The organism is Bacteroides sp. Marseille-P8574, assembly GCF_902825465.1.
In the GTDB taxonomy this organism is placed as follows: Bacteria; Bacteroidota; Bacteroidia; order Bacteroidales; family Bacteroidaceae; genus Bacteroides; species Bacteroides uniformis.
Genome location: NZ_CADEBE010000001.1, coordinates 2,305,725 through 2,363,395, shown reverse-complemented (window position 1 = coordinate 2,363,395; position 57,671 = coordinate 2,305,725). Strand labels below are relative to the sequence as shown.

The 57,671-nt window shown below is 48.1% G+C and carries 46 protein-coding genes and 1 pseudogene (2 of these 47 cut by a window edge); 28 read left to right on the top strand and 19 right to left on the bottom strand.

Going from position 1 to position 57,671, the window contains the following annotated elements; translation table 11 throughout:
• The 6 genes from HUX74_RS09930 to HUX74_RS09905 all read right to left on the bottom strand — a co-directional run.
• On the bottom strand, positions 1 to 3,104 hold the 5' portion of the coding sequence (locus HUX74_RS09930; RefSeq protein WP_131225611.1) for a TonB-dependent receptor. 13 nt of this gene lie to the left of the window's left edge; only the first 3,104 of its 3,117 coding nucleotides appear in the window; it begins with the start codon at positions 3,102 to 3,104; its stop codon lies off the left edge, out of view.
• Between the two features lie 41 nt (positions 3,105 to 3,145).
• The gene (locus tag HUX74_RS09925; protein WP_131226426.1) at positions 3,146 to 4,324 is read right to left on the bottom strand and encodes an AGE family epimerase/isomerase; all 1,179 of its coding nucleotides are present in this window, start codon (positions 4,322 to 4,324) and stop codon (positions 3,146 to 3,148) included.
• Between the two features lie 77 nt (positions 4,325 to 4,401).
• A complete protein-coding gene (locus HUX74_RS09920) occupies positions 4,402 to 5,922 on the bottom strand; it encodes an ADP-ribosylglycohydrolase family protein (RefSeq protein ID WP_057281532.1) in 1,521 nt (506 codons plus the stop codon).
• Between the two features lie 17 nt (positions 5,923 to 5,939).
• Positions 5,940 to 7,346 carry a sugar porter family MFS transporter gene (locus HUX74_RS09915; protein WP_057281458.1) on the bottom strand — a complete coding sequence of 469 codons (1,407 nt, stop codon included), beginning with the start codon at positions 7,344 to 7,346 and terminating at the stop codon, positions 5,940 to 5,942.
• A gap of 28 nt (positions 7,347 to 7,374) precedes the next feature.
• Positions 7,375 to 8,799, bottom strand: a complete 1,425-nt coding sequence (locus HUX74_RS09910; protein ID WP_172793031.1) for a calcineurin-like phosphoesterase C-terminal domain-containing protein — start codon at positions 8,797 to 8,799, stop codon at positions 7,375 to 7,377.
• 11 nt (positions 8,800 to 8,810) lie between these two features.
• Positions 8,811 to 9,890, bottom strand: coding sequence for a DUF4434 domain-containing protein (locus tag HUX74_RS09905; protein WP_117713773.1), 1,080 nt, complete (start codon positions 9,888 to 9,890; stop codon positions 8,811 to 8,813).
• Between the two features lie 325 nt (positions 9,891 to 10,215).
• On the opposite strand from HUX74_RS09905, the gene HUX74_RS09900 reads away from it, so the two are divergent.
• The 6 genes from HUX74_RS09900 (at position 10,216) to HUX74_RS09875 (ending at position 19,241) form a co-directional block, all read left to right on the top strand.
• A complete protein-coding gene (locus HUX74_RS09900) occupies positions 10,216 to 11,418 on the top strand; it encodes an ROK family transcriptional regulator (RefSeq protein WP_174646598.1) in 1,203 nt (400 codons plus the stop codon).
• Positions 11,419 to 11,894: 476 nt separating this feature from the next.
• The gene (locus tag HUX74_RS09895) at positions 11,895 to 13,046 is read left to right on the top strand and encodes a hypothetical protein (protein ID WP_254592854.1); all 1,152 of its coding nucleotides are present in this window, start codon (positions 11,895 to 11,897) and stop codon (positions 13,044 to 13,046) included.
• A 1-nt stretch (position 13,047) separates the two neighbouring features.
• Positions 13,048 to 13,815: a M15 family metallopeptidase gene (locus HUX74_RS09890; RefSeq protein WP_138346086.1), complete on the top strand. Its 768-nt coding sequence runs from the start codon at positions 13,048 to 13,050 to the stop codon at positions 13,813 to 13,815.
• A 191-nt stretch (positions 13,816 to 14,006) separates the two neighbouring features.
• Positions 14,007 to 15,254 carry a class I SAM-dependent methyltransferase gene (locus tag HUX74_RS09885; protein WP_138346088.1) on the top strand — a complete coding sequence of 416 codons (1,248 nt, stop codon included), beginning with the start codon at positions 14,007 to 14,009 and terminating at the stop codon, positions 15,252 to 15,254.
• A gap of 273 nt (positions 15,255 to 15,527) precedes the next feature.
• Entirely contained in the window at positions 15,528 to 18,296 is a 2,769-nt protein-coding gene (locus tag HUX74_RS09880; protein WP_117964963.1) for a TonB-dependent receptor, read from the top strand.
• A 12-nt stretch (positions 18,297 to 18,308) separates the two neighbouring features.
• Positions 18,309 to 19,241, top strand: coding sequence for a metallophosphoesterase (locus HUX74_RS09875; RefSeq protein ID WP_165491369.1), 933 nt, complete (start codon positions 18,309 to 18,311; stop codon positions 19,239 to 19,241).
• A 177-nt stretch (positions 19,242 to 19,418) separates the two neighbouring features.
• Here the strand turns inward: HUX74_RS09875 and HUX74_RS09870 are convergent, their stop codons facing one another.
• Complete coding sequence (locus tag HUX74_RS09870; RefSeq protein ID WP_174646596.1) at positions 19,419 to 21,227, bottom strand: mechanosensitive ion channel family protein; 1,809 nt, start codon at positions 21,225 to 21,227, stop codon at positions 19,419 to 19,421.
• 168 nt (positions 21,228 to 21,395) lie between these two features.
• On the opposite strand from HUX74_RS09870, the gene HUX74_RS09865 reads away from it, so the two are divergent.
• From HUX74_RS09865 to HUX74_RS09845, 5 genes are all read left to right on the top strand, one after another.
• On the top strand, positions 21,396 to 22,364 hold the full coding sequence (locus HUX74_RS09865; RefSeq protein ID WP_174646595.1) for a calcium/sodium antiporter: 969 nt from the start codon (positions 21,396 to 21,398) through the stop codon (positions 22,362 to 22,364).
• 150 nt (positions 22,365 to 22,514) lie between these two features.
• Positions 22,515 to 23,651, top strand: coding sequence for an N-acetyltransferase (locus HUX74_RS09860; RefSeq protein ID WP_131225618.1), 1,137 nt, complete (start codon positions 22,515 to 22,517; stop codon positions 23,649 to 23,651).
• A 117-nt stretch (positions 23,652 to 23,768) separates the two neighbouring features.
• Entirely contained in the window at positions 23,769 to 25,703 is a 1,935-nt protein-coding gene (locus HUX74_RS09855) for a DNA topoisomerase IV subunit B (protein WP_370293406.1), read from the top strand.
• Positions 25,700 to 26,158, top strand: coding sequence for a pantetheine-phosphate adenylyltransferase (coaD, locus tag HUX74_RS09850; protein WP_005830918.1), 459 nt, complete (start codon positions 25,700 to 25,702; stop codon positions 26,156 to 26,158). The genes HUX74_RS09855 and coaD overlap by 4 nt, the downstream gene beginning before the upstream one ends.
• 24 nt (positions 26,159 to 26,182) lie before the next feature.
• Positions 26,183 to 27,796, top strand: coding sequence for a S41 family peptidase (locus HUX74_RS09845; protein ID WP_165491406.1), 1,614 nt, complete (start codon positions 26,183 to 26,185; stop codon positions 27,794 to 27,796).
• Between the two features lie 73 nt (positions 27,797 to 27,869).
• Here the strand turns inward: HUX74_RS09845 and HUX74_RS09840 are convergent, their stop codons facing one another.
• Entirely contained in the window at positions 27,870 to 28,472 is a 603-nt protein-coding gene (locus HUX74_RS09840) for a phosphatase PAP2 family protein (RefSeq protein ID WP_117601081.1), read from the bottom strand.
• Positions 28,473 to 28,577: 105 nt separating this feature from the next.
• On the opposite strand from HUX74_RS09840, the gene HUX74_RS09835 reads away from it, so the two are divergent.
• The 4 genes from HUX74_RS09835 to HUX74_RS09820 all read left to right on the top strand — a co-directional run bounded on the left by HUX74_RS09835 (position 28,578) and on the right by HUX74_RS09820 (position 33,113).
• The gene (locus tag HUX74_RS09835; protein ID WP_131225621.1) at positions 28,578 to 29,480 is read left to right on the top strand and encodes an AraC family transcriptional regulator; all 903 of its coding nucleotides are present in this window, start codon (positions 28,578 to 28,580) and stop codon (positions 29,478 to 29,480) included.
• 162 nt (positions 29,481 to 29,642) lie between these two features.
• The gene (locus tag HUX74_RS09830; protein WP_005830923.1) at positions 29,643 to 30,341 is read left to right on the top strand and encodes a succinate dehydrogenase/fumarate reductase cytochrome b subunit; all 699 of its coding nucleotides are present in this window, start codon (positions 29,643 to 29,645) and stop codon (positions 30,339 to 30,341) included.
• A gap of 36 nt (positions 30,342 to 30,377) precedes the next feature.
• Positions 30,378 to 32,324: a fumarate reductase/succinate dehydrogenase flavoprotein subunit gene (locus HUX74_RS09825; protein WP_117601079.1), complete on the top strand. Its 1,947-nt coding sequence runs from the start codon at positions 30,378 to 30,380 to the stop codon at positions 32,322 to 32,324.
• A 33-nt stretch (positions 32,325 to 32,357) separates the two neighbouring features.
• Positions 32,358 to 33,113 carry a succinate dehydrogenase/fumarate reductase iron-sulfur subunit gene (locus tag HUX74_RS09820; RefSeq protein WP_005830925.1) on the top strand — a complete coding sequence of 252 codons (756 nt, stop codon included), beginning with the start codon at positions 32,358 to 32,360 and terminating at the stop codon, positions 33,111 to 33,113.
• A 138-nt stretch (positions 33,114 to 33,251) separates the two neighbouring features.
• On the opposite strand, the gene HUX74_RS09815 is transcribed toward HUX74_RS09820, so the two are convergent.
• The 4 genes and pseudogenes from HUX74_RS09815 to HUX74_RS09800 all read right to left on the bottom strand — a co-directional run.
• Positions 33,252 to 34,115 (bottom strand): AraC family transcriptional regulator, encoded by an 864-nt coding sequence (locus HUX74_RS09815; protein WP_174646594.1) that lies wholly within the window; start codon positions 34,113 to 34,115, stop codon positions 33,252 to 33,254.
• A gap of 175 nt (positions 34,116 to 34,290) precedes the next feature.
• Positions 34,291 to 35,259: a fimbrillin family protein gene (locus HUX74_RS09810; protein WP_174646593.1), complete on the bottom strand. Its 969-nt coding sequence runs from the start codon at positions 35,257 to 35,259 to the stop codon at positions 34,291 to 34,293.
• Between the two features lie 45 nt (positions 35,260 to 35,304).
• Positions 35,305 to 36,288, bottom strand: coding sequence for a DUF5119 domain-containing protein (locus tag HUX74_RS09805; RefSeq protein WP_117601077.1), 984 nt, complete (start codon positions 36,286 to 36,288; stop codon positions 35,305 to 35,307).
• Positions 36,285 to 36,800, bottom strand: a pseudogene (locus tag HUX74_RS09800) (DUF3575 domain-containing protein); the annotation flags it as partial. The pseudogene HUX74_RS09800 and the gene HUX74_RS09805, both read right to left, overlap by 4 nt.
• A gap of 542 nt (positions 36,801 to 37,342) precedes the next feature.
• Between HUX74_RS09800 and HUX74_RS09795 the strand changes: the two are divergent.
• Positions 37,343 to 38,143 (top strand): glycerophosphodiester phosphodiesterase family protein, encoded by an 801-nt coding sequence (locus tag HUX74_RS09795; RefSeq protein ID WP_117601075.1) that lies wholly within the window; start codon positions 37,343 to 37,345, stop codon positions 38,141 to 38,143.
• 19 nt (positions 38,144 to 38,162) lie between these two features.
• Here HUX74_RS09795 and dprA read toward each other — a convergent pair whose 3' ends face one another.
• The 3 genes from dprA to HUX74_RS09780 are packed head-to-tail and all read right to left on the bottom strand — an operon-like array spanning position 38,163 to position 41,033.
• Positions 38,163 to 39,281: a DNA-processing protein DprA gene (gene dprA / locus HUX74_RS09790; protein WP_174646592.1), complete on the bottom strand. Its 1,119-nt coding sequence runs from the start codon at positions 39,279 to 39,281 to the stop codon at positions 38,163 to 38,165.
• Positions 39,282 to 39,292: 11 nt separating this feature from the next.
• A complete protein-coding gene (locus HUX74_RS09785) occupies positions 39,293 to 39,709 on the bottom strand; it encodes a thioesterase family protein (RefSeq protein ID WP_117601073.1) in 417 nt (138 codons plus the stop codon).
• 31 nt (positions 39,710 to 39,740) lie between these two features.
• Positions 39,741 to 41,033 carry a peptidase U32 family protein gene (locus HUX74_RS09780; protein ID WP_138346096.1) on the bottom strand — a complete coding sequence of 431 codons (1,293 nt, stop codon included), beginning with the start codon at positions 41,031 to 41,033 and terminating at the stop codon, positions 39,741 to 39,743.
• 69 nt (positions 41,034 to 41,102) lie between these two features.
• Here HUX74_RS09780 and dusB point away from each other — a divergent pair, with 69 nt between their 5' ends.
• The 3 genes from dusB to HUX74_RS20905 all read left to right on the top strand — a co-directional run bounded on the left by dusB (position 41,103) and on the right by HUX74_RS20905 (position 42,571).
• The gene (gene dusB / locus HUX74_RS09775; RefSeq protein ID WP_117601071.1) at positions 41,103 to 42,083 is read left to right on the top strand and encodes a tRNA dihydrouridine synthase DusB; all 981 of its coding nucleotides are present in this window, start codon (positions 41,103 to 41,105) and stop codon (positions 42,081 to 42,083) included.
• A gap of 106 nt (positions 42,084 to 42,189) precedes the next feature.
• Positions 42,190 to 42,435, top strand: coding sequence for a hypothetical protein (locus HUX74_RS09770; RefSeq protein ID WP_055288301.1), 246 nt, complete (start codon positions 42,190 to 42,192; stop codon positions 42,433 to 42,435).
• A gap of 10 nt (positions 42,436 to 42,445) precedes the next feature.
• Entirely contained in the window at positions 42,446 to 42,571 is a 126-nt protein-coding gene (locus HUX74_RS20905) for a hypothetical protein (protein WP_005834280.1), read from the top strand.
• Here HUX74_RS20905 and HUX74_RS09765 read toward each other — a convergent pair.
• The 3 genes from HUX74_RS09765 to HUX74_RS09755 form a co-directional block, all read right to left on the bottom strand.
• The gene (locus HUX74_RS09765) at positions 42,568 to 43,533 is read right to left on the bottom strand and encodes a phosphatase PAP2 family protein (protein ID WP_005830954.1); all 966 of its coding nucleotides are present in this window, start codon (positions 43,531 to 43,533) and stop codon (positions 42,568 to 42,570) included. The genes HUX74_RS20905 and HUX74_RS09765 overlap by 4 nt on opposite strands.
• Complete coding sequence (locus HUX74_RS09760; RefSeq protein WP_044468321.1) at positions 43,524 to 44,531, bottom strand: NAD(P)-dependent oxidoreductase; 1,008 nt, start codon at positions 44,529 to 44,531, stop codon at positions 43,524 to 43,526. The genes HUX74_RS09765 and HUX74_RS09760 overlap by 10 nt, the downstream gene beginning before the upstream one ends.
• Before the next feature lie 75 nt (positions 44,532 to 44,606).
• Positions 44,607 to 45,545 (bottom strand): cation diffusion facilitator family transporter, encoded by a 939-nt coding sequence (locus HUX74_RS09755; protein ID WP_117601096.1) that lies wholly within the window; start codon positions 45,543 to 45,545, stop codon positions 44,607 to 44,609.
• A gap of 189 nt (positions 45,546 to 45,734) precedes the next feature.
• Between HUX74_RS09755 and rnr the strand changes: the two genes are divergently transcribed.
• Together rnr and HUX74_RS09745 are read left to right on the top strand one after the other, a co-directional pair.
• Positions 45,735 to 47,879 (top strand): ribonuclease R, encoded by a 2,145-nt coding sequence (gene rnr / locus HUX74_RS09750; RefSeq protein WP_118696479.1) that lies wholly within the window; start codon positions 45,735 to 45,737, stop codon positions 47,877 to 47,879.
• 71 nt (positions 47,880 to 47,950) lie between these two features.
• The gene (locus tag HUX74_RS09745) at positions 47,951 to 48,427 is read left to right on the top strand and encodes a pyridoxamine 5'-phosphate oxidase family protein (protein WP_118696478.1); all 477 of its coding nucleotides are present in this window, start codon (positions 47,951 to 47,953) and stop codon (positions 48,425 to 48,427) included.
• A 63-nt stretch (positions 48,428 to 48,490) separates the two neighbouring features.
• Here the strand turns inward: HUX74_RS09745 and cysK are convergent, their stop codons facing one another.
• Positions 48,491 to 49,438 (bottom strand): cysteine synthase A, encoded by a 948-nt coding sequence (gene cysK, locus HUX74_RS09740; protein WP_117964986.1) that lies wholly within the window; start codon positions 49,436 to 49,438, stop codon positions 48,491 to 48,493.
• 220 nt (positions 49,439 to 49,658) lie between these two features.
• On the opposite strand from cysK, the gene epsC reads away from it, so the two are divergent.
• From epsC to mnmD, 7 genes are all read left to right on the top strand, one after another.
• Positions 49,659 to 50,558 carry a serine O-acetyltransferase EpsC gene (gene epsC, locus HUX74_RS09735; protein ID WP_117601067.1) on the top strand — a complete coding sequence of 300 codons (900 nt, stop codon included), beginning with the start codon at positions 49,659 to 49,661 and terminating at the stop codon, positions 50,556 to 50,558.
• 188 nt (positions 50,559 to 50,746) lie between these two features.
• Positions 50,747 to 52,246 carry a class I SAM-dependent RNA methyltransferase gene (locus tag HUX74_RS09730; RefSeq protein WP_174646591.1) on the top strand — a complete coding sequence of 500 codons (1,500 nt, stop codon included), beginning with the start codon at positions 50,747 to 50,749 and terminating at the stop codon, positions 52,244 to 52,246.
• Between the two features lie 20 nt (positions 52,247 to 52,266).
• The gene (locus HUX74_RS09725; RefSeq protein ID WP_174646590.1) at positions 52,267 to 54,492 is read left to right on the top strand and encodes a DPP IV N-terminal domain-containing protein; all 2,226 of its coding nucleotides are present in this window, start codon (positions 52,267 to 52,269) and stop codon (positions 54,490 to 54,492) included.
• A gap of 190 nt (positions 54,493 to 54,682) precedes the next feature.
• A complete protein-coding gene (purD, locus tag HUX74_RS09720) occupies positions 54,683 to 55,957 on the top strand; it encodes a phosphoribosylamine--glycine ligase (RefSeq protein ID WP_174646589.1) in 1,275 nt (424 codons plus the stop codon).
• Positions 55,958 to 56,953, top strand: coding sequence for a hypothetical protein (locus HUX74_RS09715; protein WP_174646588.1), 996 nt, complete (start codon positions 55,958 to 55,960; stop codon positions 56,951 to 56,953).
• Positions 56,938 to 57,417, top strand: a complete 480-nt coding sequence (locus HUX74_RS09710; RefSeq protein ID WP_174646587.1) for a YqaA family protein — start codon at positions 56,938 to 56,940, stop codon at positions 57,415 to 57,417. The genes HUX74_RS09715 and HUX74_RS09710 overlap by 16 nt, the downstream gene beginning before the upstream one ends.
• Before the next feature lie 162 nt (positions 57,418 to 57,579).
• Positions 57,580 to 57,671 carry the beginning of a tRNA (5-methylaminomethyl-2-thiouridine)(34)-methyltransferase MnmD gene (mnmD, locus tag HUX74_RS09705; protein ID WP_174646586.1) on the top strand. Its footprint extends 595 nt past the window's final position, so 92 of the gene's 687 nt are visible here — the first part of the coding sequence; it begins with the start codon at positions 57,580 to 57,582; its stop codon lies beyond the right edge, outside the window.

Sequence of the window (57,671 nt, the reverse complement as noted above, 5' to 3'; positions counted from 1 at the left end):
TTTAAACCAAATTCATACGTACGCTGTTGTGGATAATACCCTTGGTTTACCCCAGGCATCTCAGGATCCATATAATCCAATCCACAGAATGTAAGCAAGTTACCACCACTCACATAAGCACGAATACTTTTAAATCCAGCTTTCTCTGTTAGTTTTTTAGGAAGTGTATATCCTAATTGCAAAGATTTCAAACGCAAATATGTACCATCTTTCACCCACCAAGAGGAGAATCTACCACCATTTTCACGCGATGCAATCCCTAAACGAGGAAATTTTGCATTGGGATTATCAGGCCGCCAAGAATTTTCTACCAAATAATATGGGGTATTACCATCATCATAAAACGGCTTTGTATAGAAAGTATTATCACGGACACCACTACCGTAAATACCGCACAAATTCACATCGAACATAGCAGCACCTTGCCAGAACATATTAAAATCAAATCCTTTCCATTCAGCACCTAAGCTCAAGCCAAACATCATTTCCGGCGTACTGCTACGACCAATAGGCACCATATCTTGATCCCAAGTAATCTGACCATCGCCATTGATATCCTTCAATTTGATATCACCGGGTTTGGTATCAGTAGAACCTTCAAAAACAGCACTGTGAGCAATTTCTTCCTCTGATTGGAACAAACCTTCAGCTACAAAGCCCAAATACCGTCCCAAACGCTGACCTGTCTGACGCTTATAAGTTGGGATATTAGCATCCTCAGTAACTTTCAGAATTTTATTCCGTGCCCAAGACAAATTACCTCTTACATGATAGTTAAAATCACGGATTTTATTGTGATGAGTCAATACCAATTCAAAACCACGGTTATCATGCGAACCATAATTGATATAAGCAGGATAGAAAGATCCCAAAGAAGGTGGAAAGAGGCCTGACTGCGTTTCCAAAGAACGAGTAGTTTTCATGTAGAAAACATCAAACTCAACCCCTAACAGTCCATTCCACATGCTAGATTCAATACCGAAGTTATAGGTATCAGTCAACTGCCATTTTAAGTCCGGACAAATCGGACCACTCATACCCATATCCTTCAAAGCATTGGTTCCAAATACAACTACAGGGTCTGCAGACAATGAAGCTGTAGAGAAATAAGTCATTGTACTTTCGATAGAACTGTCACTTCCTAGACGACCTATAGAAGCACGAATCTTCAAATTATCCATAAATGGCACGGCTTCTTTAAAGAAATCTTCTTGAGAAACACGCCATCCAATAGAAGCCGCTGGGAAGACCCCCCAACGATTACGTTTTGGAAGAGCTGTAGATGCATCGACACGACCTGTAAATTCGAACAAATACTTCTCATCATAACCATAATTAAACCGCATTACATAGCCTGCGCGTTTATCAATACTATGACTACCTTTTACCAATGTTTCAATAACCTTAGAACCATAACTCATATCCATGATATCCGTTATGGGAAAGTCTTCTCTACCTGCAGAAATTCCTTCATAATCTTCCCGTGCAAATTCATACAAGAACAAACCTGATACTTCATGCTTGCCAAATTTATTATTATACTCAAGAGTAGGTCTGATAGTGTAGCGCTGTTGTGAACCATACCAATGTGAGACAGATGCCATTGAACAAATCCGACCTTTTTCCACTTTACCTTGATGCGTAGTTTGATTCCATGAGAAAACATCGTACGGTGTCATAGTGGCTTTAGTCATTGAATGACTCTTCAAAAACGCAGCATCCAATTTAGCTGTAAGACCTTTTAAAGGTAATTTATATTTCAAAGAAATATCGCCTTGGAATTTTGTACTCTTACTTGAACGTTCACCAGACAAGTCTCTTGCAGCAATCGGATTGTTATTTCCTTGTCCATCTGTATTGTAACTAGCAATAGGCATACCATCCTTGGTATATGGCTTCAAATATGGATAAGACAACATAGCTTGCACAAAAACACCTGCATATGCATTTGGCTCTACAGAAGCACCTGGAGAACGTTGATCATCAACAAAACCAGATAAGTTCAATGAAAAATCCAAATTTTCTGTTACTTTGGCATCAATATTAGAACGAAAGTTATACTTATCATAAGAAGTATTCTTCACAACGCCTTCTTGATTGAACGCACCCAAAGAAGCAAAAAACCTAACACGTTCATTACCGCCTGAAACAGATACAGTATTTGTATAAGTAGGAGCCACATTTTTGAAAAGCATATCAAACCAATCGGTATTACCATAAATTTCTTCATCCGGGCCAGGATTCGTGATACGTTCTATATCTTCCGGAGAAAAGCGCAGGTTTTCTTCAGCTACTCCATCCATCAACTGAGCCTTGTTGTACCAATAGGCATAATCTGGACCATTCAAGAACTTCGGGAAGCTAGTGTTTTGACTCAATGTAACCGATGAATTCAAAGTTACAGTAGGTTTCTGGATAGAACCACGCTTAGTAGTAACCAAAATAACACCAGCAGCTGCACGCACACCATACACAGCAGCCGCAGTAGCATCCTTCAAAATAGTAACTGATTCTACCTCATCGGCATTGAAATTTGGGAAATAATCCTGAATCACTCCATCCACTACTACCAACGCACTACCATCACCAGCACCTTCACCACGAATATACAGACTAGAACCATCTTGACCCGGCTGACCACTGCTCTGTTTAGTAATCAAACCCGGCAGACGACCAGCCAACATATTAGAAAGAGTTCCACTCGGAGCTTTTTTCAATTCTTTATTACCAACCTGAGCAATAGAACCTGTTACACTGATTTTTTTCTGTGTACCATAGCCTACCACCACCACTTCATCCAACAATTCGGAATCCTCTTTCAAAACCACTTTCAAAAGCTTTCTATCTTTCAGAGCAATCTTTTGAGTAGTATATCCCACATAAGAAAAGATTAACGACACTTTAGTATTGGGCACAGTAATCGTGAAATGACCATCCACATCTGTCACTGCACCAGTCTTGCGATTCTCTGTAAAAACAGATACACCTATCAACGGATTATCCATCTCGTCGAATACACTACCCTCTACCTTCACTTGGGCACTTGCACCTAAACTTACCAAAGTGAATAATAAGAATAGCCAACAAAAATACTTGTTTTTCATTTTAACTAGAATTTAAAATCGAACAATTGAGTTAGTTTTCATTATTGCTTATCCCAAACGATCTCTTCCAAGGTCTTCCAGCATTGATAAAGTCCTCTGGGAACATGAAAGCATCCTTTCCATTTACCACCCTTCAAAGATAGCAGAACTTCACCTCTACGATTCAGATAGCCAAACCATTCCGGATGTTCTTGATCCTTAAAATGCGTCCATACATAACCATGTACTTTTTCAAACCATTCCAAACATTTTTCGTCTCCGGTCAACCGATAACCTTTAAGCAATGAAATCAGCGTCTCTATATGCACCCACCAAAGTTTCTGATCCCACTCTAATTGCTGGGGGGGGCATCCCTTGCAATCCATGAAATAATAGATACCGCCAAATTCATTATCCCAACCATATTCCAACATCTTCAAAGCCGTGTTCTTAGCCTTCATTATCAATTCCGGGCGTTTCAACCGCTTACCTAAATCCATGATAAACCACATGGCTTCAATAGCATGCCCCGGAGTAACCTGACGTCCTTCAAAACAGTCTACCAAACTATTGTCACCATTTAGGTTCTCAACAATAAGTCCTCCAAGTTCCGGACGCAAGAACACCTCCATCACCTCGTGGATGCACGTATCCATTGTTTCCACCAAAAAATCCTCGTCAAGCAAATGCTCAATTTCTAATGCCAAGTTACATAGAATCATAGGCAAAGCAAAGCCTTTAAGATCTCTTGTTCCCGGATGAAGCTTATTCCATTTTCCTTTCGGATTATCAACTTTCGACAAAACAATGTCAAAAGTCTTTTTAGCTATATCTGCATACTCTTGATTTCCGGTGGCCAAACTCAGTTGCCCGAATGCCATCGTTGCAAAAGTGTATGAAAAGATATTATAAGGCTCTACCAACGGATGTCCTGCACGGTCCAATGAAAAATACCAGTTGTAATTCCCATCGTGCCCGTATTTCTTCAAGAACTCACCACCCTGAATGGCACAATCAAGCCACTCCTGACGCTTCTCCACCCTATTGTAAAGTATGGAGAACATCCATACTTCCCGGCCTTGCAGCCAGATAAATTTATCCGTGTCGAAAACATTCCCCTCCCGATCCAGACAAGTAAAATAGCCACCGTATTCGGTGTCTTGGGAATGATTCAACCAAAAAGGAAGAACATTATTCATAAGTTCGTCCTTATACTGATTCGCCAATTTCTTAAAATCCATCATCTTCATTCTTTTTTAAATAGGGCTGGGAACGTTTTTTATCCGGCATGCATCTAAACCAGCCCTTTACATTCACATTATTTATCTGTTGTATAAGAAATTACATCTCTTACCCAAATATCTGCTCCTTCAACGGGGTTTACCCATTTACAAGTCACGGTATATTTGCCATAAGACTGTACATAATTAAAGAACAACTCATGCTTACGGTGATTATACTTCAGCGGAAGCTTGCATACCTCAATCAATCTATCATTGAAATACACTTCCAGTTCAGCAACGTAATCTTCGGGCACATTCTCACCTTTCAATTCACCTTTAATGACAGCCCCCACACCTTCAAATTCGAAGGTCGGGAAATTAGCAATCCAATTCTCCACTACCACTTTTTTATCAACTTTCAAGCCTTCGAAGCTAATCTCCAATTGTGCAGGTTCCAGTTCTTGAAAACAGATAGTCACCTCATCGCTTCCAACTTTTCCACCGTTTTTTTCTATCATTTGTAAAGCGTGCCCAAAACTCAATTCACATCCTTTATTAAAGCTCACTGTATTATTGAAAGGAATATCTTCGACTACAGTCAGCTCTTTTCTGAATTTCTCAGGAATGCGATTATACCCAATCATTGTTCCCAAAATTCCCCCGGAAGAAGCCGGATTACAATCTGAATCCTGACCGGCACGTGTAGAAATATCAATCGTCTTCTCAAAGTCACCCTGCCCGTAGAGAAGCCCTAAAATGATATATGCACCGTTCACATAAGTCTCAATATTGAAAGGCATCTCAACCCCATCTGGACAAGCAATATCATTGGATCCCCATTTTTTCTCTATTTCTTCCCAACATTTTTTCCAATCCTCTGGATACTGTTTATGCCAATTTATAACATCAGCCATGCATGCATGAAAACGACTTTCCCGAGGAATAGACCTCAACGCCTCCGTCACAACATACTCAACATCATCGCTCACATAAGCCAAAGAGTACATGGCTGCTACATATACACCACCATACCAGCCATCGCCATACGCCATGATGTGTCCTACACGATCGCAAATTTCAGTAGCACTATTTACCATACCTGGAGCCATGATACCTGCAAAATCCGCTTCAATCTGAAAATCCAGACAATTGGCATGGGGATTATTTTTCCAATGCCCGCTGGCGGGAGGAGTCAAGCCATGAAGAAGATTGTAACGGGCCATCTGATTGGCATGACACAAAGGGTATTCTTTAGCCAAAAAGGCTGTGGCAAAAGAATCGGCCGGAGCATCCAAACCGCATCTTTCAAAAGTCTCCACAAAAGTCAAGTCGACATATACATCGTCATAAAGGCCGCCACCACCATCGTACCATTTTTTAATTTCACCCGGTCCCCAAGGCATCACTATCGAATCCGGAATCATAGTAGACAGATAGCGGAACTCTGTAGGACCTCCATACGTACAGCCGATAACCTGACCGGCCCAAGCACCTTTTACTTTATCAAACAGAGCATCTTTTGATAGAGTAAGATTCAAATTCTCGTTTTGAGAACCACCACATGAGCATAAAGTTGCCACCAAACAACCACTCAATAAAATTTTTCTAATTTTCATCATATCTATTATTAAGGTCAATTTTTTGTTTTCATCCAATAACGTTCAATCTCTTCCAATGATTTTCCGGTGGTCTCCGGCACCAGTTTCCAAACTATCAGCATGTAGGGAATACACATGGCAGCAAACAGGAAGAATGTTCCGGCGGGGGTAAGATTTTGGAGCATCCAGGGGGTAAGCTGCCCAATCAAGTATGTACCTATCCACAATGCAAAACCGGCAATGGACATGGCCAGTCCACGCACCCGGATTGGATACATTTCGGAAAGCAATACAAACACGACTGCGCAAATGGAAACCGCACAGCAAAACACATAGAACAAAAAGAAAACTAGCAGGAATAGGCTTGAAATGCCCCATGATTCTCCGGCAATAAAATAAAAGCCTATCAATACCAATGAAAGAATCATGCCTGAAACACCGTAATACACCAATTTCTTACGACCCACTTTATCAATAATGGCAAGAGCCAGTACAGTAGTCAGGGTATTGACTAGCCCCACCAACACCTGATAGAACAAGGAATCGCCACCGGAAAGGCCAGCCCCTTCAAAGATGGAAGGACCATAATACAAGACTGCATTCACTCCCATAAACTGTCCGAGGATGGCTATACATACACCAATAATAACGGCTTTCATAATACCCGGCGACAAAAGCAAGGACCACTCTGATTGGGTTTCGGAAGTAAGAACAGACTTCGTTTCGTTCAATTGCACCAACGCTTCTTTGGAAGAGCTGTAAATGTGCTCCAAAATATTGACCGCACGTTCTTCACGATTGCGGACAATCAGCCAACGCGGACTTTCCGGAATAAAAAAGACAATGGCAAAGAACAGCAAAGCAGGCAAAGTCTCCATTCCCAACATTCCTCTCCATACTTCATTCACAAAAATCCAGTTAAACCAGCTATCGGCAGCTCCTGCATGGGTCTCAGCATACATAAGCAACTGATAATTCATTAGATAAGCTCCTAAAAAGCCAATGGTAACCGCTAATTGATAAAGTGATACCAAGCGTCCACGATACTGAGCTACCGACACCTCGGATATATAAAGAGGGGATACAATGGAAACCACACCGATACCTACACCTCCGACAATACGGTAAACCACCAACTGATTGAAATCTGCACATACCGCACAACCGATAGCAGACATGGAAAAGAGTATGGCCGACAGAATCATGGTACGTTTACGACCAAGCTTGTCACTTAAAATACCAGCAAAGAGCACTCCTACAATGGAACCTATCAACGCACAGCCCACATACCACCCTTGCGACATGGTATCTAAATTAAACTGAGCGGTTACCTTGGCAATGGTACCGGAAATGACTGCTGTATCATATCCGAAAAGAAATCCTCCCAAAGCAGCCACAACAGACAAGAAAACTACATAACCAATATTGACCGAAGATTTCATAGTATAAAATTTATCGATTAAATTCAAATTATTCTTTTACAAGTTGCTTATAAACAGTACCGAAGCGATCGGTCACCAGTACTTCTATGCGAGCCTTTTTATCTTTAGGAACAGCCTTAAACAAATGATTGGTAGGAAAAGCATTCACCCAGAGTGCACCCATCTTTTCACGATCGGAAAAAGCTTCTACAGCAGCCGGATCCAAACCTTTACAACGGGTCATCTCACCCATACAAGTACCATTCTCGAACCACTCTACCTTCCACTGCTCATCCCAATTCCAGACATTGGCCAGCACTTCTTCGGGAAACTCTTTCGAACTACCCGGAGCATAAGCCTGAAACTGGTATTCCAGCGGATAATCTACCGCTTTGTAGTGCCACTTCACCTGATTACCATCTACCTCATAAAGTCCAAAGCCTTGGGGGGTACCGTCAGAACAAAGCATGGATTTCCAAAAACCTGCACATACAGCAGCTGTATTGTGTTCCATTAACCGGTCGTTGAACACCACGTTACCGTTCACATGGGTATGTCCGGTAATGAGGTGTGCCTCATGGTCTTTCAGCAAATCATACAGACTATTGGCATTGCTTGTCTCGTCGGGTAGCAAGGCATTGAACTTGATGTCCTTGGTAGTGCTGGAAGGAATATGCATCATTACAAATACCAGATGATCTTTCGGCACCAAAGCCAAATCTTTCTCTATCCATTGCAGTGTACGTTCATCAATGTAACCTATATAACGATAATCCCTATTGATATAAAAACAATTGTCTAGTATAATATAATGTGCCTTTCCACGATTGAAAGAATAATAAATGGGACCAAAATAGTCCTCATAGGTCTTGTATGAATGTTCAAAAGAACGTACACCCATTTCCATATCATGATTTCCTATGATACGGTAAACAGGCAATCCCAGACCGCCAGACACTTGAATGTAATCTGGGTATAAACCAGGAGTATTACCCACAATGTCACCACAATCCAACACGAAGGCATCACGCTCCTTGGCATACTTTTCCATAAAGGCTCGTGCCTTACCTACATAAGAACGATAACTGTCTAAATGCTCCTGACAGCTGACTTGCACATCAGTCTGTACCATAAACACATGCTTCATATCATCTTTCAGATTCCTCTTCAATTCAAAATCATACTTTAAACGGCCTTTCTTAAGCGGGAAAAAGAAAGCGATATGCCCACCACCCTCTTGCGGCAGATAACCTGCAGGCGTGGAAAGATATACAAACCGAGCATCCCGGTTGCGCGGCAACTCATAACGGCCCTGAGCATCAGTCAGCACCACGTCAAAACCATCTGTCACCACAACACCAGCAAGCCCTTTGCCTTTACAAGTCACCACGCCTTCAACGGGATCTGGATAAATTGCAGCCTGCATGATTGAGACAACCAAGAACAGACAACAACTGCAAAACAATCTGAGCATAAAATTCATAATCACTTAATATTGAAATATTCCTTATACCTATTATACAAGTGTCCTGCCTGCAAATATGCTGATTGGGGACTCATAAAATGAGAAAACTCAAAAGTGATGGCCTTGTCATAACCGGCTCGCTTGGCAGCCTCCAGCTTCATCCGTAACTTGTCAAACTTAATAGGCAAAAAGTCGATGGGCATGTCACGATCAAAGGTTTCAGCGTTTGTCCAACATTTCATGCCATACTTATCAGCCAGCTTTTTGTTCACCGTAAAGAAAGCATCCAGTTCATCGTAATCGATATGTCCGTCCTGAAAAGCACAGGCGTCAACCACATCATGAATGCCATCGAAAATTTCATTCCACTCCCTTTCATGCTCCTGAACAGAAACCGCATCCTCCTTTGTCAACTTATCTGTACCCATCACGGCCTTTTTCCCGTCAATCCACGGAGAAATAAAAGTCGGCAAACCGCCGGAGACATCCTTGCATTGTTTGCCCATCGCATGAAAGGCATCAATGGCACCCTTCGTCTTACGGCTTATCTCACCACTGATATACCATCCGCCGAAACTCTTGTACTTCTCACCGTACCTGCTCCACACCTCATCAATCACATACTTGTTATCCTCAACCTCCCACGAAAGGTCACCGGTATCCCAGTACTTGCCCGAATCATATAAACCAAAATAGAACTTCATGTGATATTTCCCCGCCAGCCGAAGGAACATGTCCAACAAATCGACGGAAGGCATATAACACCCTTTGCCCAGCAAATGCGCCGAAGGATAAGTAATGAATTTGCGATAACCCGACCGGATCATTATGACCGTGTCAATTCCAATACTCTGCATATACCGGAAATCCTGATCCCATTCCCTTTCCCCCCAATTCTGATGGGGAATATCATGGGATATCTCATCCAAGAACGTGCCGGTAATTTTAAGTGCATCGCCCATGGGAACTAGCATGGAAGAGGCAGACTCTTGAGAAAAGAAGCAATCCCCATCACCCTCTCGCCCCAACAATGAAGGGGCCATGAATGCAGACGCACCGAACAAAGCGGTCCTCTTTAAAAAATCCCTGCGTGTTTTCATTATTAATAAAATTAAGATCAACCATTATATATTAAACCTATCGAATACACTTTTTTAAGATAAAAAATCAATTATGTTTTTCATTGTTTTAGATATTAATTGTTATTATTCAATTATCACGCTGCAAATATAGATATATTTATTATATTTGCAAGACTTAATAAAGTATTTAATTAATAAATAACCTACAATTAATATATATTAACGCGTAATTACAAAATAATTTACATAATAACAAATCAAATACATAATATTTCAGAATAATAAATCCACATTTATTAATATAATAAACAAAATAGAGTAAATAACATAAAAATACATACATATGAAACAGAACTTATTAAAAGAAATGGAAACCGGGAGCAAGAATGCACTCTTAAAAAAAAGGATCATCACACATTATATATATAATGGGAGCTCCACTATTACCGATTTGGCCAAGGAACTCGATCTGAGTGTGCCCACAACCACCAAATTCATCAATGAAATGTGTGAGGACAACTATATAAACGACTATGGGAAACTGGAGACCAGTAGCGGCCGCCATCCAAGCCTATACGGACTCAACCCGGAATCAGGATACTTCATTGGAGTGGACATTAAGAAATTTGCCATAAACATCGGACTGATCAATTTCAAGGGGGATATGGTGGAAATCAAGATGAACATACCATACAAGTTCGAAAATACACAGGAAGCTTTGGAAGAACTGTGTGCACTCATCCGAAACTTCATAAAGGGAATGGAAATCAACGACAAGAAGATAATGAACATCTGCATCAACATCTCCGGAAGAGTAAATCCGGAATCAGGATATAGTTTCAGCATGTTCAACTTTTCAGAGCGTCCTTTGGCGGATGTACTGAATGAAAAGATAGGATACCCGGTCTGCATAGACAACGACACAAGGGCCATGACCTATGGAGAGCATATGCAAGGATGCGTCAAAGGGGAAAAGGACATCATCTTTGTCAACATAAGCTGGGGACTCGGAATCGGCATCATCATAGACGGGAAGGTATACACGGGAAAATCTGGATTTTCCGGAGAATTCGGGCATGTCAATGTTTTCGATAATGAAATACTGTGCCACTGCGGCAAAAAAGGATGCCTGGAAACGGAAGCCTCAGGATCGGCACTACACCGCATCCTGTTGGAAAGAATCGGTAGCGGAGAAAGTTCCATACTATCAAAACGGACTGCAGAAAATCCGCCCACCTTGGATGAAATCATCACCGCAGTCAATAAAGAGGACTTGCTATGCATTGAGATAGTGGAAGAAATAGGCCAAAAACTGGGAAGGCAAATAGCTGGATTAATAAGCATATTCAATCCGGAACTAGTAATAATCGGGGGTACACTATCATCAACAGGAGACTATATAGTGCAGCCTATCAAAACGGCAATAAGGAAATACTCATTGAATCTGGTCAACAAAGACGCCACGGTGACTGTTTCCAAGCTAAAAGACAAGGCTGGAGTAGTTGGGGCCTGCATGCTGGCACGGAGCAGAATGTTCGAAATTTAAAACGACCATTGCCAGCATAATGGGATTGACAAAGAGTATACCAAGAACGCAACTATCATATGCAAAAATATTGAAAAAGCGAGTCAGTAGTTGGTTACTGATAAAAGCACAGAATAAACCAGCATCATGATAACCGATTTCCAATACTGCCTCATATTGTGGAATTCGAAAATGCAGATTATTAAACTGTCAATAAAGAGAAGATGGAATCTATAGGATATACTCGGAAATATTACGAACATAACAAAGATTTGGGAAAGTATACCCTAAGATAAGGACAGAAAAGCAAGAAGCCATCATTACGGGTATCTATATTACTATAATTCCCTATCTGTAGCCTGCGTAGTGGGTTTAGGTGACGGAAAGAGGTTGTGGCAATCACAATCTCTTTCTTTTTATGATACATGGGGCAAGCTGTTGCATTTCAGATAAAATCCTTTACCTTTGCCGGCAAACACATTTATCAAGATATCAGGATGAAGAAAGTACTTAAATTGGCCGGAGGATTCATGGTCGGGGCATGCATCGGCTTTGTAGGAATAATAGGTGTAAGAGTCCTGGTTTTGGGAGACTCGTTCGACGGTTTACACAGCAAGTTTGCCGAAACCGGCATGCTGGAGACAGTAGGAGTTTCCTTGTTAGCCATACTGATTCTGCTGTTCTCCATCTTCCTGCAAGTGCTTCTGCACGAAGGCGGGCATCTTGTCTGCGGACTGGCAACCGGCTACCGCTTCGTCTCCTTACGCATCTTCAACCTTACCTTCATACGGAAAGACGGGAAATTATGCATCAAGCGTTTCAGCCTTACCGGAACGGGAGGCCAATGCCTGCTTACCCCACCCGAAAGGACTCTTGAAGATATCCCGACCACCTTGTACAACCTGGGTGGAGTGCTTACCAATCTGCTGACCGCCATCCTTGCCTTCCTCCCCCTGCTGACCGTAGACGGGCTGCCTTACCTGCTGAAATTCTTCCTTCTGATGCTCTCTCTAATTGGCATTCTCCTTGCAGGGATGAACGGCATCCCCATGAAGATGGGCGGCATCGGCAATGATGCCGACAACATGCGCCTGCTTCTCAAGGACAGCAAGAGCAAGCAGGCACTGGTCACCCAGCTGCGCATCAACGCACTGGCGCAAGAGGGCATGCGTCCTAAGGACATGCCTGCCGAATGGTTCAGCCAAACGGAAGACATCAACTACAAAGATGCCCTGCAGGTCACCATAGCCTTGATGAGCGCCTCACGCCTGCTCGACTGCGAAAAATGGGAAGCCGCCTACAATGCATTCGAGAAAATAATGAGTCACCGGCACGAAGTCATCGGACTTTTGATAAAGGAAAACGCTTGCGAGCTGCTCTTCACCGCACTGGTGACAAAGAGGACCGCACGGGCAAAAGAATTATATACCGATGAGCTGGATACCTACATCCGGCAATACAAGGATGTGACCTCTTCCAAACAGCGGTTGCTCTGCGCCCTGGCGCTCTACCGGGACAAGGACACAGCAAAGGCAAAGGAGATTTACGAAGCCACCTGCCAACGGAAAAACAAATACCTGATGCAGGGAGAAGTACATTCGGACATAGCCTTGATGAAATCAATCCTTACCGCCAAGAACGCCTTGTAAGATGGAACGATATTTCTTTTACTCGTTATATCTGCTGCTTGGCTGCTCACTATACGGTTGTAGCGGAAAACAAGCGCCAAAGCAGATACAAAACCCGGGTACGGAAGCCACCATCCCGTACGCCGACACCGTAGCGGCATCCGTCCCTCCGGCTCCAGCCAAAAGCCTGACAGCCCGCTACCTGGACTCCCTCGGTTTCGTCAACATCGCCGAAGCGGACAGCAGCATCGCCATCGACTTGATGTACACCCGTGCCGACAATTTCACCGGAACCCTATTGTACGAAGACCTGAAAGAAGCCTACCTGCACCCCGATGCCATGAAAAGCCTGAAGCAGGCACAACGCCTGCTGAAAGAGCGGCGCCCCGGCTACAGCCTCATCGTCTACGACGCAGCACGCCCCTTGTCCGTACAGCAGAAGATGTGGGACGTAGTGAAAGGAACCTCCAAATACATCTATGTCTCCAACCCCTCGCGCGGCGGTGGCCTGCACAACTACGGACTGGCAGTGGACATCAGCATACTCGACGATAAAGGAACCCCTCTGCCCATGGGCACCCCGATAGACCATCTGGGCAAGGAAGCCCACATCACGGAAGAAGCCACGCTCGTGGCACAAGGCAAGCTGACGGAACAAGAACGTGAAAACCGCCTGCTGCTCCGGCAGGTAATGAAAGAAGCCGGATTCCGCCCGCTATCCAGCGAATGGTGGCACTTCAATCGCGTCGGCAGGCAGACGGCGAAGGAGCGATACCGGGTCATCCCTTAACTCTCACCCCCAGCTTGTCCGAAAACTTAATTTTGCTATCGCTTTGACGCAGATGACACGGATTTTAATCTTCTTAATCTGCGTAATCAGCGTCATCTGTGTCTGAAAAATAATCAGACAGAAAGCTACGAATTCATGCCTTACTTTGCCCTTTTTGAGATAACTTTGCATCAGAATAAATAAGCCAAGCCATGCCTTTATCCCAAGACACCCTCCGTTTCATTCGCGAGCATCGTCGCGACGACGTGCGCAGCCTTGCTTTGCAGGCACGCCGCTACCCTTCGGTAGACATGCCCGCTGCCATCACACAAATTTCCGGCTGGCAGGTTGCCAAAGAGAAAATACCCGCATGGGCGAAGAACGACGACATCCTCTACCCCGCCCACCTCTCATTGGAGCAATGCTCCTCCCAAGCAACGGCACAGTATAAAGCGGAGATCATAGCTAACCTGCTATGCACAGAACAAGAGCATCCCGCGAAGGACAGCGCCCCTGCACCAGCCGCCACTTTTACCGACCTCACCGGAGGTTTCGGCATCGACTGCTCCTTCCTCTCCTGCTGCTTCGGGCACGCCACTTACGTAGAGCGCCAGGAAGCCCTCTGCCAGATAGCCGCACACAACTTTCCTGCCCTCGGCCTAAATCACATCTCCGTCTGCCACGCAGACAGCGTCCGCCATCTGCAAGAGATGGAACCCGTAGACTGCATATTCATAGACCCTGCCCGCCGCGACGGACACGGCGGAAAGACCATAGCCATCGGCGACTGCGAACCCGATGTAGCCACCCTGGAAGACCTGCTGCTCCGGAAGGCACGGCACGTACTGATAAAACTCTCCCCCATGCTCGACCTCACCCTTGCCATGAACGATTTGAAACATGTCCGCCAGGCACACATCGTCTCCGTAGGCAACGAATGCAAGGAGCTGCTGCTCTTGCTGGGACAAGGCGGAAGCCTGCCAACAGACGACGTCCCCATCCATTGCGTCAACTTCACCTCCGCCCCGGCTCCCCAAACCCTTGTCTTCACCCGCGGGCAAGAGAAAGAGTGTGCATGCCCCTACACTCCTCAACTGAAATCGTACCTCTACGAACCGAATGCCTCCGTGCTGAAAGCCGGAGCGTTCCGCAGCCTTTCCTTATTATATAAGGTTAAAAAGCTGCATCCCAACAGCCACCTCTACACTTCGGACAGCCTCCTTCCCGACTTCCCCGGCCGCAAGTTCCGAATCTCCTCCTCCTGCGGCTTCAGCAAGAAAGAAATGAAAGAGATGTTGGCTGCCGAGAAAAAGGCGAACCTCACCGTACGCAACTTTCCCGCCACCGTTGCCGAACTGCGCAAACGGCTGAAACTGGCCGAAGGGGGAGACTCTTATCTCTTTGCCACTACCCTGGCAGACGAAAAGAAGGTACTTATCCGCTGCCAGACTACCGGATAAGACACCAAACCCTATATCTTTCCTTGCACAAGATGTACATCTCATACTGTTCGAGATGTACATATCATGCAGTCTGAGATGTGCATCTCGTGCATCCTTAGCATTAGTCTGCCAGACGACGACAAAAAGAGATAGCGCCGAAAGAGTACTACCTCCAAGAGCTTATGTAACTTCATTGTAACCGAATCGTTACCTGTTCTTCAACTCTCTGCAAAATCCGCGTAACGGCAACCTCCTACTTTTGCGGCAGATTATTAACAGATAATAACAATTATGAAACAGATCTTGAGAGCATTCTTATTCCTGCTCTTATTCACCGCCACCGGCAATACAGCCATGGCCGACGAAAAAGCAAATGTCACGAAACAAGGAACTGTACGCGGGCGTATCATTGACGCCACTAAACAGACTCTCCCGGGCGCTTCTATCTACATCGAGAAACTACACACTGGCGTGACGAGCGACGTCAACGGCTTCTACACTTTCTCTAACCTTGACCCGGGAACCTATACAGTAAAGGTGAGCTACGTGGGCTACTCGCCCGTAGAACTGAAAATCACCATCCCCGCAGGCCGCACACTGGAGAAAGACGTCGTGCTAAACGAAGGTGTGGAGTTGCAGGAAGTGGTGGTAGGCGGCGCCTTCCAGGGACAGCGCCGTGCCATCAACTCACAGAAAAACAACATGGGGATTACGAATGTAGTCTCTGCCGACCAGGTAGGCAAGTTCCCCGACTCCAACATCGGTGACGCCCTTAAACGCATCTCCGGCATCAACGTGCAGTACGACCAAGGCGAGGCGCGCTTCGGGCAAGTACGGGGCACGAGTGCCGACCTCAGCTCCGTCACCATCAACGGCAACCGCGTTCCCTCTGCCGAAGGCGATACGCGCAACGTACAGCTCGACCTCATTCCGGCAGATATGATTCAGACCATCGAAGTAAACAAGGTGGTCACTGCGGACATGGACGGCGACGCCATCGGCGGCAGCATCAACCTCGTCACCAAGAACTCCCCCTACAAGCGCACCATTGCCGCCACTGCCGGAACCGGCTACAACTGGGTGAGCGAAAAGGCGCAACTGAACCTTGGCTTCACCTACGGCGACCGCTTCTTCAACGACAAACTCGGCTTGATTGTATCGGCCTCCTATCAGAACTCACCTTCCGGCTCCTACGACACCGAATTCGTGTGGGAGCAGGACGATGACGGCAAGACGTACGTCAACGACTACCAAATCCGCCAATACTACGTCACCCGCGAACGCCAGAGCTACTCTGCCGCACTGGACTGGGACATCGATGCCAACCACAAACTGACCTTCAAAGGCATCTTCAACAACCGCAACGACTGGGAGAATCGCTACCGCACCACGCTGAAAGACCTTGATGCCGACGGCAACGCCACCGTACGCATACAGACCAAAGCCGGTACGCCGGACAACCGCAACGCCCGCCTGGAACGCCAGCGCACCATGGACTTTGCCCTCGGCGGCGAACACCTCTTCGGCTCACTCTCCATGGACTGGCACGCCAGCTATGCCAAAGCCAGCGAAGAACGTCCCAACGAACGCTACATCGACTTCCAACTGAAGAAACAGAAGTTCGACATGGACCTGAGCGACGAACGCGAACCGTTTGCCAGCCCCAAAGCAGGCTCTACCATGACGCTGAACGATGAATTCAGCCTGAAAGAGTTGACGGAACAGCAGGAAGACATCAAGGAGCAGGACCTGAAGTTCTCCGCCAACTTCAAGCTTCCCTTCAAGAACGGCAACAAGCTGAAGTTCGGCGCAAAGGTGGTGCGCAAGACCAAGGATAAAGAAGTGGACTTCTACGAATACTCTCCTCTGAACGAGGACGCCTTCATGACGAACAGCCTGGCAAATACAGTGGACCAAACCAACAAGAACTTCATGCCCGACAACAAATACCAGGCAGGCATCTACGCTAGCAAGGAATACACCGGCTCTTTAGACTTGAACAACGCTTCCCTCTTTGAGAAAGAGCAGGTGCAGGAAGAACTTGCCGGTAACTTCGATGCCCGCGAAACCGTGACTTCCGGCTACCTCCGCTTCGACCAAAAACTGACAAAAGACGTGGAACTGATGACCGGACTCCGCATAGAGAACACCAACCTTGCCTATACGGGACGCACCTACGATGCCGACGAAGACCTCACCAGTAAGACCGACCGTCAGCGCAACAGCTACATCAACTTCCTGCCGTCGCTGCTCGCCAAGTGGAATGTAAACGATGACTTCAAAGTGCGCGGTTCGTTTACCCAAACCTTGTCACGCCCCAAATACTCGGCCCTCGTGCCCAGTGTGAATATCAAGCGTTCCGACAACGAAATCACCATCGGAAACCCGGAGCTGAAACCTACCGTCTCCTACAACTTCGACTTGAGTGCCGACTATTACTTCCGCAGCATCGGTCTGATAAGCGCCGGCATCTTCTACAAGAAGATAGACGACTTCATCGTAGACCAGGTGAGCACCAACTACGAATACCAGGGTAACACCTACACCCGCTTCACCCAACCCAAGAATGCGGGCAACGCCAACCTGGTAGGGGTAGAGTTATCCTACCAGCGCGACTTCAGCTTCATTGCTCCCGCTCTGAAATGTGTAGGTTTCTACGGAACGTACACCTACACCCACTCCCGTGTGGAAGACTTCAACTTCGAAGGCCGCGAGAATGAGAAAGACTTGAGCATGCCAGGTTCTCCAGAGCATACCGCAAACGCTTCCCTATACTTTGAGAAAGGCGGCCTGAACCTGCGTCTGAGCTATAACTTCGCTTCCGACTTCATCGACGAAATGGGAGAAAGCACCTTCTACGACCGCTACTACGACAAAGTGAACTATATGGACGTAAACGCGAGCTATACCTTCGGAAAGAAATTCAAGACTACCTTCTACGCCGAAGCCAACAACCTGCTGAACCAGCCACTACGCTACTACCAGGGCACGAAAGACCGTACCATGCAGGCAGAATACTACGGCGTGAAAGTGAATGCAGGAGTGAAGATTAATTTTTAATGATGACTGATTATGAAGAAACTATTCCTTTTATTATTGGTTGCCCTACTCGGCAACGCGGCTATTGCCCAAATTACCGATTACTCCATCTTCGACAAGAAGTTCAACTTCTACGTAGCCAACGACCTCGGCCGCAACGGCTACTACGACCAGAAACCCATTGCCGAACTGATGGGACAGATGGCAGAGAACGGCGCAGACCCCGAATTCGTACTTGCCACCGGCGATGTACACCATTTTGAAGGTGTACGCAGTGTGAACGACCCTCTTTGGATGACCAACTACGAACTTATCTACAGCCATCCGGAGCTGATGATAGACTGGTTCCCCCTGCTGGGCAACCACGAATACCGCGGCAATACGCAAGCTGTGCTCGACTACAGTAACGTCAGCCGCCGCTGGACAATGCCTGCCCGTTATTATACCAAGACATTCGAGGATAAAGGCGCTACTATCCGCATCCTTTGGGTAGACACCGCCCCGATGATTGACAAATACCGCAATGAAAGCGATACCTATCCCGATGCCTGCAAGCAGGACTACCGGAAGCAACTTGCCTGGGTGGACTCCGTACTGAGCGCCGCCAAGGAAGACTGGGTTATCGTTGCCGGACACCATCCCATCTATGCCGAAACCCCGAAGGACGAGAGCGAACGCGCGGATATGCAGGCACGCCTCGATCCCATTCTGCGCAAGCACAAGGTGGATATGTACATCTGCGGGCACATCCACAACTTCCAGCATGTACGCGTGGCAGGCAGCGACATCGACTATATCACCAATTCCGCCGGTTCGCTCGCCCGCAAGGTGAAGCCCATCGAAGGAACCGTATTCTGCAGCCCCGAACCGGGTTTCTCCATTGTATCGGCCAGCAAAAAGACACTGGAACTGCGCATGATTGACAAGAAAGGAAATGTACTGCACACGGTGACGCGCAGCAAATAACCTACTAAACTCTTCGCGACAGAAAATCCGGAAATGTTGAAGAAAATACAGTCACACTGAAGAATACATCGAAAAGTTTTCAAAACAAAACAGAAAAGGATCTTGCAGGAGATAATAGATGAACTGTAATATTATCACCGAATACGAAAAAGCTTGTACTTGCGGGATAAAGGGAAATCATGATTTCCCTTTATCCCGCAAGTCATCCTTGGGTATGGTCGTCTCACTGCCGTCACGCGTAGCTATGTAGTGAGGAGACATGATTTCGATGCCTGCTTCGTTGAAAACATCCTGGATATTCTGATGCAAATCAGAGTAAATCTGGCTAAGGCTGTTGGCATCCCTGATATAGGCATTCACTTGATAAACCGGATAATAATCCTGAAGGGAAGTTTCCAATATAAACGGGCGGGGATCATCTATCACTCCAGGGGTATTCAATGCAGCCTCTATCAACAGCTGGTGTGTCTTCCGCCACGGAACATCGTAGCCAATACTGACCTCCGAATGGATAATCAATCCATACTCACGGGCAGACTGGCTGTAATTGACCGTATGGGAAGACATGATGAAAGAGTTCGGAATGGTCACCACCTCATTCTTCGGGGTACGGATGCGGGTGACAAGCGGCGTTTTCTCAATGATGTTGCCCGTAGTGTCGTTCAGCTTGATGCGGTCACCCAGCTTGAAAGGTCGCATGTAGGTTATGACCAGCCCTGCAATGATATTGCCGATAACTGTACTGGAGCCGAGCGAAACAATCAAGCCGACAAACACAGAGATTCCCTGGAAGACTCCCGACTTGGAACCCGGCAAATAAGGGTAAATCATGGCAATCATAAACGCATAAAGCAAGAAGCGCACAATGTGATAGGTAGGAATGGCCCAATCCGGATAGAAGCCGTTTATCTTCAGCCGTTCAGCCTGCACCTCATTGGCAAGATAGCGCACCAGTCTGACTAAATACTTCACCGCATAGCATATTACAAAGATAGTGAACAGATTGGGTATATAGTCGGTTATTCCATTCAGAATGACCTTTATAGGATTCCAGATGTAGGAGAATAATGTATAAGCCAAACTCTTGGTCTGAGGGAAAATGGAGAATAACAGTGGAACTGTCAGCAACAACTGCAACAGCATGACCACATAACGCACCAGATTGGCAGCAAACACCAGCAGGTTGACCTGCTTCTGCGTATCCAACAATTCATAATCCTGAATGGAGATCGGTTTCAGTTTGGTATCCTTCAGTTTCTGGATGCGTAGTTTGAGCTTTCTGAACAGCCAGTTGGTAAACTTGAACAAGAAGAACTGTCCCACAAGCACCAGGATAAAGTACAAGATACGCTTACCCAACTGCCACAAGCTATGCTCCTTCTGCATGGCTTTCAGTTTGTCCACCACGACATGCCTCTTGCTGGCGGCCAACTGGTCTCGGGTACAGTTTTCCCACAAAGCATCCTGATCGGTAAAGGAAATGATGACCTTTTCGCCATACATCAAGTCTGTAACAATATCCGTACTCTCTAAATAAACAGAGTCCGGACGCAGATTGAAACGCGTACCCAATGCTTCGATGACGTTGCTTACATCTTTGGCTCGCTGTTGGGGCGTATGCCCTCCACGCTTGGCATACAGATAGAACAAAGTGTCCTTCTCCACCACCACCGGAATACCCGGTGTCACCGTCCGCAACGAATCAATGCGTTGTTTCTGCAATGCCAGCTTCACCGAATCGGCCGCATAGCCCGCCAACTTCATCTGCTCCATTTCCATCCGCAGGTTCGCCTCATTCAGCCGGGCTGTTTCCAACTCCTGCCGGACAAGCGACAACTGAATCGAATCGGAGTCAGTCCTTGCCACTGTAACACTCCCCACACTATCCTCACCTAAAACACTGAGCACTTTACCTACCAACTGAGCTGACACTCCGTCCGCCAGCATCAACAGCCAACAAAGACAGAAAGCACGGATAACCTTCATATATAAACTTCTTGATTTGATTCTTTAATTATGCAAACATACCCAATAAATGCTCCAAACATACAGAATGTTTTTAACTTCCTATCCTAATCAACATAACTTTTTCATGCAAACATGAAAATTCTATATCCGGTTTGCATTATCTTTGTACTCAAAATTGACATACTTATGGATATATTGTTTCTTGTCGGAGGACTGCTCCTCATTCTTTTGGGTGCCAATGGCTTGACAGATGGTGCCGCATCCGTTGCCAAACGTTTCCATATACCGTCCATCGTCATCGGGCTCACCATTGTTGCCTTCGGTACTTCCGCACCGGAACTCACCGTCAGCATATCCTCTGCTCTCAAAGGCAGTGCAGACATTGCCATAGGCAATGTGGTGGGAAGCAATACGTTCAATACTCTGATGATTGTGGGTTGTACAGCCCTTTTTGCCCCGATAGCCATCACCCGCAATACGCTGAAGCGCGAAATCCCTCTTTGTATCCTTTCGTCCATCGCATTGCTGATTTGTGCCAACGACGTCTTTCTGAACAGCAGTGGGGAGAACATACTCAGCATCACCGACGGTCTGTTGCTGCTATGCTTCTTTGCCATTTTCCTGAGCTATACTTTTGCCATCGCAAAAAGGGATGGAAGTATGAAGGAACCCCTGCAGGAAGAAGACGAAATCAGACTGTTACCCGCGTGGAAGTCTACCCTATACATTCTCGGCGGACTTGCCGGCCTCATCATCGGAGGTAATTTCTTTGTAGACGGCGCCAGCGGCATAGCCCGCGGATTGGGTGTCAGCGAATCCATCATCGGCCTTACGCTCGTAGCAGGCGGCACATCACTGCCCGAACTTGCCACCTCCATCGTAGCCGCCTTGAAGAAAAACCCCGAAATAGCCATCGGAAACGTCATCGGAAGCAATCTCTTCAATATATTCTTTGTGCTGGGTTGTTCGGCCTCCATCACTCCACTGCGTCTGACGGGCATCACCAATTTCGATTTGTGGGTACTTGTTGGGGCCAGCCTCCTGCTTTGGCTGTTCGGTATCTTTTTCGGGAAACGCATCATCACCCGGCTGGAAGGAAGTATTCTGATTCTCTGCTACATTGCCTACACAGTTGTACTGATATACAACCTCTAACAGCAAATTTACAGACATCCTACGCGGTATTTTAAAGATTATCATGTATCTTTAAATAAGGTATGCTGCACCTCGGCATAAAAAATAAGCAAGCTTATTTTGTTCTACTCTCAGTTTGCATTACCTTTGCCACCTCAATATTGAACAACTATGGCAATTACAATCAAGAAAGTAACCACAAGACGGGAGCTGGAGCGTTTTATCCGTTTCAACTACCTGCTATACAAAAACAACCCTTATTCCGTCCCCGACCTTTTCGATGACATGCTCAACACCTTCAACAAGAAGAAAAACGCTGCATTCGAATTTTGCGAAGCCGACTATTTCCTGGCTTATCGGGAAGGTAAAATCGTAGGACGTGTAGCTGCCATCATCAACCACAAGGCAAACCAAACCTGGAACAAAAAAGAAGTCCGCTTCGGCTGGATAGACTTCATCGACGATGCGGAAGTCTCCGATGCCCTGATTCGCACCGTGGAAGAATGGGGAAAAGAACGGGGAATGACACATATACAAGGCCCGCTGGGATTCACAGACTTCGATGCCGAAGGTATGCTTATCGAAGGATTCGACCAGCTCAGCACCATGGCCACCATTTATAATTATCCCTACTATCCGCAACATATGGAGCGCATGGGATTTGAGAAGGATGCCGATTGGGTGGAGTACAAAATCTACATTCCGGATGCCATACCCGACAAGCACAAGCGCATCTCCGACCTCATCCAGCGCAAGTATAACCTCAAGATAAAGAAATACACATCGGCCAAGAAGATTGCCCAAGACTACGGTCAGGCCATCTTCGAACTGATGAACGAAGCCTATCAGCCCCTCTACGGTTATTCTGCACTGAGCCAACGGCAGATTGACCAATACGTCAAGATGTACCTGCCCATCCTCGACCTTCGCATGGTGACACTGATTACCGATGCCGATGACCAGCTGCTTGCCGTAGGCATTTCTATGCCATCCCTCGCCGAAGCGTTGCAAAAAGCCCACGGGCGCCTGCTTCCTATGGGTTGGTATCACCTGGCCAAGACCATCTTCTTGAAGAAATATCCCAAAATGCTCGACTTGCTGCTGGTTGCCGTAAAACCGGAATATCAGAACAAGGGCGTCAATGCACTGCTGTTCTCCGACCTTATCCCCGTCTATCAGCAACTTGGTTTCGAGTATGCCGAAAGTAATCCGGAGCTGGAATTGAACGGCAAAGTACAAGCGCAATGGGAGTACTTCAAGACGGAACAGCACAAACGGAGAAGATGCTTTGTGAAGGGAATAAAATAAATTCTAAATCCAGAATATAAGCTTGTCAGAAGTCCATAAAAGACATTATTTTTTTGCGAACCCCCGAATTTCTCATTACCTTTGTCGCAATGCGCAATATGAAGGAATAACGTACTTATGGAAGATAACAACAATATGACCCTGCCGCTGGAAGAAGCAGACAACAATATCACAGAGAGCCCCGTTTCCAGCGTAGAATATACCGACGACAACATCCGCCACCTGGACGACATGGAGCATATCCGTGTCCGTTCCGGTATGTACATAGGCCGTCTGGGCGACGGCTCACAGAACGACGACGGTATCTATGTGTTGCTGAAAGAAGTGATGGACAACAGCATCGACGAGTTCAAGATGGGTGCCGGAAAGCGTATAGAAGTGACTATAGAAGACGGCCTGCGCGTCAGCGTGCGCGACTATGGACGAGGCATCCCGCAAGGCAAACTGGTAGAGGCAGTCAGCAAACTGAATACCGGGGGTAAATATGACTCGAAGGCTTTCAAGAAAAGTGTCGGACTGAATGGCGTGGGCATCAAGGCGGTCAATGCGCTGAGTAGCCGTTTCGAGGTACGCAGCTACCGCGACGACAAAGTACGTACCGTCATCTTCGAGAAAGGAACGCTGTTGAGTGATGTGACCGAAGACTCGACAGAAGAAAACGGAACTTATATCTTCTTTGAACCGGACAACACGCTCTTCTACAACTATTCCTTCCAGAACCAGTTCGTAGAAACCCTGCTGCGCAACTACACCTACCTGAATACGGGCCTCACCTTCATTTACAACGGACAGCGCATCGTCTCCCGCCACGGGCTGGAGGACTTGCTGAAAGACAACATGACCAGCGAAGGCCTTTACGACATCATCCACTTGAAAGGAGAGGACATCGAGATTGCCTTCACACATACCAATCAATACGGTGAAGAGTACTACTCCTTTGTCAACGGGCAGCACACCACCCAAGGCGGTACACACCAGACTGCCTTAAAGGAACACATTGCCCGTACCATCAAGGAATTCTACAACAAGAACCAGGAGTATGCCGACATACGCAACGGACTGGTAGCCGCCATCGCCATCGACGTGGAAGAACCCATGTTCGAAAGCCAGACCAAAACGAAACTGGGCAGCAACAACATGTGGCCTGCCGCGCCGCAGGAGCACAAGCCCGCCGGCCCCACAGTAAACAAATACGTAGGAGACTTCATCAAGACGGAAGTGGACAATTACCTCCACAAGAACCCGCTTGTGGCCGAAGTGATGCTGCAAAAGATACAGGACTCCGAGAAAGAGCGCAAAGCCATTGCCGGCGTCAACAAGCTGGTACGCGAGCGCGCCAAGAAAGCCAACCTGCACAACCGCAAGCTGCGCGACTGCCGTTACCACTTGAGTGACGGTAAAGGCAAGGATCAGGAAACCGATTCCTGTATCTTCATTACCGAGGGAGACTCTGCCAGCGGCTCCATCACCAAGAGCCGTGACGTGAATACCCAAGCAGTATTCAGCCTGCGTGGTAAACCGCTAAATACCTACGGACTCACCAAGAAAGTAGTTTATGAAAACGAAGAATTCAACCTGCTCCAAGCAGCCTTGAATATAGAAGACGGCATAGAAACACTGCGCTACAACAAAGTCATCGTAGCCACCGATGCCGATGTGGACGGCATGCATATCCGCCTGCTGATTATCACCTTCTTCCTGCAGTTCTTCCCCGACCTGATAAAGAAGGGACATGTATACATCCTGCAAACTCCGCTCTTCCGCGTGCGCAACAAGAAGAAGACAAGCTATTGCTACACTGAGGAGGAACGTGTGAAAGCCATTGAAGAACTGGGTCCCAACCCCGAAATCACCCGATTCAAAGGTCTGGGAGAAATCTCGCCAGACGAGTTCAAGCATTTCATCGGCAAGGACATGCGTCTGGAGCAAGTGTCGCTGCGCAAGACAGACCTCGTAAAGGAACTGCTGGAATTCTACATGGGTAAGAATACCATGGAACGGCAAAACTTTATTATCAACAACTTGGTTATAGAAGAAGACTTGGCATCATGAGAAGAGCTATCTTTCCGGGAACATTCGACCCATTTACTATCGGACACTCCTCGGTAGTGAGCCGTGCACTAACTTTCATCGACGAAATCGTTATAGGAATCGGCATCAATGAAAACAAGAACACGTATTTCCCCCTGGAAAAGCGCGAACAGATGATACGGGACTACTACCGGAACGAGCCGCGCATCATTGTGCAGTCATACGATTGCCTGACCATCGACTTTGCCCGGCAGGTAGATGCCAGCCTAATTATACGCGGCATACGCACCGTCAAGGATTTCGAATATGAGGAAACCATTGCCGACATCAACCGCAAACTGACCGGCATAGAAACCATCCTGCTCTTCACCGAGCCGGAACTTACCTGCGTCAGCTCCACCACTGTGCGCGAACTGCTGCAATACGGCAAGGACATCAGCATGTTCATACCGGAAGGAATGGAGATTAGGGATTAAGGATTAGGAATTAAAATGGAGATGATGAAGAAACTATTTACTATTATAATATGTATATGCGCGATGACGGCGCAAGCGCAAAAGCCGAATAATGAAGCCCTGCGCAAACTACAGATGGCAGAGTTTGCCATCACCAACCTCTATGTGGACAAGGTGGATGAAGACAAGCTGGTGGAAGAAGCCATCATCAAGATGCTGGCACAACTCGACCCGCACTCCACCTACAACAATGCCGAAGAAGTAAAGAAAATGAACGAGCCGTTACAAGGCAATTTCGAGGGCATCGGTGTACAATTTCAGATGATAGAAGATACCCTGCTTGTGATACAACCCGTCAGCAACGGTCCTTCCGAGAAAGTGGGTATCCTTGCCGGTGACCGTATCGTAGCCGTCAACGACAGTGCCATTGCCGGAGTAAAAATGAGCACGGAAGATATTATGAGCCGCCTGCGCGGACCGAAAGACTCGGAAGTGAAACTGACCATCGTACGCCGTGGCGTGGAAGACCAGCTGTACTTCAACGTAAAACGTGACAAAATTCCCATCCTCAGTCTGGATGCCTCTTACATGATACAACCCAAAATTGGCTATATACGCATCAACCGCTTTGGAGCAACCACTGCTGAAGAATTTGCAGAAGCCCTGAAAAGCCTGCAGAAAAAGGGGATGAAAGACCTAATACTCGACCTGCAAGGAAACGGAGGAGGGTATCTGAATGCCGCCATCGACCTTGCCAACGAGTTTCTCAAGCAAAAAGAACTCATTGTCTACACCGAAGGAAGGGCTTCGCGCCGCAGTGATTTCTTTGCCAAAGGTACGGGCAACTTCAAGAACGGACGCCTCATCGTATTGGTGGACGAGTACTCCGCTTCTGCCAGCGAAATCGTGACCGGGGCCATTCAGGACTGGGACAGAGGTGTGATAGTAGGGCGCCGCACATTCGGTAAGGGACTGGTACAGCGTCCTATCGACCTGCCGGACGGTTCCATGATTCGTCTGACCATAGCCCGTTACTATACCCCTTCGGGGCGTTGCATCCAGAAGCCTTACGACAGTACCGCCAACCTCGATGGTCGTCTGAGTGGAGAAAACAGTCAGGATAAATATAATCAGGAACTGATAGACCGCTTCAATCATGGAGAAATGATTCATGCGGACAGTATCCATTTTGCCGACTCCCTGAAAGTGCAGACCAAACGTATGGGGCGTACCGTTTACGGAGGTGGAGGTATCATGCCCGACTTTTTCGTCCCCATCGACACTACCCAGTACACAGACTATCACCGCAATCTCGTAGCCAAAGGCGTGGTTATCAAAGCCACTACCGGCTACATCGAGAAACACCGGAAGGAGCTGCAGAACAAATACAAGAAATTTGAAGCCTTCAACGAGAAATTCGAGATAGACGATAACTTCCTTGCCGAAATACGTGCGCTTGCCGACAAGGAGAAAATCAAGTTTGACGAGAAACAGTACCACCAATCCCTACCGCTCATCAAGACACAACTCAAAGCCTTGATTGCCCGTGACCTATGGGACATGAACGAATACTTCCAGGTGATGAACAACACGAACCAGAGCGTACAGCAAGCTCTAAAAGTGTTGAATGACGACATTTACAGTGCCATTATCCAATAGCCGGCTTGAAACAGACATTAGGCGCGGATTATGCGGAATACGTAAACTAAATCCGCGTAATCCGCGCCTAAAATTATTCTCCAAACAGCCATTTATTCAGCCACTTGTTGACATAGATATTGACCACAGCACATCCTGCACCGATTGCAGCCCCCGCCAATACATCCGACGGATAATGCACTCCCTCGTTCATACGGGAAACTCCCACGGAACAAGCCCACAAGGCAGACGGAGCTATCACATACCATTTAGGATACTTCACACTGAGCGAGGTGGCAAGGGCAAAAGCCGTTGCCGTATGCCCGGAAGGAAAAGACGGGCTGCCTTCATGACTATACGCATGTACTCTGTCGGGATATTTATCATAAGGACGTTCACGACCCACCAGATACTTCATTCCATAAGTCACAACAAAAGCCCCCGCCACACTTGTACCTACGTAGACCGCATCTTTCAGCAAACCCTTATCATGTTTTATCCAAGCGGCAACGGCCATCGCCACCGGAACACCGACAGCAATATAGGGCTCCGAACGTGAAATTATCTTATTATAGTTACGGACAAACTTGCCATCCCAACTGTTAACCCGGTGCAAAGTGTTGATATCCCAATTCTGTGCCGAAAGACCGGATACAACAAGGCAGATAAAATATACAAAAAAAACAGCCTTTTTCATAAGTCCTTTATACTAGTTTGACGCAAAGATAGGACAAATAGATAGAGTTTTCACAAAAAAATTCTATCTTTGTTGCCACATTTATAATAATTTGCTAATCATTTCATGAGACTGGAAACTTACTGCAACCGACAGATTGATTGTGTGGTATGTCCTCAAAAATCAGAAGAAGTATTGGTTTACCGCCACTATCCCAAAGGACAACATTTCTCTGCTGAAAAGTGCACACAGAACTGCATGATATTTATGCTGAAAGGCGAATTACTTGTAAACAGTAACGAATATCCGGGCACCACTCTCCAAAGTCGCCAGCTCATCCTGCAAGCCATCGGCTCCAAAGTAGAGCTCTTGGCTCTAACCGAAGTGGAATATATTGTCTATTGGTTCACCGAGCTCCCCCTAATTTGCGAAGAGCGTTACAAAGAGATACTGAAACGCTCGGAAGCCCCTCTGATTTACACCCCGCTTACAGCAATTCCCATGCTCGAAGGACTTCTGAAAAGCCTTGCCTGCTACCTCAACGAGCAGCCTTATGCGTGCAGCAAATACATTGAAATGAAATGCCAGGAACTGACATACATATTAACATGCTACTATCCACTACACCAAATCAGTACATTTTTCTACCCCATCAGTACTTATACGGAAAGCTTCCAGTATTTCGTCATGCAGAACTACGACAAAGTGAAGAATGTGGAGGAGTTTGCCCACCTCGGCGGATATACCACCACCACATTCCGCCGTATGTTTAAAAACATGTATGGGGTCCCGGTATATGAGTGGATTCTGGACAAGAAACGCGAAGGAATTCTGAACGACCTGCAATATACCAAACAACGCATTTCAGTCATCAGCGCCCGCTATGGCTTTGATTCCCTATCCCACTTTGCCCACTTCTGCAAAGACTCTTTCGGAGACACACCCCGCGCCCTGAGAAAACGTTTGGCAAACGGAGAAAAGATTTCCATTATCTGCAAAGAGCAAGGCAAAGACCAGGAGGACGAGTAAACCTTTTACTTGTCCGCAAACTTCGCATCCTGCCGGATTACGGAATTATTTCTTTAATCGCTTGCTTTATCGCTGGATTTCTCCTATTTTTGCGAAACATTTACAGAAGTATCCTGATAGAACAAATTTTCAAACTATTAAATAACTTAAATTCAATCATTTATGTGGTTAAGTAATTCATCTGTAGGAAGGAAAGTGGTGATGAGCGTTACCGGTATCGCCCTTGTCCTGTTTCTGACATTTCACATGGCGATGAACCTGGTTGCATTAGTCTCGGCTAATGGCTACAACATGGTTTGTGAGTTCTTGGGAGCAAACTGGTACGCATTGGTGGCTACGGTAGGTCTGGCTGCCTTATTCATCATCCACATCATCTACGCTTTCTGGTTGACTATGCAGAACCGTAAGGCACGTGGTAGCGAACGCTATGCCGTTACGGAAAAGCCCAAGACTGTGGAATGGGCTTCTCAAAACATGCTCGTATTGGGTATCATCGTAATCGTAGGTTTGGGCCTGCACCTCGTAAACTTTTGGGCTAAAATGCAGCTTCCCGAGTTGATGCACAACATGGGCATGCATGCCGACACCCTCACGCTGGCATATGCAGCCAACGGTGTCTATCACATTCAGAACACCTTCAGCAATCCGGTATTCGTAGTGCTTTACCTTGTTTGGCTGGGCGCATTGTGGTTCCACCTCACTCACGGTTTCTGGAGCTCCATGCAGTCTTTGGGCTGGAACAACAAAGTATGGATTAACCGTTGGAAATGTATCTCCAACATCTATTCTACTATCGTTGTCCTCTGCTTCGCTCTGGTAGTTGTCGTATTCTTTGCAAAATCATTGTGCGGCGCTTGCTAAATTCAAATTGTAAATGACTAAATTGTAAATTGCATTATGACTAAGATAGATTCTAAAATACCGGAAGGACCGGTGGCTGAGAAATGGACCAATTATAAGGCTCACCAAAAATTAGTAAACCCTGCCAACAAACGTCGTCTGGACATCATCGTAGTAGGAACCGGACTTGCCGGTGCCAGTGCTGCCGCCTCTCTGGGCGAAATGGGTTTCAGAGTATTCAACTTCTGTATCCAGGACTCTCCGCGCCGTGCACACTCCATCGCTGCACAAGGTGGTATCAATGCTGCTAAGAATTACCAAAACGACGGTGACTCTGTGTACCGTCTGTTCTACGATACAGTAAAAGGTGGCGACTACCGTGCCCGCGAAGCCAACGTTTACCGTCTGGCTGAAGTATCCAACAATATTATCGACCAATGCGTTGCACAAGGTGTTCCTTTCGCCCGCGAATACGGTGGTACACTGGACAACCGTTCTTTCGGTGGTGCCCAAGTATCACGTACTTTCTACGCTAAAGGTCAGACCGGACAGCAGCTGTTGCTGGGTGCATACTCTGCATTGAGCCGCCAGGTGAACGTAGGTACCGTAAAACTGTACACCCGCTACGAAATGGAAGATGTTGTCCTCATTGACGGACGTGCCCGCGGTATCATTGCAAAGAACCTCGTTACCGGTAAATTGGAACGTTTTGCCGCCCACGCTGTGGTAATCGCTACCGGTGGTTACGGCAATACCTACTTCCTTTCTACCAATGCAATGGCATGTAACTGCTCTGCTGCAATGGCTTGCTACCGTAAAGGTGCCTGGTTTGCCAACCCTGCTTACGTACAGATTCACCCCACTTGTATTCCGGTTCACGGTGACAAGCAGTCCAAACTGACTTTGATGTCCGAATCTCTGCGTAACGATGGGCGTATCTGGGTTCCGAAGAAGCTGGAAGATGCCAAGAAACTGCAGGAAGGTACACTGCAAGGAAAAGATATTCCCGAGGAAGACCGCGACTACTACCTGGAACGCCGTTATCCGGCATTCGGTAACCTCGTTCCGCGTGACGTTGCCAGCCGCGCTGCCAAAGAACGCTGCGACAAGGGCTTCGGCGTGAACAACACCGGTCTTGCCGTATTCCTTGACTTCTCCGAAGCTATCAACCGCCTGGGTAAAGATGTCGTTGCACAACGTTACGGCAACCTCTTCGATATGTATGAAGAAATCACTGATGTCAGCCCATACGAAAACCCGATGATGATTTATCCGGCTATCCACTATACCATGGGTGGTATCTGGGTTGACTACGAACTGATGACCTCCATCAAGGGACTGTTCGCCATCGGTGAATGTAACTTCTCCGACCACGGTGCAAACCGCCTCGGTGCTTCCGCCCTGATGCAAGGTCTGGCCGATGGTTACTTCGTATTGCCTTACACTATCCAGAACTATCTGGCCGACCAGATTACAGTTCCCCGTTTCTCTACCGACCTGCCCGAATTTGCAGCTGCAGAAAAGGCCGTTCAGGAGAAGATTGACTGGATGATGAACATCAAGGGTAAGAAGTCTGTAGACTCTATCCACAAGGAACTGGGCCACATTATGTGGGAATATGTAGGTATGGGACGTACGGCCGAAGGCTTGAAGGAAGGTCTGAAGAAGCTGAAAGAAGTCCGCAAGGAGTTCGAGAAAGAACTGTTCATCCCGGGCGACAAGGAAGGTATGAATGTAGAACTCGACAAGGCTATCCGTCTGTACGACTTCATCACTATGGGCGAGCTGGTTGCTTACGATGCACTGAACCGTAACGAAAGCTGCGGTGGTCACTTCCGTGAAGAATATCAGACTGAAGAAGGCGAAGCCAAGCGTGACGATGAAAACTACTTCTACGTGGCTTGCTGGGAATATCAGGGTTCTGACGAAAAGGAACCGGTATTGCTGAAAGAGCCGCTGGTTTACGAAGCAATCAAGGTACAGACTCGTAACTACAAGAGCTAATCGGGAAGTTGAACATTTAAAGAATTAAAGAAAATGGATAAAAATATATCATTTACGCTCAAGGTATGGCGCCAGAAGGGTCCGAAAGCAAAAGGCGCTTTTGAAACATACCAAATGAAAGATATCCCGGGCGATACTTCATTCCTCGAAATGCTGGATATCCTGAACGAACAGCTGATTTCTGAAGGTAAAGAACCGGTTGTATTCGACCACGACTGCCGCGAAGGTATCTGCGGTATGTGTTCGCTCTACATCAACGGACACCCCCACGGTCCTGCAACCGGCGCTACGACTTGCCAGATTTATATGCGTCGTTTCAACGACGGCGATACCATCACTGTTGAACCGTGGCGCTCTGCCGGTTTCCCGGTTATCAAGGACTTGATGGTCGACCGTACGGCCTACGACAAGATTATGCAGGCAGGCGGCTACGTCAGCGTACGTACCGGTGCTCCCCAGGATGCCAACGCTATCCTGATTCCGAAGCCCATCGCTGACGAGGCTATGGATGCTGCCAGCTGTATCGGTTGTGGTGCTTGTGTGGCTGCTTGTAAGAACGGTTCTGCTATGCTGTTCGTTTCTGCCAAAGTGAGCCAGCTGAACCTGTTGCCCCAAGGCAAACCGGAAGCATTGCGCCGTGCCAAGGCTATGTTGAGCAAGATGGACGAACTCGGTTTCGGTAACTGTACCAATACCCGTGCGTGCGAAGCTGAATGCCCGAAGAATGTTTCCATCAGCAACATTGCTCGTTTGAACCGCGACTTTATCATTGCGAAACTGAAAGACTAATCCGGTCTTTCTGCAAATAATATAGGATGCGCTTCGGATAAACCTTTTGAGCAAGCTCAGATTTATCACTCAGCTTTCACTATATTTGATTAATATCACAAGAGACTCCTCTGCCGGGAAACCGCCGGAGGAGTTTTTTTATGACATGCCGCTTACTTCAGATAAATTGCCGGCACGCAAGCTACGGGGAGAAGCCCCGAAATTCTTTTTGCAGAAATTGGAAAAATGAGGCAGCGATTCAAAGCCATATTTATAGCAAATCTCTGATATGGAAGCATCCGTATAACGAAGTTCATAAACCACACTTTCCTTCCTCCGTTCCATCATCCACTCGTACACCGGTTGATGAAAAACAGAATTGAATATACGCCGGAAAGTAGCCACTGTATATCCTCCCAGCTGGACAAATTCCTCTACTGTCTTGACTTTGGCATGATTCTGCAAGACAAAGTAATGGAAGGAATTAGTATACTGGGCAAGAGGATGTATCAGCATGGAAAGCTCATAGTCGGAGTAATAATTTCCAAGAATGAAAGCAAGTTCTTTTCGTTTGAAACAAAGCATTTCCCGGCAAATTTTCTCCTCGGACAAATAGGCCTTGGAACTTTCCAGAAAGAGCTGCAATTCGGGAGTAATGGTCAAAGGACAGAATATCAATGGAGGGGTAATCTCTTTCATGATATGGTTATACCGGTCCTCACAGAAGAATTCAGGCTTACTGAACCGGTAACAAACACATTCCACATCCGTCATGGCAAGTATTTCGTACTTTGAACCAATGGCTTGAAGGATGAACTCACCTGCATGCAACACAGTTCCCGCATACTCCTTACTGTTAACAAGTACTTCTCCTTGCAGCAGAAAAATTACAATATTTTCCTCACACTTCCGTGCCGGCAGATGGAATCCTCTGGGGTGAGAAGCATATATTATTGCATTGTCCACAGCCTTGGGACATTGAGCGCATTGTTTTTTACCTCCGCAAGCAGAAGAGTTGGGCATCGGCAAGTAGATTTGTTTGTTTGTTGCAGTGACAAAAATAGATAAATAATACTCATAAAAGAAACATTCCCCGAAAACTTTCATAAAGAAGTCTCGGGGAATGAATAAAATAGAAGCAATTCAGTTTTGCGGACAGTACCCGTTTCTATTTACACAAAATTATGGATACTGCCTTTTATTTTTCCACATTCGTATCATCAGCCGTACTCCACGGACCAACTTCAGGTACAAAGGTTACTTTTGCCGCCTTATTGGCCAGCGTCAGCGTATAACGTATCTTTTTGCCTTCACCCCAGGCTTGTGTACCATCCAAGTCAATGGCGGAAGTTACAGTATCAAGAAGAACGTCTTTCTCATAGATGTCATAGACAACATTGATTTTGGCGTTCGTATCCAACGTCTGGGGCATCAACATCCAGGCTGTATTCACTTCCACACCCGTTGTATTCACTTCCAATGCACCACCGTCAATCGTATGTGCATAAGTAGCCGTTCCTTCCTGTGACTTCCATGTTGAATCATCAAAACCATAAGTTCCCTTATTGTGCACACCGGATATTGTAAGTGTTTTCAGTTTATAAGTCAAAGCGTCGGCTGCCTTGACAGTGAAATTTATTTGCGTCAGTATATGGCCGAATTTCAAAGATACCCCACTGGCATTTGATGCCTTGGTTGCATCCATCGCTTTCGCGGCTACCAAGTCCGTTTGGGTAACTACATCCGCTACCGTATAAGTAATGGAAGGATATATAGCACCAGCAGCCGGTTGATTGTACGTCAAGGCCCCGGTACCCGGATTCCCGTAAGCAAAGAACTGCAAGTTATCCGTCATTGGCCAATAACATGTTCCCCCAGTCAAACTCCAGTCGGGAGCACTATAAGTTACCTTAACATCTGCCATGAATTCCTTCATTGCATCAAAAGTCGCAACAGAGGCCATTGTTGTTGCTCCCGTATTATAAGCATACACAGTGAACCCTACCTTCTGCAATTCCGGCAAATCAGTCACTGCGGCTCTCGTAGTGTTACCCACTACTGTTCCCAATTTAATCTCCGCCTTTTGTCCGGCATTCTCTATCTCCTCACTTTCCGAGCAACTCATTACTGCTGCTGCAGCCAAAGCCAAAAATAAAACCTTCTTCATAATTGTCTGTTATTAAAGTTAATATATTTATTTGTCTGTTTGCTATCAATTCACCGGTAGCTCCACATCCGTCTCATCATCCCAATCATCCACATCGCCACCAATCCCTCCATCTCCTTCATCGGTTCCCGGTTCCAAATCATCCACCACAACCTTGTCCTCCGGTACGGGAACCTCGATATGGATTTCCGACCCAGGAACGCCCACATCAGGTTCTTCTTCGCCTCCTCCCGAGGGAGGAGCTGTTTCAATCACTTCCGTGATATCCACCTTCACCTCTTGAACCGTTTTATCTCGTTTCACAATCTTCAATGTCAGCAACATAGGACTATCCGCACGGGTCTTGGCATCTTTCAGTAATACAAAACTGGAGAAATACCCCCATAAAAGCCCGTTTTCACGCTTTGTATTCACACATATAGGTACCTCGCTCAAATGGCAAGCACGGTTGCCTATAAAGTAACTTCCGTTCAAGCCGTCCACATGGCAGATGATGCTCGATATTCTATCCCATCCTTCCACCTTTATATCAAAGGAATAATGGTTCACTACCGCTTCCGGCTTCCAGTTCAACGGAAGCGCCACATCACTCTGCCTTATTTCCACCTCGTCCAAAGCCACCACATACAAAGGGTCGGGCGACCAAACCATATCTTCGTGTATATCCAGCCCCGTACAGTGTCCTGTAAAAGCCTCAATCGTCTCATAACTCTCGTCGCCCCGTATCTGTATACTCTCCGTATTGAAGTTATAGGCCACCACCGCATACCTCCCCGGCGGTACCTTCACCTCACCCCCTTCGGCAGGCAGATAACTTTCAACCTTTCTCCTCTGAGTATCTTTCGGATAGAAGATAATCCGCATGGTCTGCGGCAGCTTATCCGTCACCCCTTTCCAATCCAATTTAATCTGTACTCCGCTAACGGGATAATCATCCAGCATATCGCGGAAGTCACAGCTTCCCAGCATTGGCAACAGTCCGAAGAACAGCCAGAGAATCATATGCCGTGCATCTTTCATACCACTCATCTCCCCGACGTTAGAAGCCACACCAAAGAAACTTTTGCTTTTGTCGGCCCGATAAAGCGATACTTTCCACTCCTGACCCAAACCAAGTCATTTCCATAAGAAGTATATTTCCGGTACTCCGTATCCAAGTATCCAATACCCACACTGAATTCAATCGCCAGATGCCGAGCCAGTGGACGCACATATCCATAAGTTATTCCAGCAGCAGCGTAATACTTCCCCCGGTATCCCTTCTCCTTTTTCAACTGAAAATCATAGGTACCTCCTTCGGCATATGCTCCCAGGAAATGTCCGAACAATATTCCATGCGTATAGCGGTTTCCCAACCAGTAACGTACCTCTGTCCCTCCCGAAAGGAACTGATAACAGAAACCACATCCGCTGTCAGACCACCAAGGACATTTGTACTCAACATTCAAAGACCACCTCTTTCTCAATGGCAGCTCCACTTCTATGTTCGGAGCCAAGGCCAGGTCGTAAAGCAAATTATTTTTTAACGCCAGCACCGTTTTACAAGTATGGCTATGAGATTCCGCCGACTTATTCTGCCCTATTACCTGCCCCGACATCATGCAAAAAAGGAGTAGCCAAAGAACATATATAAGAATGCGTTTTCCCATAATTTCGCGTTGTATACAAACAAAAGTAGAAGATAATTACCGAATAAAATCCACTTTCCATCACTCTTTTCAAAGGCTGAAAGGTTCTGTGAAACGATTGAAACAGATTTGCAACTTTTGCCTTATCCGGGACGCTGTGAATAGATTCTTTCCATACTCTCTCAAAAAGTCAATCCGTGTGCGAAAACAGTAAAATTCAGTGAAAGAAATACAAAAGAAGTAGCAGAATCATTCTGAAATTTGGAAGATAACAATGGAAACCTTACATTTGTAATGTGATTTTTTTCATAGTATTAGATTTAAGGTTAACAAAGGTTGGAGTACGGCGGTACTCCTTTTTTTATACCCATACGTTTCTCCGAATGACAAAAAATAGCTATCTTCGATGGCTTTTATAACTGTTAAAGAAGAAAACATCACCACTTGAGCCCATTATGAAAAAACCGGTACTCGCATTGCTTTCCATAATCCTACTTACCGCAGGATGTTCCCAACGGCCTGCCACCACCAAGATACCCCTGACCAGCGCACACCGTGGTGCGGCCACCATTGCTCCCGAAAACACAATGGCATCCGTAGATTCGTGCATCAAATACGGTGTAGGCAATATAGAATGCGATGTCTGCATCAGTAAGGACAGTGTCTTCTACGTACTGCACGATTCCACCCTCGACCGTACCACCAACGGTACCGGCGCCATCTCCCAATGGCTGTCCGCCGACATCGACACACTGGATGCCGGCTCTTGGTTTGCGCCCCGATTTGCCGGACAACGGGTACTACGCCTTACCGACCTGCTACGCAAGGCCAAAGAGCACGGTTTAAGAATCACCATCGACTACCGCAACGGCGGTCTGCACCAATTACTGAATCTGATAAAGGACGAAGGCATGCTGGAAAACTGCAACTTCACCTTCAGCAAGGAGTATCATGCCAAATGCTTCAGAAAAATGGCACCCGAGGTAAGAACCCTGCAAGCCTACATCAAAAGTGAAAAGGACATAGAGCATGTCGTAAAGGAACTGCATCCCGACATCGCTGTCGTCTGGATTGACTCCCTTACCCCGCAATTCGTAAAGAAATGCCGCGAGCACAACCTGCAGGTACTGGCACTTGTCCTGGGGCTGGACGACAAGACGGAAGAGAACCAGAAGGCGGTCGACCTGGGGGTAGACATCATAGCGACGGACCATCCGGAAAAGTTCATCATGAAATACGGGCAACCGTCCATATAAGGCAAGAGACCTGCTGCGCTTAGGTCAGCAAATGATAGACACCGCCCACCATTGCCTTGACCACTCCTTTCATCTCCAGTTCAAAAAGCAAGGCACTCATCCGGTTGACGGGTATATCCGCTTCCACCACCATCGCATTGATATGGAGGTCTCCCTGCCGCATAAGGATGCGTACAACAAGCTCCTCCTCTTCCGTCAGTTCCGGGAAGAGATTACGCTGAATACCTTCTGTCCGGGCAGGCTGCTCCGCTACGGACCAGCCCATAATCTGCACAAACTCTTCCGCATTCTGGATAAGGGCAGCCTTGTTGTCGCGTATCAACCGGTTGCAACCGATGGAAGATTCGTCCGTAACACGTCCCGGAACAGCAAAACAGTCACGATGATATCCCTCCGCCAACTCTGCAGTGATAAGGGAACCTCCCTTTGCGGCAGACTCCACCACAATGGTAGCATCACTCATACCCGCCACAATACGGTTGCGGCTGACGAAATTATGCTTGTCCGGATTCGTCCCGGTAAGGAATTCGGTCAGCAGTCCGCCTTGTGCCAGCATGTCGATGGCTGTTTTCCGGTGGACATACGGATAGATGCGGTCCAGTCCGTGAGCAAGGACAGCAACGGTAGGGAGATGATTTGCCAAAGCGGCCCGATGGGCATGGATATCTATCCCGTAGGCCAGTCCGCTTACTACCAGCACATCGGGACAAAGAACGACCAAATCGCGCAGGAAGTCGACACAGAATTGCTTGCCGTAATCGGTGGCACGACGTGTACCTACCATATCAATGACATGCAGGCGGTTGAAATCGGTGTTTCCTTTAAAGAAAAGTACAATCGGCGCATCTTCACATTCACGCAAGCGCGAAGGGTAAGCCTCATCCTTCAACGTCAGGCAGGAAAGACGATTCTTCTCTACAAACTCCATCTCCTGCTCGGCACGCAGAAAGGCAGCGGGACAATCAAGAGCCGTCACTACCCCCGGATTCACACCGGGCATGATTTCGGGGAGCTCCTTCCGCCGACTGAATACTTCGGCAGCACTGCCCATACCCTCTATTAAACGCTTTGCCCCGATATGTCCTATACCGGGGCAAAGTGTGAGAGCTATACTGCAAATCCGTTCGTCACTGTTCATTCCACCAAAGATTACACGGACTTACACGGGTTGAGATAAGGGGCAAAAAGGCGGTCGAACAGTTCGCTGTCGCTCAACCGGCCATTGACTACACACACGGTCTCTACCACGCCTTTGAGGCAGACCTTACCGTCGGAAACACGGAAGATATCTTGATAGAAGACGTACTTGATGCCTTCCTTCTTCATATAAAGTTTGGAAACAAACTCGTCACCACTCCTCAGGGGAGTCTTGAAAGCCATATTGATACGTGCCACTACCGGGTCTACCCCCTGCTCGTGCAGTCCGGCAAAGCTGACGCCGGCACTCAACAGAAACTCATGGCGCGTATGCTCCAGATAATGCTGATAATTGGCATTATTGACGATGCCTTGCAGGTCGCATTCATAGTCGCGCACCTTCATGGGAAGTTCATAGATATAATTCATATTTACTATTGGACTATTTACTATTTGATACTTAGCCACGTTGTTTCTCCACATCCAAGCCTTTGAACTTCTTCAGTTCTTCTACGCTGACCAGCTTGTAGAGTTTGTCGCTGGGACGTATTTTCACCGATTTCATCGAGAAATGCTGGCCTTTCTTTACAGTCTGCACGGGTTTCAAATCGACGCGTGCCTCGTCCAAAGTGACGAATTCGGCACCCGTTGTGGGACCCGTAATCAGCAACTTGTCGCCTACGCTCACTTCGGCTGCTTCTACCAGGAACTCCGCCACACCGATGTTTGAGAAGTAGCGGATACCCTTACCCACATAGATTTTACGTTCCGTAGCGGCAGAACCGTAGTTCTTGGTCCATTCGCCCAAGCGTTGTCCCAGGTAGTAGCCGTCCCAGAAACCACGATTGAAGACCGTCTTCAAACGTTCGTCCCACCGGGCAATCTTCTCATCGGTGAACGTGTCGTCCAGATAGGAACGAATGGCTTCTTTATAACACTCCACTACCGTGCGCACGTACTCGGGTCCGCGGGCACGTCCTTCAATTTTGAAAACACGAACACCTGCATCCAGCATCTTGTTCATGAAGTGGATAGTTTTTAAGTCTTTGGGGGACATGATGTACTGGTTGTCCACCTCCAATTCCACATCCGTCTCCTTGTCGCGCACCGTGTAGCTGCGGCGGCATACCTGCATGCAGGCACCGCGGTTGGCGGAGTGGTTCATTTCATGCAATGAGAGATAACACTTTCCGCTGACTGCCATGCAAAGGGCACCGTGACAGAACATCTCTATACGTATCTGCTCTCCGCTGGGACCGCAGATATTCTCCTCACGGATATGGCGGTAGATTTCTGCCACTTGCTCCAGATTCAGCTCACGCGCCAGCACCACCACATCGGCAAACTGCGCATAGAAGCGCAGGGCTTCCACATTGCTGATGTTGAGCTGTGTGCTGAGGTGTACCTCCTGCCCTATCTGACGGGCATAGCTCATCACTGCCACATCGGCGGCAATGACAGCCGAGATACCTGCCGCCTTTGCCGCATCTACAATGGTACGCATCAGCGGAATGTCATGGTCGTATATGATGGTATTGACGGTAAGATAGCTTTTCATACCATGTTCATCGCACATCCGGGCTATCTCCCGCAAATCGTCGATAGTGAAGGTATTGGCCGAACGGGCACGCATGTTCAGGTTCTCGATACCGAAATAGATGGAGTCGGCATCTGCTTGTATGGCTGCTGCGAGAGATTCGCGCGAGCCTACCGGTGCCATGATTTCGAAGTCACTGATTGAGTGTTTCATCATTTCTTTTTGAATTAGAGTATGCAAAGGTAGGCTTTTTTCTGTACTTTTGCGGACAAATCCGCTTAGATTATGAAGATTAAAGATATAGACCTGGGCCCACGCCCCGTATTCCTCGCCCCGATGGAGGACGTCACCGACCCTGCTTTCCGCCTGATGTGCAAGCACTTCGGAGCAGACATGGTATATACCGAGTTCGTTTCTGCCGATGCCTTGATACGCTCCGTAGGCAAGACCCAGCAGAAACTGAATATCAGTGATGAAGAGCGGCCCGTAGCCATACAGATATACGGACGGGACACCGTCACCATGGTAGAAGCCGCCCGCATCGTGGAGCAGGCACACCCGGACACGCTGGACATCAACTTCGGCTGCCCCGTGAAGCGCGTTGCCGGCAAGGGTGCCGGTGCCGGTATGCTACAGAACATTCCGCTGATGCTGGAAATCACTCGTGCCGTGGTAGATGCCGTGAAGATTCCCGTCACCGTGAAGACCCGCCTGGGCTGGGATGCCAACAGTAAAATCATCGTAGACCTTGCCGAGCAGTTGCAGGACTGCGGCATTGCCGCCCTCACCATCCACGGCCGTACCCGCGCCCAAATGTATACCGGTGAGGCGGACTGGACACTTATCGGCGAGGTGAAAAATAACCCACGCATGCACATTCCCATCATCGGCAACGGTGATATCACCACTCCCCAACGGGCCAAAGAATGCTTCGACCTCTACGGTGTGGACGCCATCATGATAGGCCGTGCCAGCTTCGGCCGCCCGTGGTTCTTTAAGGAAGTGAAGCATTATTTGGAGACGGGCGAAGAACTCCCTCCGCTGAGTTCCGAATGGCGGCTGAACGTACTCCGCCAGGAAGTGGAAGACAGCGTCAACCTGCTGGATGAACGACGGGGCATACTGCACGTGCGCCGCCACCTGGCAGCAAGCCCGCTCTTCAAAGGGATTCCCAATTTCCGCGACACCCGGATAGCCATGCTGCGGGCAGAGACGAAGGAGGAACTGTACCGCATCTTCGAAGAGATAGAACCGTTGCTGCCATAGGAGAAAACCGCATACGATTTTTACCATCGAGTCCGATACTTGAGCAATCATCCTCACGCCCCTTCTTGAATAGCTTCTGAGAGGGGGGGGGAGTATTCAGACGCAGATGACACGCTTTGTTGCCATCCGCATAACTCACTGTCTGTCAGCAAGAAATTTTGCCAACCACTTGCCTTGCCCTTGGCAAACTTTTGCCATGCCTATGGCAAAGTTTTGCCAACGCGGTGGCAAAGCCTTGCCAATGGGAAGGCAAAACCTTGCCAACAAGGAGGCAAGAAAAAAAACATTGTTTCTTTGGCAGAAAGAAACAAGTCCCTATATTCGTCTTCCCAAGAAAGAAAGAATCCCATAAATATGTCTTTATGAAAAAGAAAAAACTACTCAAACAGCTCATCGTAAACTTCCAGCATTCACTTCCGGCAGAAGTTTATCCGCGTACATTGGTATTGCCCACAGACAGTGGAAAGATAATCACCGTGCCCGACTAGCGGAACATCGGCTGCGCAAACCATCGCTTGAACATCCACGTGGCCAGGATATAAATGCCGAAAGCCGATACGAAACCCACGATAGAATCTATCAGGTAATGTGCCTGGATATAGACCGTAGCCCCACACAACAGCAGATAGAAAGGAAACAAGCAGGCAAACAGACGCTTGCTGCCACGCCATGCCATAATCATCAGTACCGTAGACATTCCGACGTGCGAACTGGGAAAAGCAGCCGTGGGGCGCTCACCCACCTGCTGGGAACTCTCCACCAGGTTGTAGAAGAAGCCGTGCTCATAGCCCGGACCGGGAAGAAGTTCCTGATGGTGATGGAAATAGTCACCGATGGACGGGAAGATACCTTGCGCCACATGGTCGCTTCCAATGGCGGGGAAGTAGAACTGCGGCCCGGCAACGGGGACGAAGATATAAATAAGGTAATAGATGAAGAAAGCGGTGACGATGACGAACGAAACCTTCTCGAAAAGGTCGAAACGATAAAGGAAATACCACACCACCACCAGCAGAATCATCGGATAATAGAAGAAGTATCCCATATTGAACGGCTCGCTCACCCACATCTGCGGAAACCTTTCACAGAACCATACAGCAGGCTGTCCGCCAAACATCCACTGCTCCACCGACGCGAACACGTGGTCGAGATTGGGGAATATCCGGTTGAACTCAAAGGTGTCGGGATACCAATAGGAAAGCAGTGACATCTGGATGGCTATGCGCACAAAGGCAGAGAACTTGCAGGGTGCCAGCCGGTAAAGATACATCAGCAGGAACGTCATACCCGCAATGACAACACGGTCTGCAAGCATCTGCACCGGATGATCCATTTCCTGAAAAAGAAACAGAATGAGAATGGAAGTCAGCAAATTGTATATCAGCGTAATCTTCTCTACCGCAAAAAGCCCCTTACGGGTTTCTACCCTTTTAAATAAATCTAAAGCCATCCCTTATCCTTATACCAGGCAATGGTTTCCTTTACACCCCGTTCCAGGTCGTACTCAGGACTGAAGCCCAGTTCCTCGACGGCCGGTGTGATGTCACACTGCCAGTTGCGTTGTTTCATTATTCTATACTTGTCCGAATTGAGCGTACTGGTCTTGTTCTGCCGCTTCGCCCAAAATTCAGCGAGCAAAGATACGACTTTCAATACAATTAACGGACATCTCAGGCGAATAACAAACGGGTTGCCCAATTCTTTCCTTATCAAATCGGAAAAAGCACGGCTACTATACACCTTCCCGTCAGCCAGAAAATAGGCGCGGCGGGACACCTGCTTCTCTATCCCGAGGAAGACGGCCTGCACGATGTCCTTTACATATACAAACGTCAAGTCCTGGCGGCGGAAGCCCACAGAAAAGTCCGTATGCTGCCGGATGGACTTTGCCATAAGATAATAATCCTTCTCACGCGGCCCGTATACACCCGTCGGCCGGTAGATGACGTAGGGGAAACCCGGAATACTCTGCAAATAAAGTTCTGTTTTCAGTTTACTGAGCCCGTAGGCGGTATTGGGTGAAGGGGGGTCACTCTCCATAATCGGGTCGTAGGTCCTCTCGCGTACCGGACCGAACACACTCAGCGTACTGATGAAAATAAACTGCTTGGGAATCATGTTCAGCTCCCTCAGCGTATCGATGAAGTATTTGGTCTGCAGGTAATTCACCAAATCGAATTCGTTCTTGTCCACGCACTTCGTCACACCGGCACAATGAACAATATAATCAAACTTATTGTAGGTCCCTTTATGTCCCGAAAGCTGCGCCCTCAGTTCATTGGGATGCGCAAAGTCCAGTTCGAGAAAATGTATCTTGCGGTCACGCAGATACTCGCGGCTGCTGGACGAGCGTACACCCGCCCACACACCGAACTTGCGCTTCAACGCTTCCTCCACGATGAAACTTCCGATAAATCCGCTTGCTCCTGTAATTAAAATCGATTCCACTTCTTCAGTTACAAATTACTAATTACTTTTCATCCGATTACTTTTCATCCAATCCGTCACCTTGGCGCTCCTTTATTACTTTGTCGCCTCGTTACTCTTCTTCACCGGCTCCACATGGATGCTGACCAGTGTTCCTTTGCCGAACTGCCTTTTCAACTTGTTCTCCACCGCCGTTGCCGTCTCGTGAGCTTCCTCCAGCGAGATGCTGCCATCCATACGCACATGCACCTCGATGGCACAATAACTGCCGATGCGACGCGTACGAAGGTGATGCGGCGAGCTGATACCGGGAAAAGAGAGAATTGTCTTTATTATCTCATCCTCTACCTCGGCAGGCAATGATTTCTCCAACAGTTCGTCCACACACGGTATCAACAATTGCACAGCCACCTTCATAATGAAGAAGCTGACAATAACCGCCGCCACCGGGTCCAGCACCCGCCAATGGTCACCCAAAAGAATGGCTCCACCTATCCCCACTGCCGTGCCTATGGATGAAAGCGCATCACTCCGGTGATGCCAGGCATTGGCAACAACCGCCTGCGAATTCAACTTCCTACCCTTGAAAACGGTATATTGATAAAGCACTTCCTTGAAAACGATGGATACCAATGCAGCCACCAGCGCCAGCATACCGGGCTCCTGCAAAGAACCGCCTTGCAGGAAACGGTAAATGGAGGAAGCCCCGTTCCAGAAAATGCCGAATCCCACAAACAACAGAAAGACACCGATAATGGCAGTTGCCAGCGTCTCGTACTTGCCATGACCGTAATCGTGCCCCTCATCCTCGGGCTTTGCTGAGATGCGCACAAATACAATGACAATAATATCTGTAATGAAATCCGACAAAGAATGCACCGCATCCGCCAGCATGGCGGCACTGTGCCCCACAATACCTGCAAAGAACTTGAAGACAAGCAAGAGAAAGTTTACCACACTTCCCACAACCGTCACCCGGTAAATGTCTTTTTCCCGTGTGGCATCTGCTTTTTTGTTCAGAGTTTGCATTTCCATCTGCTTTTCGTCTAAGGTACAGCCTATCTCGCTTTTTGTGCAAATATAGTACATAAATCCATTACAATCTGTCGTCTCTTCATTATTTTCAATAGAATGATAATATTTTGAAGTCTGAGTGAACGAAGGAACGTATTTATTTGTTTACTTTGCAAGAGAGAACAATGTGCACATTAATTCATTATCATTATGGCCAAAAAGAAAGAAAAGAAAGCCGGCAAACGCATGAAGAAGAAAGAACTCGTCAAAGTGTTGCTTGAATTCTTCCACACAAAGCAAGACGAAGTATTATCCTTGAAATACATCTTTGAACAACTTCACCTCACCACACATCCGCTGAAGATGCTGTGTATGGATATCTTGTCCGAACTGTCAATGGACGACTATATCACAGAAGTGGACAAACACAAGTACAAGCTGAACAACCACGGTGTGGAAATGACCGGAACCTTCCAGCGCAAAAGCAATGGCAAGAACTCCTTCATCCCCGAAGATGGAGGTGAACCGATATTCATAGCCGAACGCAACTCGGCACATGCCATGAACAATGATAAAGTGCGTATCGCCTTCTATGCCAAGCGCCGCGGACGCGAAGCCGAAGGAGAAGTCATCGAGATACTGGAACGTGCCAACGACACCTTCGTGGGTACCCTGGAAGTTGCCAAGTCATACGCTTTCCTTGTAACGGAAAACCGTACGCTTGCCAACGACATCTTCATCCCCAAAGAGAAACTGAAAGGCGGCAAAACGGGCGACAAAGCCATCGTAAAGGTGGTGGAATGGCCCGACAAAGCCAAAAACCCCATCGGTCAGGTAATCGACATCCTGGGACGCGCCGGAGACAACACCACCGAGATGCATGCCATCCTCGCGGAATTCGGGCTGCCTTATGTCTATCCAGCCGCCGTAGAGAAAGCCGCTGACAAGATACCCGCCGAAATCTCCGCCGAGGAAATAGCCCGACGCGAGGACTTCCGGGGCGTAACCACCTTCACCATCGACCCCAAAGATGCCAAGGACTTCGACGACGCCCTCTCCATCCGCAAACTGAAAGAGGGACTTTGGGAAGTGGGCGTACATATCGCCGACGTGACCCATTACGTGAAAGAGGGCGGCATCATAGACAAGGAAGCCGAGAAGCGTGCCACATCCGTCTACCTCGTAGACCGCACCATTCCGATGCTCCCCGAACGGTTGTGTAATTTCATCTGTTCACTCCGCCCCGACGAAGAGAAGCTTGCCTACTCTGTCATCTTTGAAATGACGGAAAAAGGCGAAGTGAAGAACTCACGCGTGGTACATACCGTCATCAAGAGCGACCGCCGCTTCACCTACGAAGAAGCCCAGGAGATTATAGAAACCGGCAAAGGAGACTTCCAGGAAGAGGTGCTCCAACTGGATAAGCTTGCCAAAATATTGCGTGAGAACCGCTTTAAGGCAGGAGCCATCAACTTCGACCGCTACGAAGTGAAGTTCGAAATTGACGAGAAGGGCAAACCCGTCAGCGTCTACTTCAAGGAGTCGAAAGATGCCAACAAGCTGATAGAGGAGTTCATGCTGCTTGCCAACCGTACCGTAGCCGAAAAGATAGGCCGTGTGCCCAAAGGCAAGAAAGCCAAAGTGCTGCCTTACCGTATCCATGACCTCCCCGACCCGGAAAAGCTGGACAATCTGGCACAGTTCATTGCCCGTTTCGGCTACAAGCTGCGTACCAGCGGTACAAAGACCGACATCTCCAAGTCTATCAACCACCTGTTGGACGACATCCAGGGCAAGAAGGAGGAGAACTTGATTGAAACCGTCTCCATCCGCGCCATGCAGAAGGCACGCTACTCCGTACATAACGTGGGGCACTATGGTCTGGCTTTCGATTACTACACCCATTTCACCTCGCCCATCCGCCGCTATCCGGATATGATGGTGCACCGTCTGCTCACCAAGTACTTGGACCAGGGAGGCCGCACCGTGTCCGAACAGAAATACGAAGCCCTCTGCGAGCACAGCAGCAACATGGAGCAGATAGCCTCCAACGCGGAACGCGCCTCCATCAAGTACAAGCAAGTAGAGTTCATGACCGAACGCCTGGGACAGACCTTCGACGGTGTCATCTCCGGTGTAACGGAATGGGGCCTCTACGTGGAGCTGAACGAAAACAAATGCGAAGGCATGATTCCCATCCGTGACCTCGACGATGACTATTACGAATTCGACGAAAAGAACTACTGCCTACGCGGGCGCCGTAAAAACCGGATATACAGCCTGGGAGACGCCATCACCGTCAAAGTGGCACGCGCCAATCTGGAGAAGAAACAACTGGATTTTGCACTGGTATAGAATAACCCTATAATTTAAAATCATCCCCGATCCCTTTCTTTCAGAGAGAGACCGGAGATGAGACCTGCACGATGAAGACGATTACTATTACGGACCCTACACAGATTGAGGAAATTATCCGCAAATGTCCATATTGCATAGTGGGCATCACAGACCTTGAAGGAAACCCATATGTGGTTCCCATGAACTTTGCCTATCAAGACGGAGTGATATACTTGCATTCCGGCCCGGAAGGCAGTAAAGTGGAGATGATAACAAAGCACCCGCAAGTTTGCATCACCTTCTGCGAAGGACACGAACTGGTCTATATGCACCGGCAAGTGGCATGCAGCTATAGCATGAAGTCGCGCAGTGTCATCTGCCATGGAAAAGTACACTTCGTGGAAGACATGGAAGAGAAGCGACGCGTACTCGACATGCTGATGAAGCAATACACGGAGAATGAATGCAAATATGCCGAACCTGCCGTACGCAATGTCAAGATATGGGAAGTGAAAGTAGAGAAAATGAGCTGCCGGTCGTTCGGGTTAAGACCAAGCGAACTATAAATACCATCTGCCAGCTACCTGCTCCACATTGATGGAGCGGATAACCGGCAGAAATGTTTGCTCTTACAATGGGTATTCCTCAAACGCATACAACAGCGTCGAAAGATACCGTTCTCCCGTATCGGGCAGCAGCGCGACAATCGTCTTGCCCTCATTTTCGGGCAACCTTGCCAGGCGGGCAGCCGCAGCAACGGCAGCCCCCGAAGAGATGCCGACCAGCAATCCCTCATACTTCGCCAGTTCGCGACCCGTACGGATGGCATCATCATTGGATACCTGCAGCACTTCGTCTATCACGGCACTGTTATAGTTCTTCGGCACAAATCCCGCACCGATACCTTGTATTTTATGGGGACCGGGCTTTCCGCCGGAAAGTACGGGAGAATCTTCGGGCTCCACAGCCACAATCCTTACCTTCGGGTTATTGGCTTTCAAGGCTGCGCCCACTCCGCTCACCGTGCCTCCCGTACCTACACCTGCCACAAAAATATCCACCCGACCGTCCGTATCACGCCAGATTTCCTGTCCCGTAGTACGCTCGTGCATTGCCGGATTGGCAGGATTATCGAATTGCTGCAAAATCAACGAACCGGGGTTGGCGGCCTTCAGTTCCTCGGCACGGGCTATGGCGCCTTTCATACCGTCAACACCCGGAGTCAGCACCAGTTCCGCACCGAGAGCTTTCAAGAGGTTGCGGCGCTCCAGACTCATTGTGTCGGGCATTGTCAGTATCAGCTTGTAACCTTTGGCGGCGGCTACAAAAGCCAGCCCTATGCCCGTATTGCCACTGGTAGGTTCGATGAGGGTGGCACCGGGCTTCAACAGCCCTTTTGCCTCGGCATCTTCTATCATGGCAAGCGCCACGCGGTCCTTCACGCTACCGGCAGGGTTAAAATATTCCAATTTGGCGATAACACGGGCTTTCAAACTTTTATTCTTGTTATAATTATTCAACTCCAACAAGGGAGTGTTGCCTACCAGGTCGGTAAGGCGTTCTGCTATCTTCTTCATAATCCAACTGTTTTAAAAACCCTCATTCCCCCTAAGGGAAAAGACTAACAATCCGGAGTGGAATGAGGTACGTTATTTCTTACAAGACAAAAGTAGCGCAAAATCGGTTCGTGGGAAATACCACAAATATGGTAAATATGTACTATAAATGAGGGATATGTAGGATATTTGACGAGTATTTCCTATCTTTGCCTCCACTTTTAAACTTAAGGATATCATAATGAGTCCACTCAACTTTACCCACATTTTGACACAAGCAGTCGATGAGCTATCGGAAAGCGAATCATACAAGGGACTGTTTCACCAGCATACGGACGGCAATCCGCTGCCTTCGGCAAAAGCGCTGCGCGACATTATCGAACTGGCGCGGGCCATCATCTTCCCCGGATATTTCGGAAATTCCACGGTCAACAGCCGCACGGTGACTTACCATATCGGTGTCAACGTGGAGCGCTTGTTCGACCTGCTGACCGAACAAATCCTTGCCGGACTCTGCTTTGCAGGCGATGGCGAATGCAATTGTTGTACCGAGCTCCAACGGGAAGAAGCCGCTTTATTGGCTGCCAAATTCATCAGCAACCTGCCGGCCATGAGACGGGTGCTTGCCACAGATGTGGAGGCTGCCTACAATGGTGACCCCGCCGCACAGTCGTTCGGCGAAGTCATCAGCTGTTATCCGGCCATCCGAGCCATCAGCAACTACCGCATTGCACACGAACTGCTCAAGTTGGGTGTCCCCCTCATTCCCCGCATCATCACCGAGATGGCGCATAGTGAAACAGGAATCGATATCCATCCGGGAGCGGAAATAGGCGGTTATTTTACCATCGACCATGGTACGGGTGTGGTAATCGGCGAGACCTGCATCATCGGCAACAACGTAAAGCTGTACCAGGGTGTGACCCTCGGTGCCAAGAGCTTCCCGCTGGACGAAGACGGCAAGCCCATCAAGGGTATTCCCCGCCATCCCATTCTGGAAGACAATGTGATAGTCTATTCCAACGCCACCATATTGGGACGCATCACCATCGGACAAGGAGCCACTGTGGGCGGCAATATCTGGGTGACGGAGGATGTTCCGGCAGGAGCGAGAATTGTACAGACAAAGGCGAAGAAATGAGAAGCCTCAAACCTCGTTTAAAAGGCAATATTGCTGCATTTGTCAGGCACTTGTGTCTGTCACGTCAGACACAAGTGTCCAACACAACAAACACCGGTGTCTGAGCCAACAGACGCCAGTGCCTAACAAACGGGAGGCAAATTACTGATAAACAATAGAATAAAAACAGTAAAATAGTAAATAAATAGATGAGCGAACAATCTTTTGAAATGATTGCCAAAACCTTCCAAGGACTGGAAGAGGTACTGGCACAAGAGCTGACTGCACTGGGCGCCAACGAAATAGAAATAGGCCGCCGCATGGTATCTTTCAGTGGTGATAAGGAAATGATGTACAAAGCCAACTTCTGCCTGCGTACAGCCATCCGGATACTGAAACCCATCAAACACTTCACAGCCAAGGATGCCGACGAGGTTTACGAACAGATTAAAGCCATCCGATGGGAAGACTATCTGGATACGGACAAGACCTTTGCCGTGGACGCGGTTGTATTCAGTGAAGAGTTCCGTCATTCCAAGTTCGTTTCCTACAAGGTGAAGGATGCCATCGTGGACTATTTCCGCGAGAAGACCGGCGAACGTCCCGGCGTGCGTGTCAACAAACCGGACGTGCTGCTGAACATACACATTGCCGAAACCAAATGTACGCTGTCTCTCGACTCCAGCGGCGAATCGCTGCACCGCCGCGGTTATCGCCAGGAAGCAGTAGAGGCCCCGCTGAACGAGGTGCTGGCCGCCGGCATGATATTGATGACTGGCTGGCGTGGCGAATGCGACATGATAGACCCGATGTGTGGTTCGGGAACCATTCCCATCGAAGCGGCGCTGATTGCACGCAACATCGCTCCGGGCGTATTCCGCAAGGAGTTCGCTTTCGAGAAGTGGGTGGATTTTGACCAAGAGTTGTTCGACACGATATACAATGACGACAGTCAGGAACGCGAATTCACACATAAGATTTACGGTTACGACAACAACCCGAAGGCAAACGAAATTGCCACACACAATATAAAGGCTGCCGGCGTAAGCAAGGATGTAGTATTGAAGCTGCAACCCTTCCAGCAATTCGAGCAACCTGCGGAGAAATCCATCATCATCACCAACCCACCCTACGGGGAGCGTATCTCTACCAACGACCTGCTGGGACTTTACTCCATGATTGGCGAGCGTCTGAAACACGCCTTTACGGGCAACACTGCATGGGTTCTATCTTACCGCGAAGAGTGCTTCGACCAAATCGGGCTAAAAGCCACCTCCAAGATACCTTTATTCAACGGTGCACTGGAATGTGAATTCCGCCAGTACGAAATCTTCGACGGAAAGTACAAGGAATTCCGTGCCGAAGGCGAGGAGTTGAGCAAGGAGCGCAAGGAATTTCGTCCGGCTTCAGGAGAAAAGAAAGAGTTCAAACCCGGAGAAAGACGCGAATTCCGTCCCCGATTCAGTGGAGAGAGACGTGAATTTGGTAGCGAAAGACGCGAATTCAACGGTGAACGCAGACCAAGAGAATTCAAGGACGGCGAAAAGCGCGAATTCCGTCCGCGTGAAAGAAGAGAGTTCAAAGACGGGGAAAAACGGGAATTCAGACCGAGGGAAAGACGCGAATTCGGTGGAGAACGCAGAACAAAGTCGGGTGAGTCTTACCCGGAAAGAAAAAGAAGAGAGGCGGGAAAGAAGGAAGAAGAATAACACGAACAATGACAAGGAGAATGAATGCAAAGAAAATAAGTAAGAGCATTCTTGCACTGCTGATGGCAGTGCCTGCTCTGTTTACAACAAACGTCATGGCACAAGAACTGAAAAAGCCGACCCTGGAAGACCTTATTCCCGGAGGTGAAACCTATCATACTGCCGAAAACAAGTGGTACCAGTGGTGGGGCGATGCCGCTTGTCTGGAACTTGGCATCGACAATATAGAAGGTACATGGGCTGTCAAAGGATTAGGTGCCAAGCCCGGAGAGAAATTCACTGCCATCACATTGGAAGAAGCCAACGCGCTGCTGGAAGAAAAAGGACTTGGAAAACTGCGTCACTTTCATGCTGCAAAGGCTGTCAACGTACCCCGAGGCGTCAATCAGGGTATTCAAGTCCAAATAGACCCACTCCTGCTGCTGAACACCGGCAAGTACCGTGCCCTCGTCGACTGGAAGAAGAAAAAAGTCATCTGGAGCCAGCCTTGCCCCGCCCAAGCCGCAAATGAGGATTGGAACGAGGTAAGCCGCCATTTGGCTTATACTATCGGCAATAATCTCTATGTGATGACCAGTGACGGGCAAACCCTGAAAGTCACCAACGAACCGGAAGGTATCGTCTGCGGACAAAGTGTGCACCGCAATGAATTCGGCATTTCAAAAGGCACTTTCTGGAATCCTGCTGGAGACCTGCTGGCTTTCTATCGAATGAACGAAAGCATGGTCACCCCCTATCCATTGGTTGACATCACGGCAAGAATAGCGCTGGTGGATAAAATACGCTACCCTATGGCCGGCATGCTCAGCCATCAGGTAAAGGTAGGCATCTACAATCCGGCTACTCAAAAGACCATCTACCTGGACATGGGCGACCCAAAAGACCGCTACTTCACCAACATCACCTGGGCACCGGATGGCAAAAGCCTCTATCTGATAGAGCTAAACCGAGACCAAAACCACTCCAAACTGTGCCGATACGATGCTGAAAGCGGAAAGCTGCAACAAGTGCTCATCGAAGAGAGACATCCCAAATATGTGGAGCCGCAATCTCCCATTCTATTCCTGCCATGGGACAGCCACAAGTTCATCTATCAAAGCCAGCGTGACGGCTTCAACCATCTGTACCTATACAATACGGAAGGGGAACTGCTGAAGCAACTCACCTCCGGCCCCTGGCTTGTACAAGACATCGTAGGTTTTAACCGGAACACGAAAGAGCTCATTATCAAGAGTACGGAAATCTCTCCTTTGCAGAGCAACCTTTACGCTGTCAACCTGAAGAATGGCAAACGCAGCCTGATAGGAGACCCAACCGGCGTGCACTCGGCACAAATCTCCGGCTTCATGGGAACTTACCTCATCGACAATGCCTCTTCGCCCACTTGCCCCCGTATCATAAAACTGATGTCCACCAACCCGAAGAAACAACGGGAACACACACTGCTGACAGCCAAGAACCCCTACGAAGGCTTTGAAATGCCCAGCATAGAAGTAGGCACCATCAAAGCCGCAGACGGCAAGACAGACTTGTACTACCGCCTGATAAAGCCTGCCGACTTCGACCCGGCAAAGAAGTATCCCGCCATCGTCTACGTATACGGCGGCCCGCACGCCCAGATGATAACGAACGGCTGGATGAACGATGCCCGCGGCTGGGACATCTACATGGCAAACAAAGGCTATATCCTATTCAGCCTCGACAACCGTGGCAGCAGCAATCGTGGACTGGAGTTTGAAAACGCCACCTTCCGCCAGCTGGGCATCGAAGAGGGCAAAGACCAGGTGAAGGGCGTAGAATTCCTGAAAAGCCAGCCTTATGTGGACGGAGAGCGTATCGGAGTGCACGGCTGGAGCTTCGGAGGACACATGACTATGGCGCTGATGCTGCGCTATCCCGAAATTTTCAAGGTAGGTGTTGCCGGCGGACCCGTCATCGACTGGGCATACTATGAGATAATGTACGGTGAACGTTATATGGACACTCCGCAGACGAACCCGGAAGGCTACAAGCAGACGAACCTGAAAAACCTTGCCGGTAACTTGAAAGGACACCTGCTCATCATACACGACGACCACGACGACACCTGCGTGCCGCAGCACACCCTTTCATTCATGAAGGCGTGCGTGGATGCCCGTACCTATCCCGATTTGTTTATCTATCCCACGCACAAGCACAACGTCCTGGGACGCGACCGTGTGCATCTGCACGAGAAGATAACAAGATATTTTGAAGAATATCTTTAATGTACAATGTACCATATACAATGTACAATTTGCTATGCAGTGCGGGCATGCAAATAGGGAGTAGATGGTAGAAGAAAGAAGAGAATAAAAGAGAGAATAAATCATTAAGTATAACAATCTGTACAACTTACCTGATGTCCCACAGCACAGACAAATTGTAAATTGTACATTATAAATTGTAAATGAACCCATGAAAATATTATTATTAGGCTCCGGTGGCCGCGAACACGCTCTGGCATGGAAGATTGCCCAAAGCCCGAAAGTAGAGAAACTATATATTGCGCCCGGCAATGCAGGTACAAGCGAAGCAGGCGAGAATGTGAACCTGAAGGCGACAGACTTTCCCGCACTCAAGGCCTTTGCCCTTGAGAAAGAAATCGACATGATTGTTGTGGGTCCCGAAGACCCGTTGGTACAAGGCATCTTCGACAGCTTCAAGGAAGACCCTGCCACCTGCCATATCGACATCATCGGCCCCACCGCCAAAGGTGCTACACTGGAAGGTAGCAAGGAATTTGCCAAAGGCTTCATGATGCGCCACAACATCCCCACTGCCCGCTACAAGAGCATCACCGCCGACAACTTACAAGAAGGACTCGATTTCCTCGCAACCCTCGAAGCGCCTTACGTACTGAAGGCCAACGGACTGTGTGCAGGCAAGGGCGTGCTGATTCTCCCCACACTGGAAGAAGCTCAGAAAGAGCTGAAGGAAATGCTGGGCGGCATGTTCGGCGATGCCAGCGCCACGGTAGTCATTGAAGAGTTCCTCAGCGGCATCGAGTGTTCCGTATTCGTGATGACAGACGGCCGCCACTATAAGGTATTGCCCGTAGCCAAAGATTACAAGCGTATCGGCGAAGGCGACAAAGGCCTCAACACCGGCGGTATGGGCAGTGTTACTCCCGTACCTTTTGCCGACGAAACATTTATGGAAAAAGTACGCACCCGCATCATCGAACCTACCGTAAACGGTCTGCTGGAAGAAGAAATCGGCTATCAAGGCTTCATCTTCCTGGGACTTATCAACGTGAAGGGCGAACCGATGGTCATTGAATACAACGTCCGCATGGGCGACCCCGAAACCGAAAGTGTGATGCTGCGCATCAAGAGCGACCTGGTAGACCTGCTCGAAGGCGTTGCCCAGGGCGACCTCGACCAGCGTACGCTGGAATTCGACCCTCGCACAGCCGCTTGCGTCATGCTGGTGAGCGGAGGATATCCGGAAGTCTACGAAAAGGGCAAGGTGATGACCGGATTCGAGAAGGCTGCCGAAACAGACAGCATCCTCTTCCATGCCGGAACAGCCACCAAGGACGGACAGACCGTAACCGCCGGTGGCCGTGTCATCGCCGTCTGCTCCTATGGTGAAACGAAGGAAGAAGCCTTGCAGAAGAGCTACCGCGTGGCCGACATGATAGACTTCGAGAAGAAATATTTCAGAAGAGATATAGGATTTGATTTATAAATGAGAACGAAGAGATTCCAGAACCGGATAACGGCAGGGCGGTTCACACTACCCGCCGCTATCTTGATTTCAGTATCCTGCTGGATACTGACTGCCGTTCTGTTGCCCGAGACAGAGACACAGCAAAGCGGATATTCCCTTTGGGAAACATTCTGCGACTTCTGCATCCCCACCTGGGCAAACCGTCTCTTCAGCTTTATTCTGTATGCCGTCATCGGGTATTTCCTGATACAGCTCAACAATACGTTCGCCATCATCCGGATGCGGGCATCGGTACAGACTTCCGTCTACTTCCTGCTGATATCCGTCTGCCCCAGCCTGCACATGCTGTATGCGGGAGACTTGGCATCCGCCTCCTTCCTGGTGGCACTGTTTTTCCTCTTCAGGAGCTACCAGCAGACACGGCCCACAGGCAGTCTCTTCCACGCCTTTGTCTTCATCGGACTGGGCAGCCTGCTTTTTCCGCAGCTCATGCTGTTTGTCCCCATCTTCTGGATAGGCGCCTACAACTTCCAGTCTCTCCAACCCAAAAGTTTCTTCGCTTCCTTGGTAGGATGGAGCGTACCCTACTGGCTGTTGCTGGGACACGCCCTCTACTACGGGCAAATGGAACTCTTCTGCCAGCCCTTCCGCGAGCTGGTGACCTTCGCTCCCATCCGGTTCGACTATCAGCCGTGGAAACTCGCCACCCTTGGGTATCTCCTTGTTCTGTTCATCGTCAGCGCGGCACACTGTCTCATTGCCGGCTATGAAGACAAGATACGCACCCGGAGCTATCTACACTTCCTCATCCTGCTGAATTTCTGCATCTTTGTCTATATCGGACTGCAACCGGCATTGAGTGTCCACCTGATGTCCTTCCTGCTCATCGGTGTCAGCATCCTGGCGGGACACTTGTTTGTACTGACAAATAGCCGCAGTTCCAATATATTCTTCATTTGTGCATTTATCGGATTATTCATTCTATTAGGATTCAATATATGGACGCTTTTGTAGATGCACTCGTACAGCTGCTGATTGACTGGGGATATGTCGGTCTGTTCATCTCTGCCCTATTGGCAGGAAGCATCATTCCGTTCAGTTCCGAGATAGTGATGGTAGCACTGGTCAAGGTCGGTCTGAGCCCGGCACTGTGCGTACTCTCCGCCACCTTGGGAAATACGCTGGGAGGCATGACGTGCTACTACATGGGACGTCTGGGACGTATAGACTGGATTGAGAAATATTTCAAGGTAAAAAGGGAAAAGATAGAACGGATGCAGCATTTCCTCCAAGGGAAAGGGGCACTGATGGCTTTCTTCGCCTTTCTGCCTTTTGTGGGAGAGGCCATAGCCATTGCACTGGGCTTCATGCGCAGTAATCTGATACTGACCACCACGTCCATGTTTGCAGGGAAACTGGTGCGCTACATAGCTATGCTGTGGGCACTGCAAGAAGCCATTTCGATGATGAATTATTGACATGTAGTGAGTTTGAGCAATAGATGTATAGATACAACGCATTGGATGTATAGATGCAACGTGCTGGATGCATAGATGCAGTACGCTGGATATATAGATGCAACAACACGATGAACTACAGAGAATTAAATCAAATAAAAACATTCAACAAAAGCAGAAGTGATGCAACGAATCATAGAGAAGACGGAAGACGGAAGTGCGACACTGTTTGTACCGGAACTGAATGAACATTATCATTCGGTAAAGGGGGCACG

What these genes read in the sequence shown, in the direction of transcription:
- HUX74_RS09925 (WP_131226426.1), bottom strand. Translation starts at nt 4,324, where the DNA reads ATGGATTTTAAGAAATTGGCGAATCAGTATAAGGACGAACTTATGAAT.
- HUX74_RS09920 (WP_057281532.1), bottom strand. Translation starts at nt 5,922, where the DNA reads ATGAAAATTAGAAAAATTTTATTGAGTGGTTGTTTGGTGGCAACTTTA.
- HUX74_RS09915 (WP_057281458.1), bottom strand. Translation starts at nt 7,346, where the DNA reads ATGAAATCTTCGGTCAATATTGGTTATGTAGTTTTCTTGTCTGTTGTG.
- HUX74_RS09910 (WP_172793031.1), bottom strand. Translation starts at nt 8,799, where the DNA reads ATGCTCAGATTGTTTTGCAGTTGTTGTCTGTTCTTGGTTGTCTCAATC.
- HUX74_RS09905 (WP_117713773.1), bottom strand. Translation starts at nt 9,890, where the DNA reads ATGAAAACACGCAGGGATTTTTTAAAGAGGACCGCTTTGTTCGGTGCG.
- HUX74_RS09900 (WP_174646598.1), top strand. Translation starts at nt 10,216, where the DNA reads ATGAAACAGAACTTATTAAAAGAAATGGAAACCGGGAGCAAGAATGCA.
- HUX74_RS09895 (WP_254592854.1), top strand. Translation starts at nt 11,895, where the DNA reads ATGAAGAAAGTACTTAAATTGGCCGGAGGATTCATGGTCGGGGCATGC.
- HUX74_RS09890 (WP_138346086.1), top strand. Translation starts at nt 13,048, where the DNA reads ATGGAACGATATTTCTTTTACTCGTTATATCTGCTGCTTGGCTGCTCA.
- HUX74_RS09885 (WP_138346088.1), top strand. Translation starts at nt 14,007, where the DNA reads ATGCCTTTATCCCAAGACACCCTCCGTTTCATTCGCGAGCATCGTCGC.
- HUX74_RS09880 (WP_117964963.1), top strand. Translation starts at nt 15,528, where the DNA reads ATGAAACAGATCTTGAGAGCATTCTTATTCCTGCTCTTATTCACCGCC.
- HUX74_RS09875 (WP_165491369.1), top strand. Translation starts at nt 18,309, where the DNA reads ATGAAGAAACTATTCCTTTTATTATTGGTTGCCCTACTCGGCAACGCG.
- HUX74_RS09870 (WP_174646596.1), bottom strand. Translation starts at nt 21,227, where the DNA reads ATGAAGGTTATCCGTGCTTTCTGTCTTTGTTGGCTGTTGATGCTGGCG.
- HUX74_RS09865 (WP_174646595.1), top strand. Translation starts at nt 21,396, where the DNA reads ATGGATATATTGTTTCTTGTCGGAGGACTGCTCCTCATTCTTTTGGGT.
- HUX74_RS09860 (WP_131225618.1), top strand. Translation starts at nt 22,515, where the DNA reads ATGGCAATTACAATCAAGAAAGTAACCACAAGACGGGAGCTGGAGCGT.
- HUX74_RS09855 (WP_370293406.1), top strand. Translation starts at nt 23,769, where the DNA reads ATGGAAGATAACAACAATATGACCCTGCCGCTGGAAGAAGCAGACAAC.
- coaD (WP_005830918.1), top strand. Translation starts at nt 25,700, where the DNA reads ATGAGAAGAGCTATCTTTCCGGGAACATTCGACCCATTTACTATCGGA.
- HUX74_RS09845 (WP_165491406.1), top strand. Translation starts at nt 26,183, where the DNA reads ATGAAGAAACTATTTACTATTATAATATGTATATGCGCGATGACGGCG.
- HUX74_RS09840 (WP_117601081.1), bottom strand. Translation starts at nt 28,472, where the DNA reads ATGAAAAAGGCTGTTTTTTTTGTATATTTTATCTGCCTTGTTGTATCC.
- HUX74_RS09835 (WP_131225621.1), top strand. Translation starts at nt 28,578, where the DNA reads ATGAGACTGGAAACTTACTGCAACCGACAGATTGATTGTGTGGTATGT.
- HUX74_RS09830 (WP_005830923.1), top strand. Translation starts at nt 29,643, where the DNA reads ATGTGGTTAAGTAATTCATCTGTAGGAAGGAAAGTGGTGATGAGCGTT.
- HUX74_RS09825 (WP_117601079.1), top strand. Translation starts at nt 30,378, where the DNA reads ATGACTAAGATAGATTCTAAAATACCGGAAGGACCGGTGGCTGAGAAA.
- HUX74_RS09820 (WP_005830925.1), top strand. Translation starts at nt 32,358, where the DNA reads ATGGATAAAAATATATCATTTACGCTCAAGGTATGGCGCCAGAAGGGT.
- HUX74_RS09815 (WP_174646594.1), bottom strand. Translation starts at nt 34,115, where the DNA reads ATGCCCAACTCTTCTGCTTGCGGAGGTAAAAAACAATGCGCTCAATGT.
- HUX74_RS09810 (WP_174646593.1), bottom strand. Translation starts at nt 35,259, where the DNA reads ATGAAGAAGGTTTTATTTTTGGCTTTGGCTGCAGCAGCAGTAATGAGT.
- HUX74_RS09805 (WP_117601077.1), bottom strand. Translation starts at nt 36,288, where the DNA reads ATGAGTGGTATGAAAGATGCACGGCATATGATTCTCTGGCTGTTCTTC.
- HUX74_RS09795 (WP_117601075.1), top strand. Translation starts at nt 37,343, where the DNA reads ATGAAAAAACCGGTACTCGCATTGCTTTCCATAATCCTACTTACCGCA.
- dprA (WP_174646592.1), bottom strand. Translation starts at nt 39,281, where the DNA reads ATGAACAGTGACGAACGGATTTGCAGTATAGCTCTCACACTTTGCCCC.
- HUX74_RS09785 (WP_117601073.1), bottom strand. Translation starts at nt 39,709, where the DNA reads ATGAATTATATCTATGAACTTCCCATGAAGGTGCGCGACTATGAATGC.
- HUX74_RS09780 (WP_138346096.1), bottom strand. Translation starts at nt 41,033, where the DNA reads ATGATGAAACACTCAATCAGTGACTTCGAAATCATGGCACCGGTAGGC.
- dusB (WP_117601071.1), top strand. Translation starts at nt 41,103, where the DNA reads ATGAAGATTAAAGATATAGACCTGGGCCCACGCCCCGTATTCCTCGCC.
- HUX74_RS09770 (WP_055288301.1), top strand. Translation starts at nt 42,190, where the DNA reads ATGACACGCTTTGTTGCCATCCGCATAACTCACTGTCTGTCAGCAAGA.
- HUX74_RS20905 (WP_005834280.1), top strand. Translation starts at nt 42,446, where the DNA reads ATGAAAAAGAAAAAACTACTCAAACAGCTCATCGTAAACTTCCAGCAT.
- HUX74_RS09765 (WP_005830954.1), bottom strand. Translation starts at nt 43,533, where the DNA reads ATGGCTTTAGATTTATTTAAAAGGGTAGAAACCCGTAAGGGGCTTTTT.
- HUX74_RS09755 (WP_117601096.1), bottom strand. Translation starts at nt 45,545, where the DNA reads ATGGAAATGCAAACTCTGAACAAAAAAGCAGATGCCACACGGGAAAAA.
- rnr (WP_118696479.1), top strand. Translation starts at nt 45,735, where the DNA reads ATGGCCAAAAAGAAAGAAAAGAAAGCCGGCAAACGCATGAAGAAGAAA.
- HUX74_RS09745 (WP_118696478.1), top strand. Translation starts at nt 47,951, where the DNA reads ATGAAGACGATTACTATTACGGACCCTACACAGATTGAGGAAATTATC.
- cysK (WP_117964986.1), bottom strand. Translation starts at nt 49,438, where the DNA reads ATGAAGAAGATAGCAGAACGCCTTACCGACCTGGTAGGCAACACTCCC.
- epsC (WP_117601067.1), top strand. Translation starts at nt 49,659, where the DNA reads ATGAGTCCACTCAACTTTACCCACATTTTGACACAAGCAGTCGATGAG.
- HUX74_RS09730 (WP_174646591.1), top strand. Translation starts at nt 50,747, where the DNA reads ATGAGCGAACAATCTTTTGAAATGATTGCCAAAACCTTCCAAGGACTG.
- HUX74_RS09725 (WP_174646590.1), top strand. Translation starts at nt 52,267, where the DNA reads ATGAATGCAAAGAAAATAAGTAAGAGCATTCTTGCACTGCTGATGGCA.
- purD (WP_174646589.1), top strand. Translation starts at nt 54,683, where the DNA reads ATGAAAATATTATTATTAGGCTCCGGTGGCCGCGAACACGCTCTGGCA.
- HUX74_RS09715 (WP_174646588.1), top strand. Translation starts at nt 55,958, where the DNA reads ATGAGAACGAAGAGATTCCAGAACCGGATAACGGCAGGGCGGTTCACA.
- HUX74_RS09710 (WP_174646587.1), top strand. Translation starts at nt 56,938, where the DNA reads ATGGACGCTTTTGTAGATGCACTCGTACAGCTGCTGATTGACTGGGGA.